Source organism: Kitasatospora sp. NPDC034533 (assembly GCF_055575155.1).
This window is the reverse complement of record NZ_JBVITE010000021.1, coordinates 1-54289: the sequence shown is the minus strand read 5'-3', so window position 1 is coordinate 54289 and position 54289 is coordinate 1. Positions and strand designations below refer to the sequence as shown.

At 73.4% G+C, this 54289-nt stretch carries 55 protein-coding genes and 1 pseudogene (1 of these 56 cut by a window edge); 22 read left to right on the top strand and 34 right to left on the bottom strand.

Annotation, left to right across the window (positions count from 1 at the left end):
* Positions 1-979, bottom strand: the 5' portion of a protein-coding gene (locus ACZ55U_RS17485) for a pyridoxal phosphate-dependent aminotransferase (protein WP_465527005.1). It extends 236 nt beyond the left edge of the window; 979 of the gene's 1215 nt are visible here — the first part of the coding sequence; the start codon lies at positions 977-979; its stop codon lies off the left edge, out of view.
* A 97-nt stretch (positions 980-1076) separates the two neighbouring features.
* Here ACZ55U_RS17485 and ACZ55U_RS17480 point away from each other — a divergent pair.
* Both ACZ55U_RS17480 and ACZ55U_RS17475 read left to right on the top strand, forming a co-directional pair.
* Positions 1077-1430: pseudogene (locus ACZ55U_RS17480) on the top strand (winged helix-turn-helix transcriptional regulator); the annotation flags it as partial.
* 299 nt (positions 1431-1729) lie between these two features.
* A complete protein-coding gene (locus ACZ55U_RS17475) occupies positions 1730-2509 on the top strand; it encodes an SGNH/GDSL hydrolase family protein (RefSeq protein ID WP_465527004.1) in 780 nt (259 codons plus the stop codon).
* On the opposite strand, the gene ACZ55U_RS17470 is transcribed toward ACZ55U_RS17475, so the two are convergent.
* On the bottom strand, positions 2506-3162 hold the full coding sequence (locus tag ACZ55U_RS17470) for a GNAT family N-acetyltransferase (protein ID WP_465527003.1): 657 nt from the start codon (positions 3160-3162) through the stop codon (positions 2506-2508). The two genes, ACZ55U_RS17475 and ACZ55U_RS17470, sit on opposite strands and share 4 nt — an antisense overlap.
* Before the next feature lie 129 nt (positions 3163-3291).
* Between ACZ55U_RS17470 and ACZ55U_RS17465 the strand changes: the two genes are divergently transcribed.
* Positions 3292-4224, top strand: coding sequence for a pentapeptide repeat-containing protein (locus ACZ55U_RS17465; protein WP_465527002.1), 933 nt, complete (start codon positions 3292-3294; stop codon positions 4222-4224).
* A 26-nt stretch (positions 4225-4250) separates the two neighbouring features.
* Here ACZ55U_RS17465 and ACZ55U_RS17460 read toward each other — a convergent pair whose 3' ends face one another.
* The 7 genes from ACZ55U_RS17460 to ACZ55U_RS17430 all read right to left on the bottom strand — a co-directional run bounded on the left by ACZ55U_RS17460 (position 4251) and on the right by ACZ55U_RS17430 (position 8561).
* Complete coding sequence (locus ACZ55U_RS17460) at positions 4251-4817, bottom strand: DinB family protein (protein WP_465527001.1); 567 nt, start codon at positions 4815-4817, stop codon at positions 4251-4253.
* A gap of 49 nt (positions 4818-4866) precedes the next feature.
* Positions 4867-5202, bottom strand: coding sequence for a hypothetical protein (locus ACZ55U_RS17455; protein WP_465527000.1), 336 nt, complete (start codon positions 5200-5202; stop codon positions 4867-4869).
* A complete protein-coding gene (locus ACZ55U_RS17450) occupies positions 5199-5537 on the bottom strand; it encodes a hypothetical protein (protein WP_465526999.1) in 339 nt (112 codons plus the stop codon). Before ACZ55U_RS17450 ends, ACZ55U_RS17455 begins: the two co-directional genes overlap by 4 nt.
* A 117-nt stretch (positions 5538-5654) precedes the next feature.
* Entirely contained in the window at positions 5655-6389 is a 735-nt protein-coding gene (locus ACZ55U_RS17445; protein WP_465526998.1) for a tyrosine-protein phosphatase, read from the bottom strand.
* Between the two features lie 10 nt (positions 6390-6399).
* A complete protein-coding gene (locus tag ACZ55U_RS17440; RefSeq protein WP_465526997.1) occupies positions 6400-7038 on the bottom strand; it encodes a TetR family transcriptional regulator in 639 nt (212 codons plus the stop codon).
* 64 nt (positions 7039-7102) lie between these two features.
* Positions 7103-8014 (bottom strand): aminoglycoside phosphotransferase family protein, encoded by a 912-nt coding sequence (locus ACZ55U_RS17435; protein WP_465526996.1) that lies wholly within the window; start codon positions 8012-8014, stop codon positions 7103-7105.
* Positions 8015-8168: 154 nt separating this feature from the next.
* Positions 8169-8561 (bottom strand): PPOX class F420-dependent oxidoreductase, encoded by a 393-nt coding sequence (locus tag ACZ55U_RS17430; protein WP_465526995.1) that lies wholly within the window; start codon positions 8559-8561, stop codon positions 8169-8171.
* A gap of 259 nt (positions 8562-8820) precedes the next feature.
* On the opposite strand from ACZ55U_RS17430, the gene ACZ55U_RS17425 reads away from it, so the two are divergent.
* A complete protein-coding gene (locus ACZ55U_RS17425) occupies positions 8821-11298 on the top strand; it encodes a Tex family protein (RefSeq protein WP_465526994.1) in 2478 nt (825 codons plus the stop codon).
* Between the two features lie 120 nt (positions 11299-11418).
* Here the strand turns inward: ACZ55U_RS17425 and ACZ55U_RS17420 are convergent, their stop codons facing one another.
* The 6 genes from ACZ55U_RS17420 to ACZ55U_RS17395 all read right to left on the bottom strand — a co-directional run bounded on the left by ACZ55U_RS17420 (position 11419) and on the right by ACZ55U_RS17395 (position 16815).
* Entirely contained in the window at positions 11419-11862 is a 444-nt protein-coding gene (locus ACZ55U_RS17420) for an SHOCT domain-containing protein (protein ID WP_465526993.1), read from the bottom strand.
* Between the two features lie 139 nt (positions 11863-12001).
* Entirely contained in the window at positions 12002-12586 is a 585-nt protein-coding gene (locus ACZ55U_RS17415; protein ID WP_465526992.1) for an NUDIX hydrolase, read from the bottom strand.
* Complete coding sequence (locus ACZ55U_RS17410) at positions 12583-13743, bottom strand: type III polyketide synthase (RefSeq protein WP_465526991.1); 1161 nt, start codon at positions 13741-13743, stop codon at positions 12583-12585. Before ACZ55U_RS17410 ends, ACZ55U_RS17415 begins: the two co-directional genes overlap by 4 nt.
* 75 nt (positions 13744-13818) lie before the next feature.
* Positions 13819-15024 (bottom strand): cytochrome P450, encoded by a 1206-nt coding sequence (locus tag ACZ55U_RS17405; RefSeq protein ID WP_465526990.1) that lies wholly within the window; start codon positions 15022-15024, stop codon positions 13819-13821.
* 190 nt (positions 15025-15214) lie between these two features.
* The gene (locus tag ACZ55U_RS17400) at positions 15215-15922 is read right to left on the bottom strand and encodes a response regulator (RefSeq protein ID WP_465526989.1); all 708 of its coding nucleotides are present in this window, start codon (positions 15920-15922) and stop codon (positions 15215-15217) included.
* The gene (locus ACZ55U_RS17395) at positions 15919-16815 is read right to left on the bottom strand and encodes a sensor histidine kinase (RefSeq protein ID WP_465526988.1); all 897 of its coding nucleotides are present in this window, start codon (positions 16813-16815) and stop codon (positions 15919-15921) included. Before ACZ55U_RS17395 ends, ACZ55U_RS17400 begins: the two co-directional genes overlap by 4 nt.
* Positions 16816-16954: 139 nt before the next feature.
* On the opposite strand from ACZ55U_RS17395, the gene ACZ55U_RS17390 reads away from it, so the two are divergent.
* The 4 genes from ACZ55U_RS17390 to ACZ55U_RS17375 all read left to right on the top strand — a co-directional run bounded on the left by ACZ55U_RS17390 (position 16955) and on the right by ACZ55U_RS17375 (position 21668).
* On the top strand, positions 16955-17680 hold the full coding sequence (locus ACZ55U_RS17390; protein ID WP_465526987.1) for an ABC transporter ATP-binding protein: 726 nt from the start codon (positions 16955-16957) through the stop codon (positions 17678-17680).
* Entirely contained in the window at positions 17677-19986 is a 2310-nt protein-coding gene (locus ACZ55U_RS17385) for an FtsX-like permease family protein (protein ID WP_465526986.1), read from the top strand. The genes ACZ55U_RS17390 and ACZ55U_RS17385 overlap by 4 nt, the downstream gene beginning before the upstream one ends.
* 78 nt (positions 19987-20064) lie before the next feature.
* Complete coding sequence (hemC, locus tag ACZ55U_RS17380) at positions 20065-21000, top strand: hydroxymethylbilane synthase (protein WP_465526985.1); 936 nt, start codon at positions 20065-20067, stop codon at positions 20998-21000.
* 140 nt (positions 21001-21140) lie between these two features.
* Positions 21141-21668: a hypothetical protein gene (locus ACZ55U_RS17375; protein ID WP_465526984.1), complete on the top strand. Its 528-nt coding sequence runs from the start codon at positions 21141-21143 to the stop codon at positions 21666-21668.
* Between the two features lie 39 nt (positions 21669-21707).
* On the opposite strand, the gene ACZ55U_RS17370 is transcribed toward ACZ55U_RS17375, so the two are convergent.
* Positions 21708-22226 carry a helix-turn-helix domain-containing protein gene (locus ACZ55U_RS17370; RefSeq protein ID WP_465526983.1) on the bottom strand — a complete coding sequence of 173 codons (519 nt, stop codon included), beginning with the start codon at positions 22224-22226 and terminating at the stop codon, positions 21708-21710.
* A 65-nt stretch (positions 22227-22291) separates the two neighbouring features.
* Here ACZ55U_RS17370 and def point away from each other — a divergent pair, with 65 nt between their 5' ends.
* Positions 22292-22876: a peptide deformylase gene (gene def, locus ACZ55U_RS17365; RefSeq protein ID WP_465526982.1), complete on the top strand. Its 585-nt coding sequence runs from the start codon at positions 22292-22294 to the stop codon at positions 22874-22876.
* Between the two features lie 10 nt (positions 22877-22886).
* On the opposite strand, the gene ACZ55U_RS17360 is transcribed toward def, so the two are convergent.
* The 3 genes from ACZ55U_RS17360 to ACZ55U_RS17350 form a co-directional block, all read right to left on the bottom strand.
* On the bottom strand, positions 22887-23072 hold the full coding sequence (locus ACZ55U_RS17360; protein WP_465526981.1) for a DUF397 domain-containing protein: 186 nt from the start codon (positions 23070-23072) through the stop codon (positions 22887-22889).
* A gap of 69 nt (positions 23073-23141) precedes the next feature.
* Complete coding sequence (locus ACZ55U_RS17355; protein WP_465526980.1) at positions 23142-23330, bottom strand: DUF397 domain-containing protein; 189 nt, start codon at positions 23328-23330, stop codon at positions 23142-23144.
* A complete protein-coding gene (locus ACZ55U_RS17350) occupies positions 23327-24211 on the bottom strand; it encodes a helix-turn-helix domain-containing protein (protein ID WP_465526979.1) in 885 nt (294 codons plus the stop codon). The genes ACZ55U_RS17355 and ACZ55U_RS17350 overlap by 4 nt, the downstream gene beginning before the upstream one ends.
* 115 nt (positions 24212-24326) lie before the next feature.
* Here ACZ55U_RS17350 and ACZ55U_RS17345 point away from each other — a divergent pair, with 115 nt between their 5' ends.
* The 3 genes from ACZ55U_RS17345 (at position 24327) to ACZ55U_RS17335 (ending at position 27033) form a co-directional block, all read left to right on the top strand.
* Positions 24327-24785 carry an ATP-binding protein gene (locus ACZ55U_RS17345; RefSeq protein WP_465526978.1) on the top strand — a complete coding sequence of 153 codons (459 nt, stop codon included), beginning with the start codon at positions 24327-24329 and terminating at the stop codon, positions 24783-24785.
* 296 nt (positions 24786-25081) lie between these two features.
* Positions 25082-25837, top strand: coding sequence for a dienelactone hydrolase family protein (locus ACZ55U_RS17340; protein ID WP_465526977.1), 756 nt, complete (start codon positions 25082-25084; stop codon positions 25835-25837).
* 182 nt (positions 25838-26019) lie between these two features.
* A complete protein-coding gene (locus ACZ55U_RS17335; RefSeq protein WP_465526976.1) occupies positions 26020-27033 on the top strand; it encodes a hypothetical protein in 1014 nt (337 codons plus the stop codon).
* Here the strand turns inward: ACZ55U_RS17335 and ACZ55U_RS17330 are convergent.
* Complete coding sequence (locus ACZ55U_RS17330) at positions 26957-28255, bottom strand: macrolide family glycosyltransferase (protein ID WP_465526975.1); 1299 nt, start codon at positions 28253-28255, stop codon at positions 26957-26959. The two genes, ACZ55U_RS17335 and ACZ55U_RS17330, sit on opposite strands and share 77 nt — an antisense overlap.
* A 239-nt stretch (positions 28256-28494) precedes the next feature.
* Between ACZ55U_RS17330 and ACZ55U_RS17325 the strand changes: the two genes are divergently transcribed.
* Entirely contained in the window at positions 28495-29103 is a 609-nt protein-coding gene (locus ACZ55U_RS17325) for a DJ-1/PfpI family protein (RefSeq protein ID WP_465526974.1), read from the top strand.
* 8 nt (positions 29104-29111) lie between these two features.
* On the opposite strand, the gene ACZ55U_RS17320 is transcribed toward ACZ55U_RS17325, so the two are convergent.
* Positions 29112-29825: a nucleotidyltransferase family protein gene (locus ACZ55U_RS17320; RefSeq protein WP_465526973.1), complete on the bottom strand. Its 714-nt coding sequence runs from the start codon at positions 29823-29825 to the stop codon at positions 29112-29114.
* A gap of 202 nt (positions 29826-30027) precedes the next feature.
* Here ACZ55U_RS17320 and ACZ55U_RS17315 point away from each other — a divergent pair, with 202 nt between their 5' ends.
* Together ACZ55U_RS17315 and ACZ55U_RS17310 are read left to right on the top strand one after the other, a co-directional pair.
* Positions 30028-31092, top strand: a complete 1065-nt coding sequence (locus tag ACZ55U_RS17315) for a uroporphyrinogen decarboxylase/cobalamine-independent methonine synthase family protein (RefSeq protein ID WP_465526972.1) — start codon at positions 30028-30030, stop codon at positions 31090-31092.
* Positions 31093-31270: 178 nt separating this feature from the next.
* On the top strand, positions 31271-32512 hold the full coding sequence (locus ACZ55U_RS17310) for a serine hydrolase domain-containing protein (protein ID WP_465526971.1): 1242 nt from the start codon (positions 31271-31273) through the stop codon (positions 32510-32512).
* A 753-nt stretch (positions 32513-33265) separates the two neighbouring features.
* Here ACZ55U_RS17310 and ACZ55U_RS17305 read toward each other — a convergent pair.
* On the bottom strand, positions 33266-34285 hold the full coding sequence (locus tag ACZ55U_RS17305; RefSeq protein WP_465526970.1) for a hypothetical protein: 1020 nt from the start codon (positions 34283-34285) through the stop codon (positions 33266-33268).
* A gap of 111 nt (positions 34286-34396) precedes the next feature.
* On the opposite strand from ACZ55U_RS17305, the gene ACZ55U_RS17300 reads away from it, so the two are divergent.
* Positions 34397-34987, top strand: coding sequence for a TetR/AcrR family transcriptional regulator (locus ACZ55U_RS17300; protein WP_465526969.1), 591 nt, complete (start codon positions 34397-34399; stop codon positions 34985-34987).
* A gap of 2 nt (positions 34988-34989) precedes the next feature.
* Here ACZ55U_RS17300 and ACZ55U_RS17295 read toward each other — a convergent pair whose 3' ends face one another.
* Positions 34990-35637 (bottom strand): TetR/AcrR family transcriptional regulator, encoded by a 648-nt coding sequence (locus ACZ55U_RS17295; protein ID WP_465526968.1) that lies wholly within the window; start codon positions 35635-35637, stop codon positions 34990-34992.
* A 101-nt stretch (positions 35638-35738) separates the two neighbouring features.
* Between ACZ55U_RS17295 and ACZ55U_RS17290 the strand changes: the two genes are divergently transcribed.
* The gene (locus ACZ55U_RS17290; protein ID WP_465526967.1) at positions 35739-36494 is read left to right on the top strand and encodes an SDR family oxidoreductase; all 756 of its coding nucleotides are present in this window, start codon (positions 35739-35741) and stop codon (positions 36492-36494) included.
* Positions 36495-36540: 46 nt separating this feature from the next.
* Complete coding sequence (locus ACZ55U_RS17285; RefSeq protein WP_465526966.1) at positions 36541-36960, top strand: hypothetical protein; 420 nt, start codon at positions 36541-36543, stop codon at positions 36958-36960.
* A 92-nt stretch (positions 36961-37052) separates the two neighbouring features.
* Here the strand turns inward: ACZ55U_RS17285 and ACZ55U_RS17280 are convergent, their stop codons facing one another.
* The gene (locus tag ACZ55U_RS17280) at positions 37053-38603 is read right to left on the bottom strand and encodes a carbohydrate binding domain-containing protein (protein WP_465526965.1); all 1551 of its coding nucleotides are present in this window, start codon (positions 38601-38603) and stop codon (positions 37053-37055) included.
* 383 nt (positions 38604-38986) lie between these two features.
* On the opposite strand from ACZ55U_RS17280, the gene ACZ55U_RS17275 reads away from it, so the two are divergent.
* Positions 38987-39940, top strand: a complete 954-nt coding sequence (locus tag ACZ55U_RS17275; RefSeq protein WP_465526964.1) for an aldo/keto reductase — start codon at positions 38987-38989, stop codon at positions 39938-39940.
* Between the two features lie 78 nt (positions 39941-40018).
* Here the strand turns inward: ACZ55U_RS17275 and ACZ55U_RS17270 are convergent, their stop codons facing one another.
* From ACZ55U_RS17270 to ACZ55U_RS17255, 4 genes are all read right to left on the bottom strand, one after another.
* Entirely contained in the window at positions 40019-40705 is a 687-nt protein-coding gene (locus ACZ55U_RS17270) for a GNAT family N-acetyltransferase (protein ID WP_465526963.1), read from the bottom strand.
* A gap of 160 nt (positions 40706-40865) precedes the next feature.
* Complete coding sequence (locus tag ACZ55U_RS17265; RefSeq protein WP_465526962.1) at positions 40866-41549, bottom strand: nitroreductase family protein; 684 nt, start codon at positions 41547-41549, stop codon at positions 40866-40868.
* A gap of 197 nt (positions 41550-41746) precedes the next feature.
* On the bottom strand, positions 41747-43384 hold the full coding sequence (locus ACZ55U_RS17260; protein ID WP_465526961.1) for an ABC-F family ATP-binding cassette domain-containing protein: 1638 nt from the start codon (positions 43382-43384) through the stop codon (positions 41747-41749).
* A gap of 197 nt (positions 43385-43581) precedes the next feature.
* Complete coding sequence (locus ACZ55U_RS17255) at positions 43582-44805, bottom strand: trypsin-like serine peptidase (protein ID WP_465526960.1); 1224 nt, start codon at positions 44803-44805, stop codon at positions 43582-43584.
* 635 nt (positions 44806-45440) lie between these two features.
* On the opposite strand from ACZ55U_RS17255, the gene ACZ55U_RS17250 reads away from it, so the two are divergent.
* A complete protein-coding gene (locus tag ACZ55U_RS17250; protein ID WP_465526959.1) occupies positions 45441-47054 on the top strand; it encodes an ABC-F family ATP-binding cassette domain-containing protein in 1614 nt (537 codons plus the stop codon).
* A 59-nt stretch (positions 47055-47113) separates the two neighbouring features.
* Here the strand turns inward: ACZ55U_RS17250 and ACZ55U_RS17245 are convergent, their stop codons facing one another.
* Entirely contained in the window at positions 47114-48616 is a 1503-nt protein-coding gene (locus tag ACZ55U_RS17245) for a S41 family peptidase (protein ID WP_465526958.1), read from the bottom strand.
* A 243-nt stretch (positions 48617-48859) separates the two neighbouring features.
* Between ACZ55U_RS17245 and ACZ55U_RS17240 the strand changes: the two genes are divergently transcribed.
* Together ACZ55U_RS17240 and ACZ55U_RS17235 are read left to right on the top strand one after the other, a co-directional pair.
* A complete protein-coding gene (locus ACZ55U_RS17240; protein ID WP_224280451.1) occupies positions 48860-49072 on the top strand; it encodes a hypothetical protein in 213 nt (70 codons plus the stop codon).
* Between the two features lie 43 nt (positions 49073-49115).
* Positions 49116-49505 (top strand): toxin Doc, encoded by a 390-nt coding sequence (locus ACZ55U_RS17235; RefSeq protein WP_465526957.1) that lies wholly within the window; start codon positions 49116-49118, stop codon positions 49503-49505.
* 109 nt (positions 49506-49614) lie between these two features.
* On the opposite strand, the gene ACZ55U_RS17230 is transcribed toward ACZ55U_RS17235, so the two are convergent.
* The 5 genes from ACZ55U_RS17230 to ACZ55U_RS17210 all read right to left on the bottom strand — a co-directional run bounded on the left by ACZ55U_RS17230 (position 49615) and on the right by ACZ55U_RS17210 (position 54114).
* Complete coding sequence (locus ACZ55U_RS17230; RefSeq protein WP_465526956.1) at positions 49615-50268, bottom strand: Pr6Pr family membrane protein; 654 nt, start codon at positions 50266-50268, stop codon at positions 49615-49617.
* Between the two features lie 146 nt (positions 50269-50414).
* Positions 50415-51077, bottom strand: a complete 663-nt coding sequence (locus ACZ55U_RS17225; RefSeq protein WP_465527048.1) for a response regulator — start codon at positions 51075-51077, stop codon at positions 50415-50417.
* Positions 51078-51196: 119 nt separating this feature from the next.
* Positions 51197-52468 (bottom strand): sensor histidine kinase, encoded by a 1272-nt coding sequence (locus ACZ55U_RS17220; protein WP_465526955.1) that lies wholly within the window; start codon positions 52466-52468, stop codon positions 51197-51199.
* Positions 52465-53442: a hypothetical protein gene (locus tag ACZ55U_RS17215; protein WP_465526954.1), complete on the bottom strand. Its 978-nt coding sequence runs from the start codon at positions 53440-53442 to the stop codon at positions 52465-52467. The genes ACZ55U_RS17220 and ACZ55U_RS17215 overlap by 4 nt, the downstream gene beginning before the upstream one ends.
* Positions 53443-53532: 90 nt before the next feature.
* Positions 53533-54114 carry a GNAT family N-acetyltransferase gene (locus tag ACZ55U_RS17210; protein WP_465526953.1) on the bottom strand — a complete coding sequence of 194 codons (582 nt, stop codon included), beginning with the start codon at positions 54112-54114 and terminating at the stop codon, positions 53533-53535.
* Positions 54115-54289: the final 175 nt, after the last annotated feature.

Sequence of the window (54289 nt, the reverse complement as noted above, 5' to 3'; positions counted from 1 at the left end):
GCTTGACGCAGCTGACGCCGGGGATCTCGTTGAGCGCCTTGATCGCGATGTCGCGCTGTTCGGTGAGCCGGCCGCCGGGCAGCACCAGGTCGTTGATGGACTGGTGGCCGCCGAGCGCCGCCTGCACGGCGAACTGGGCGGGGACGTTGGGGCACAGCCGCATGCCGGAGAGCATGGTCAGGCCCTCCAGGTAGTCGCTCGCGTGCTGCTTGGGGCCGGAGACGACCAGCCAGCCGCTGCGGAAGCCGGCCACCCGGTAGGCCTTGGAGAGGCCGTTGAAGGTGAGGGTCAGCACGTCGTCGGCCAGGGCGGCCAGGCAGTGGTGCTCGGTGCCGTCGTAGAGGATCTTGTCGTAGATCTCGTCGGCGAGCACCATCAGCTGGTGGCGGCGGGCCAGGTCGAGGATGCCCTCCAGCAGTTCCCTCGGGTAGACCGCGCCGGTGGGGTTGTTGGGGTTGATGACGACGATGGCCTTGGTCCGGGCGGTGATCTTGGCCGCGATGTCGTCCAGGTCCGGGTACCACTCGGCCTCTTCGTCGCACAGGTAGTGCACGGCCTTGCCGCCGGCCAGCCGGACCACGGCCGTCCAGAGCGGGTAGTCGGGCATCGGCACGAGCACCTCGTCGCCGTCGTCCACCAGCGCGGTGACGGCCATCTGGATCAGCTCGGAGACGCCGTTGCCGAGGTAGACGTCGTTGACGGTGACGCCCTGGACCCCGCGCTGCTGGTAGTACTGCACCACCGCGCGGCGGGCCGGCAGGATGCCGCGCGAGTCGCTGTAGCCGTGGGCGGAGGGCAGGTTGCGGATGATGTCCTGGAGGATCTCCTCCGGCGCCTCGAAGCCGAACGGCGCCGGGTTGCCGGTGTTCAGCCGCAGCACGCTGTGCCCGGCCTCCTCCAGGGCGTTGGCCTGGTCGACCACCGGCCCGCGGATCTCGTAGCACACGTCATTCAGCTTGCTGGACTGGCGAAACTCCATCTGCGGCCTCCCGACCGTCACCACCGCTCCGTTGCTTCAGCTTTGTTCTACCAAGTGTGTACTTGGAAAGTCCAACCTCTTGGCTATGCTGATCCGCATGTCACGCCGAAGCTACGACCAGTACTGCGCCGTCGCCCGCGCCCTGGACGCGGTGGGGGAGCGCTGGAGCCTCCTGATCGTCCGTGAGCTCCTCGGCGGCCCGCGCCGCTACACCGACCTGCACGCCGACCTGCCCGGCGTCTCCACCGACATCCTGGCCACCCGGCTCAAGCAACTGGAGGGCGACGGACTGGTCGCCCGCCGCCGGCTGGAACGGCCGGCCAACGCGACGGTCTACGAACTGACCGCGCGCGGTCGCGAACTGCGGCCGGTCATCGAGGCGTTGGGGGAGTGGGGCCTGCCCGCGCTCGGCGAGCAGCGGCCCACGGACGCGGTGCGCGAGCACTGGTTCATTCCCCGGAAGGCGGGTGAGGAGGCGCCGGCGGCCCTCGGCTGACGGCGCGCCGGGGCGTGCGCGCCCGGCTCGGGGGCCGGGGGCGGCGGACGGGGTGAGTCGCGGCGAGGCGCGGCGAGGCGGGGCGGCGGCAAGGCCCCCGTCGCCGACCGCCGCCCCGCGCACCCAGGATGGCGCGGGCCGATAAACGATCGGTGGACGCCGGATCAGCGGCCGGGCCCCGGGGCTCCGGCCCGGCCGGCGCACACGTACGATCGTCGGATTCCGGAGCCAACTCAGCAGAACGGAGGCCGCCCGTGCCCACCACCGAGCGCGGCTACGCCAGCTACGTCGCCGTCGGGGACTCCTTCACCGAGGGCATGTGCGACGACCTGCTCCCCGACGGCCACTACCGGGGCTGGGCCGACCGGGTCGCCGCCACCCTGGCCGGGGAGTCCGACGGCTTCCGGTACGCCAACCTCGCCGTCCGCGGCAAGCTCATCGGCCAGATCCACGACGAGCAGCTCGCCACCGCCACCGCGATGGGCGCCGAGCTGGTCACCCTGGCCGGCGGCCTCAACGACGTGCTGCGCCCCGGCTGCGACGTCGACCGGGTCGAGCGCCTGCTCGGCCGCTGCGCCACCGCCCTGCGCGACACCGGCGCCACCGTCGTGCTGTTCACCAGCACCGACCCCACCCGCAGGATGGCGGGCAGCGCCCGGCTGCTGCCCGCCATCCTGCGGCTGAAGGCCTTCGTCCAGGAGCTGGGCCGGCAGGACGGCTTCGCGGTGGTCGACCTGTTCTCCGCCCCCTGCTTCGACGACCGTCGGCTCTGGGCCGAAGACCGCCTGCACCTCTCGCCCGAGGGCCACCGCCGGGTCGCCGAGGGCGTGCTGGAGGCGCTCGGCCGCCCCGCCGCCTTCGACTGGCGCGCCCCGCTGCCCGCCGCCGCCCCCGCCGGCCGCGCCGAGAAGCTGCGCGACGACGCCCGCTGGCTGCGCACCCACGTCGGCCCCTGGATCGGCCGCCGCCTCACCGGCCGCTCCTCCGGCGACGGCCGCCCGGCGAAGCGGCCGGAGCTGCTGCCGTACGTCTAGGCCTCCGACTTCGCCGGCTCCAGGACCGCGCTCGCCATCGGGGCGTGGGTGGTCCAGCCGAGCGCCGTGTAGAGCGCCTGTCCCTCCGGGGTGCCGACCAGCACGCCGGTGCGTGCGCCCCGCTCGTGCGCGGCGGACTGGAGCGTGCGCATCACCAGGGCGCCCAGGCCCCGGCGGCGGTGCTCCGGTGCGGTGGTGATCTGGTCCGGGACGGCCGTCGGGCCCGCCAGGCCCGCCTGGCCCCGGGCGGCGAGGTGGCCGGCCTCGGTGCGCACCAGCACCCGCAGGACCCCGCCCCGTTCCCAGGTGGTCAGGGTGTAGCCGGCCGGGACCTCGGGCCGCTCGGGGGCGAGCGGGACGGTCATCAGGAATCCCGGCGCGTCCAGGCGCCACCGCTCGCCCAGCCACGGGCGCACGGTCGCGTCCTCGGCGAACAGCTTCAGCCAGGTGGTCGGTGCCGTGGTGGTCTCGACGAGCTTGCGGACCTCGGCCTCGGTCGGTTCCGGCAGCACGTGCCGGCCCACCTCGCCGACCGGCGCGCCGACGTCGATGCTCCAGCCCCAGGGCCGGTCCACCGGCTCGGCGGAGCCCCGTGAGACGGCCCAGCCCGAGATCCACGTCCGGACCAGGGCTCTGATGTCCGGGTCCCGCATGCCGCCCACCTCTATCTGTAAGGGTCTCTATTGCCTCGCATACCTTACCGGCGTCGAAGGCTATCCGCCCAGTAGGATTTCCGGGTTCACGGCGCCGCCCGGCGCCCGCCTGCTGGAAGGACCCCGGACGTGCGTGAGACCGAGTCGCCGCAGGACCCCACGGCGGCCGCGCCGACCCCGCTCAGGTCCGACTGCGCCAGCTGCTTCGGGCTCTGCTGCGTCGCCCTGCCCTTCGCCGCCGGCACCGACTTCGCCGAGGACAAGCGGGCCGGCAGCCCCTGCCACAACCTCCGGACCGACTTCGGCTGCGGCATCCACGCGCAGCTGCGCGAGCGGGGCTTCCGGGGCTGCACCGTCTACGACTGCTTCGGCGCCGGGCAGCGGGTCTCCCAGGTGACCTTCGGCGGCCGCAGCTGGCGCGAGGAGCCGGACAGCGCCCGGGCGATGTTCGACGTCTTCCCGGTGGTGCGGCAGCTGCACGAACTGCTCAGCTACCTCACCGAGGCGCTCACCTTCACCGCCGCCGGGCCCCTCCACGACGAGCTGCGGCAGGCGCTGGCGGAGACCGACCGGCTGGCCGGCGGCACCCCCGAGGAGGTTCTCGCCGTCGACGTCCCGGCCCACCGCGGCCGGGTCAGCGACCTGCTGCTGCGCGCCGGCGAGCTGGTCCGCGCGGGCGTCCCGCGCCGCCGCGAGCACCGGGGCGCCGACCTCTTCGGCGCCCGGCTGCGCGGCGCCGACCTGCGCGGGGCCAACCTGCGCGGCGCCCTGCTCGTCGCGGCCGACCTCTCCGGCGCGGACCTGCGCCTCGCCGACCTGGTCGGCGCCGACCTGCGGGACGCCCAGGTGGCCGGCGCGGACCTCGGTACGGCGCTCTTCCTCACCCAGGCCCAGCTGGACGCGGCCCGCGGCGACGCCACCACCCGCATCCCGGCCGGCCTGACCCGCCCCGCCCACTGGCCCGAGGCCGCCCCGGCTCAGGCCACCGGCCCCGGGCCGCGCCAGGGCTCCCGCGCCGGCGCCCGGCCCCGCACGGGTAAGGGCGCGGGCCGCCGCCGTTAGACCTGGTGGGGGTGCGCGGGCCGCCGCTACTGGCCCACCCGGCCGTCGACGCACTCGCGCAGCAGGTCGGCGTGGCCGCAGTGGCGGGCGTACTCCTCGATCCGGTGCACCTGGAGCTCCCGGATCGACACCGCGTTCCTCCCGACCCGCTCGCCCAGGTCCTGGTACCCGGCCAACTCGGCGTCCAGCGCGGCCTGTTCGCGCTCAAGGTCGCGGAACGCGGCGTCCACCACGGCCGGTTCGCCGACGGCCTCGTCGAAGTCCGCGTCCCGCCGGCCGTAGATCTTGGGCAGCGGCTCGCCGTCGGTGATCCAGTTCCGCCAGTCCCGCTCCACCTCGGCCAGGTGCCGCACCAGCCCGAGCAGGGACATCGTCGACGGCGGCACCGAGCGGCGGGCCAGCTGCTCCGCGTCCAGGCCTTCGCACTTCATCCGCAGGGTCAGCCGGTAGTTCGTCAGGAAGTCCTGAAGGGTGGCGAGTTCACCGTCCGGTCCGGGGCCCTCGTTGTTGCGCGGATCGTCGGCCGGATCGGCCCACATGTCGGGGTAGACGGTCGCCTGGGTCCAACGTTCGGGTTCGGTCATGCCGGGCATGATCGCCGGTAACCGCCCGGCCCGCCACCGGATTGTCCGATCGGCGGGGCTACTGGGCGCTGTTGAGCGGGTCTTCGGGGACGACCGCGGCGATCCGCACGGTCGGCGGCCACGGCGGCGCGGGGGCGAAGGCGTGTACGACGGTGACGGCCGGGCGGCCGGTCGTCGCGTCGCCCTCTATCCGGGTGGAGTAGAGCTCGACCTGCTGCGCGCCCTCGGTGACGGTGCGGATGTGGCGTCCGAGCCGCGGCTGGTGTTCGAGCTCGGCGCGCAGCGCCTCCAGGGCCTCGGTGACGCCGAGTTCCTTGGCCCGCTGGGCGGATCGGTCGGTGATGGCCGCGACCGCGGGGTCTCCCGGATCGCCGTGGTCGTGCGGGTCGTTCACTCGGTTCCCTGCCGGGTCAGCAGATCGTTGACGGCCTCGTCCACGGCATCGGCCGCCTCGCGGTCGGCCGCCAGCAGAACCCGCCCCCGGTAGGCGGCGACGATCTCGGCGACCGCGACCAGGTCGACGACCGTGCCGACCTCCCCGACTTGGTCGAGGCGGTCGACCGGCACCCTGCGCAGCAGCTGCTCGGCGAGTTCGGCGTCGAGGCGCTCCGCGTCGCCGGGGAAGCCGTGGCCGGCCCGCAGCGCGGCGCGGAGTTCCTGAACCGTGTCCATCGGCGGCAGGCCCAAGCGGCCCCCGCCGTGGCCGTGCTCGGAGGGCTGGGCACTCATCTCCCACCAGCTCCTTCTTCGTCGGCTCACCCGGCGCCGGGCCGGGCCTTGTGCTCCCAACGGTAGCCGCCTCGCACCGGCCCGTGGGTCCCGTGCCCGGTAACCCGCCACACGTGGTCAGAACGTGAGCAGCCTTGACCGCAGCGCTTCGATCCGGTCGCGGTCGATGCCGAGGGCGCCGGTGAGGTAGGCCTCGACCGAGCCGTGCCGGGTGGCGAGGTCGGCGAGGGCGAGCCGGATGACGGTCTCCGGGGCGCGGCCGTAGCCCGGCCAGCGCAGTTCGCGGCCGGGGTGGGCGGCGTGCCAGTCGGCGACGAGGTGCGGGGTGGCGAGTTCGGTGAGGGCGAAGTCGGCGGCGATGTCGTCCTCCCCGACGCCGAGCAGGGTGAGCAGCAGGGCGGCGATCAGGCCGGTGCGGTCCTTGCCGGAGGCGCAGTGGAAGACCACCGGGGCGTCGGCGACGGCGATCACGTCCAGGGTCCGGCGGATCTCCTTCACCCCGTCCTCGGCGACCTCGGCGAAGCGGTCGGCGAGGTAGCGCCAGGGGTCGAGCCCCGGGTCGATCTCGGCCTGGTCGTACGGGCGGTGCTCGATCGAGAGGTTGTGGTACTCCAGGCCCTCGAAGTCGGGCACCCGGCCCATGGCGGCGATCTCCCAGTCGTAGCGCAGGTCGATCACGGTCCGCACGCCGAGCGACCGCAGCCTGTCCAGGTCGCCGGGGGAGGAGAGCTTGCCGAGTGAGTCGGAGCGGTAGAGCAGGCCCCACCGGACGCTCCGTCCGTCGCGGGCCCGACAGCCGCCCAGGTCGCGGAAGTTGTGCAGGGCCTCGAACTCGATCCGGCGCGTCGTCATGCGCGGAACTCTAACCGTCGGCGCCGGCGTACCCGCGGGCGAGCAGGTCGAAGGCGCGTTCGGCGTCGGCGGCGGCCTCGGGGTGGAGGTCGTCGGCGGTGCGGCCGCCCTCGCCGATGCGGCGCCAGTTGTGCAGGGCCAGGACCCGCTGGGTGGCGGTGACCTGGGCGGCGAGCAGGGCGGCGGTGAGCTCCCGGGGCCCGGGCAGGTCGGGGGCCTCGCGCAGCGCCTCGGCGAGGGACTGCTCGGCGCGGGCGACGTAGGCGCCGACCCGGGCGGCCAGGCTGGGGGTGCCGTGGACCAGGGCGGTGAAGGCCAGCACCTGGGGGTGGTCGTTGAGGCCGGTGACCGGGTCGCGCCGGGCGAGGCCGTCCAGGAAGTCCCGGCGCAGGGCGTCGAGCACCGACTCCTCGGGGCCCCGGCCCCGGACCACGTCCGCCGACTGCTCCTGGTGGTCGGCGAAGCGGTGGACGACCAGGTCCTCCTTGCTGGGGAAGTAGGAGAACAGCGTCGGCTTGGAGACCTCGGCCGCCGCCGCGACGTCCGCCACGGACACCCGGTCGAAGCCGTGTTCCAGGAACAGGGTGATGGCCGCCTCGGAGATGGCCCGCCGGGTCCGCTCCTTCTTGCGCTCCCGCAGTCCGCTCATGCGGGTCAGGCTAACAGCCGGATTGACCGGGGAAGATTGCTGAACCGGTATGACGATCCCGGAGTCACCGGGCGGCCGGCACGCCTCGGTCGGCGAGCACCTCGCGGACCACGCGGCGGGCGTTGGCCGTCCGCGCCTGGTCGGTGTGACGGTAGTACGGGATCGACACCAGGGCGATGGAGAACGCCCAGGCGCGGCCACGGGCCCACGTCGCCCCGTCCGCGCCCAGGGCCGCGCGGAAGGCCGGACGGGCGGCGGCGGGCAGCAGGTTCCAGGCGGGGATCAGGTCGGCGGTCGGGTCGCCGACGCCCATCTGGGCGAAGCCGAGGACGGCGGCCAGCCGGCCGGTACGGGAGAGCAGCAGGTTGCCGGGGGTCAGGTCACCGTGCAGCCAGACCGGCGGACCGTCGTACTCGGGCAGTCGCAGTGCCCGCTCCCACAGGGCGGTCGCGGCCGCCGCGTCGAGGGAGCCGGAGAGCTGGGCGATGGCCGTGCGGGTGGCGCCGTCCCGGGCGGCCAGCGGGACACTGCGCTGGGCGGCTGGGGCGCCGGCCGGATCGGCGGCGCGCAGCGCGTTGAGGAAGCCGGCCAGGTCCCGGGCCAGTGCCTCGGGTGCGGCCGGCGAGCCGGCCACCGGATTGGCGCCGTCCAGCCAGCGCAGCACCGACCACTCCCACGGGTAGCCGCCGGCGGGCCGGCCGACCGCCAGCGGCGCCGGAACGGGCAGCGGCAGCCGCGGCGCCAGCCGGGGCAGCCACTGCTGCTCCCTCCGCAGGCCCGCCGCCGCCCACTCCACCCGGGGCAGCCGGACGGCGAGTTCGGTTCCGAGGCGGAACATCGCGTTGTCCGCCCCGGGGGTGGACACCGGGGTGACCGGGAGGCGCTCCCACTGCGGGAACTGGGCGGAGATCAGCCGCCGCACCAGGGCCGCGTCGACCACCGGTCCGTCGGGGAGCGTCCGGGTGGCAGCGCACATGCCCGGCAGCGTACTCCGCCGCTCGTCCCGGTTCTTCCGGATTCCCGAACTTCGCACGCTCCGAAGGCCGTTCGCGGCCACTCGAAGAACGTCCGGGGCCGTCCGCAGCCGTCCGGAGCCGTCCGCAGCCGTCCGGGGCTCTCGGCGCCGGAGGTCAGCCGAAGCTGACCCGCACCCCGATGGTGCCGCCCTTGCCGAAGCGCAGCACGTTGGCGGTCAGCGCCACCGCGCACAGCAGCCCGTACTTGCGCCGCAGCAGCTTCCGGTAGCCGGGCGCCCGGACCGGGTCCAGCACGGCGGTGGCCGCCACCTGGGCGCCGAGCGGGTTGCCGCGGATGTCGCTCGGCCCGACCAGCACGTCCGAACGGTTGCGCAGGCGCTTGACCTTGCCCGTCTTCGTGACGGTGGTGAAGACCAGCGCGTCCCCGTCGCGCGCGACCCACACCGGGGTGGCGACCGGATCGCCGTTCCTCCGGTACGTGGTGAACAGCAGGTACTTGGCGGCAGCGAGCCGCTCCAACTCGGCGGCGGCATCCAGGGTGTCCATGCCCGCCAGCCTAGGAAGCCCCGGCTGCGCCCCGCTCAAGCCTCGATGGGGTGCCGTCCGGACTCCGTCCCGGTCGTGCGGAACGCCGCTCGCAACACCGCCGGAACGCCGTCCGAATCGCCGCCGGAACGCCGCTCGGAACACCGCCGGATCGCCGCGCCACGCCCGGCCGATCCGGGTGCGGCCGGGCGCCACCGTCGGCACCTGCCAGAATGCAGGGCGTACGGCGAAAGCACTGAAGGAGAAGGTGACCGGCTTCGTGACCACGCCAGTCGAACAGGTGGCCCGGCAGGCCCAGCAGGCGATCGAGCGCAAGATCGCCGAGGAACTGGGCGTCCGCGAGGGGCAGGTGAAGGCGGCCGTCGACCTGCTCGACGGCGGCGCGACCGTCCCCTTCGTGGCCCGCTACCGCAAGGAGGTCACCGGCTCCCTCGACGACGCCCAGTTGCGCGCCCTGGAGGAGCGGCTGCGCTACCTGCGCGAGCTGGAGGACCGCCGGGCGGCCGTCCTGGAGTCGATCGAGGCCCAGGGCAAGCTGGACGACGCGCTGCGCGCCCGGGTGCTCGCCGCCGACTCCAAGGCCCGCCTGGAGGACATCTACCTGCCGTTCAAGCCGAAGCGGCGCACCAAGGCCCAGATCGCCCGCGAGGCCGGGCTGGAGCCGCTGGCCGACACCCTGCTCGCCGACCCCACCCAGGACCCGGCCGCGCTCGCCGCCCAGTACCTGAACGAGTCGGTGGCCGACCGGAACGCCGCCCTGGAGGGCGCCCGGGCGATCCTGGTCGAGCGCTTCGGCGAGGACGCCGACCTGGTCGGCTCGCTGCGCGAGCGGATGTGGACCCGCGGCCGGCTGGTCGCCACCGTCCGCGACGGCAAGGAGGGCGACGGCGCCAAGTTCGCCGACTACTTCGACTTCGCCGAGCCGTTCACCAAGCTCCCCTCGCACCGCATCCTGGCGATGCTGCGCGGCGAGAAGGAGGAGGTGCTGGACCTCGAACTCTCCCCGTACGACGGCGAGTCCGAGGGCGACCTGCCCGGGGAGAACGACTACGAGCAGCGGATCGCCACGCGCTTCGGCATCGCCGACCGCGGCCGCCCGGCCGACAAGTGGCTCGGCGACACCGTCCGTTGGGCCTGGCGCACCCGCATCCTGGTGCGGCTCGGCATCGACCTGCGGGCCCGGCTGCGCGCCGAGGCCGAGGAGGAGGCGGTGCGCGTCTTCGCCGCCAACCTGCGCGACCTGCTGCTCGCCGCCCCGGCCGGCACCCGCGCCACCATGGGCCTGGACCCGGGCTTCCGCACCGGGGTGAAGGTCGCCGTGGTGGACGCCACCGGCAAGGTCGTCGCGCACGAGACGATCTACCCGCACCAGCCCGCCAACAAGTGGGACGCCTCGATCGACACCCTGGCCGTGCTGGCCAGGAAGCACGACGTCGACCTGATCGCGATCGGCAACGGCACCGCCTCCCGGGAGACCGACAAGCTCGCCGAGGACCTGATCAGGCGCCACCCCGAGCTGAAGCTCACCAAGGCGATGGTCAGCGAGGCCGGTGCCTCGGTCTACTCGGCCTCCGCGTTCGCCTCCCAGGAGCTGCCCGACCTGGACGTGTCGATCCGCGGCGCGGTCTCGATCGCCCGCCGGCTCCAGGACCCGCTGGCCGAACTGGTCAAGATCGACCCCAAGTCGATCGGCGTCGGCCAGTACCAGCACGACCTCAGCGAGGTGAAGCTCTCCCGCTCGCTGGACGCCGTGGTCGAGGACTGCGTCAACGCCGTCGGCGTGGACGTCAACACGGCCTCGGCGCCGCTGCTCACCAGGGTCTCCGGCATCACCGGCACGCTGGCCGACAACATCGTGGCCCACCGCGACGCCAACGGCCCGTTCCGCACCCGCAAGCAGCTCAAGGACGTCGCCCGGCTCGGCCCCAAGGCCTTCGAGCAGTGCGCCGGCTTCCTGCGCATCCCGGGCGGTGAGGACCCGCTGGACGCCTCCAGCGTGCACCCCGAGGCCTACCCGGTGGTGCGCCGCATCCTGGCCGCGACCGGCGGGGAGCTGCGCGAGCTGATCGGCAACGGCGAGCGGCTGCGCGCGCTGCGCCCGGCGGACTTCGCCGACGACAAGTTCGGCGTCCCGACCGTCACCGACATCCTCGGCGAGCTGGACAAGCCCGGCCGCGACCCGCGCCCGGCCTTCCGGACGGCGACCTTCAAGGAGGGCGTCGACAAGATCGGCGACCTGGAGGTCGGCATGGTGCTGGAGGGCGTGGTCACCAACGTCGCCGCCTTCGGCGCCTTCGTGGACGTGGGCGTCCACCAGGACGGGCTGGTGCACGTCTCGGCGCTGTCGCGGAACTTCGTCAAGGACCCGCGCGAGGTGGTCAAGCCCGGCGACATCGTCAAGGTCCGGGTGCTCACGGTGGACGTGCCGCGCAAGCGCATCGGGCTGACCCTGCGGCTGGACGACGAGGTCGGGCGCGAGCGCGGCGGCGACCGGGGCGACCGCGGCGGTCAGGGCGGTGACCGGCAGGCCCGCCCGCCGCGCCAGGAGCGACGCGGCAGCAGCGGCGGCGGCGGTCAGGGCGGACGCGGCGGCCAGGACCGGCGCGGTGGCGGTGACCGGGGCGGCTTCGGCGGCGGCGCGCCGGTCAACAGCGCCATGGCGGACGCCCTGCGCCGCGCGGGCCTGGCCGGTGGCGGCGCAGGCGGCTCGGGCGACCGTCGCTCCGGGCGGCGCTGAGCCACCGGACCACGGGGGCCGCTGGGCCACGGGGGCCGGTGGGCCACGGCGGCCCGGTGGACGACGACGGCGGTGGGCGCGCTCGGAGCGCCCACCGGCCGTCGGCCCTCGGCCGGATGCCTAGAGCAGGAGCTTGTCCTTGGCCTTCTGGTACTCCTCCTCGGAGATGGCGCCCTTCTCCTTCAGGTCCGCCAGTCTCGCCAGGTCGTCGACGTGGCTGCGCCCGGTGGCGCCGACCGCGGTGGAGCCGCCGGCCGGCCCCGTCCCGGCCGCGTCCCGGATGTAGGCCTTGAACGCGGCCTCGGACCGTTGTGCCTGTTCGACGTCCCGTTTGCTCATCGACGTCCCGCGGACGATCAGATAGGCGAGGACGCCGATCAGCGGCAGGACGATCACCAGGACCAGCCAGCCGGCCTTGCCCCAGCCGCTGAGGTCGTGGCTGCGGAAGATGTCCGTGATGATCTTGAACAGCAGGAAGAACCAGAGGATCCAGAGGAACAGCTCCAGCAGCGTCCAGAAGATGTGGAGCGCGGGGTAGTCCACGGCCAGCAGTTTGGTGTCCATGGCCGAGTCATATCACCGCAAAACGGACATGGCTTCCTGATGTTCGGCCGTTCCAGTGGTCTTCCCGCCCGACGGGAATAGTCACGCCGGTCAGCGCCGGTCAGCGCCGGACAGCGGCGATCGGCGCCGGGAGCAGGCCTCAGCCCAGCCCCGCCCGCCGCCGCAGCTCCACCGCCAGCTCGACCAGCTCGCCCCACCAGGCGTCGTGCCCGGCCAGCAGCAGCCGCCGCGCCTCCGCCGGCGGCACCGCGCGGACCTCGACCACCTGCTCGCCGTCCGCCGGATTGGTCGGCGCGGAGTCCAGCGCGACCTCGCCCCAGCCCCACAGCCAGGCCTTCTCCGGGTGCGGCTGCCACGGCCGGTACGGCGTCGGGTCCTCGGTGCGGCAGCGGTGCGCGCCCAGCCACCCGGGCTCGCCGAGCAGTCGGGCGCCCGCCTCCTCGCTCAGCTCGCGGACCAGGCAGGCGGCGATGCTCTCGCCCTTCTCGCGGGTGCCGCCGGGCAGGAACCAGTGGTCCCGGTCGTCGCGGCAGAGCACCACCTGACCGTCCGCGAAGCCGACCAGGTGGATGTTGGTGACCAGTGCGTCCGGCGGCAGCTCGGTGGAGAACTGCGCGTCGAACCGCCCCCAGCTCCAGTACTGCGGCGCGTGCAACGCCGGGAACAGTGCGGCGAGTTCGGCGGATCTGGCGTCGGTGTCGGTGCGGTCCGTGGTATCGGTCATTCCGAGATCGTAGTGCCGGCCGGGAAACGGCGGGGGACGGTCGGATGGACGAGGGTGATGTCGGACGTGGAGATGGCGCGCGGGCGGCGCGGGCGCGCCCCCTCGGCCGGGGCGCCGACCCAACTGCCCAGGGAGATCTCGGCGGTGATGCCCGGTCCGAACCCGGCGATCAGCCCGGTGGTGCCCTCCGGCACGCCGCCGTCGGCGAACAGCCGGGCCAGCGCGTCGAAGACCACGGCGCTGGCGATGTTGCCGCGCTCGGTGAGCGTCGCCCGGCTGTAGCGGAAGGTGGCCGGCTCCAGGGCGAGGAAGCGGCACAGGTCGTCCAGGATGCGCGGCCCGCCCGCGTGCACGACGTAGAAGCCGAGCCCGGAGACGTCCCAGCCGTGCTCCCCGGCGAGGCCGCGCAGCGCGGGCGCGAGCAGTTCCATCGTGCCGGGCACCCGCTTGTCCAGCTGGAAGTGGAAGCCGGTGTCCTTCACCCCGTAGGAGATCCAGTCCTCGGTGTGCGGGACGAGGTGCGAGCCGTTGCGCTCGACCTGCACGCCGTGCCCGCCCTGCCCGCGCATCACCGCGGCGGCGACGGCGTCCCCGAACAGGCCGTTGGAGAGCAGCGAGCCGACGTCGAGGTCGGTCGGCTGGTAGCACAACGAGCAGAACTCGCAGGCGACGATCAGCACGTTGGCGCCCGGGTAGGCACGGCAGAAGTCGTGGGCGCGGTTGACGGCCGCGCCACCGGCCGCGCAGCCGAGTTGGGCGATCGGCACCTGGCGGGTGTCCGAGCGGAAGCCCATGGTGTTGATCAGCCAGGCGGTCAGCGAGGGCATCATGAAGCCGGTGCAGGACACGTAGACGATCAGGTCGATGTCCCGGGCGGTCAACTCGCCGTAATCCAGGGCCTGTTCGACCACCTCGGGGACGCGGCGCTTGGCCTCCCGCCGGTACACCTCGTTGCGGACGGTGAACCCCGGGTGGGTGAGGGTCCGCTCGATCGGCTGGACCAGGTGCCGGGTGCGCACCCCGGTGTTCTCGATCAGCCGCAGTACCAGGCCGAGTTGGGGGTGGTCGGCGTGCAGGGTGCGGGCCAGGGCGAGGGTCTGGTCGAGGGTGATGACGTGCTCGGGCACGGCGATCGCCGGGCGGCACAGTGTGGCCATGGGCGGGTCTTCCCTGGGGGCCTGCTGGCAGGCCGGTGGACGCGTGGAAGAGGTCGGGGCTGGCGGGGCGGGCGGTTACCAGGCCACCGGCAGGGTGCGCGGGAAGCGCCAGATCGAGCCGGAGTTCCAGTCGAGTTCGGCGGGCTCGACGGCCAGCCGCAGCCCGGGGAAGCGGCGCAGCAGGGTGCCGATGGCGACCTGGAGCTCCATCCGGGCCAGGTGCGATCCGAGGCAGTGGTGCTGGCCGTAGCCGAAGGCCATGTGGGTGGGCGCGCCGCGGTCGAGGTCCAGTTCGTCGGGGCGCTCGTAGAAGGCCGGGTCCCGGTTGGCGGTCAGGTAGGAGACGTGCACGGCCTCGCCGGCCCGGATCAGCACCCCGCCCAGCTCGACGTCCTCGGTGGCGACCCGGGCGATGCCGACGCCCTGGCGGAACGGGACGAAGCGCAGCAGCTCCTCCAGGGCCCGGGGCAGCGTCTCGGGCCGGGCGCGCAGCTTGGCGAGCTGCTCGGGGTGGGTGAGCAGGGTGTAGGCGAGGTTGCCGAGCTGGTAGGTGCTGGTGTCGTGGCCGGTGACCAGCAGGACCATCGCCATCACGGTCAGCTCGTCCGGGCCGAGCAGTTCGTCGCCGTCGCGGGCGGTGGCGAGGGCGCTGATCAGGTCCTCGCCGGGGTGGGCCCGGCGGGCGGCGGTGAGCTCGGTGAAGTACGCGCGCAGCGCGGTCTTGGCGGCCTCCTGGCCGTCCTTGCTGCCGGGGCCCATCCGCATCATCGCGACCGCGTGGCCGCGCAGTTCGTCGCGGTCGGCGGCGGGGATGTCCAGTAGTTCGCAGATGGTGGTGAGGGGGAGGCGGGCGGCCAGGAAGTGCATCAGGTCGGCGGGGGCGCCGTGTTCGGTCATCTCGTCGAAGTAGCCGTCGACCGTCCGCTGGGTGGTCGGGCGCAGCCGTTCGACCCGGCGGTTGGTGAAGCCCTGGGCGACGAGCCGGCGCAGCCGGTTGTGGGCGGGCGGGTCCATCAGGTTGATCGCCTCGGCCTGGGCGATCGGGGCGGGCGTCATCCGGGGCAGGTCGCGGCCGATTCCGGCGGCGCGGCTGAACCGGCGGTCGGTGGTGACCAGCTTGACGTCCTCGTAGCGGGTGGCCAGCCAGGCCTCGCCCTCGCCGTGCGGCAGCCGGATCCTGGCGACCGGGGCCTCGGTGAGCAGCCGCTTCAGGAGGGGGTCGAACTCCAGGCCTTCGGTGTGCTGGAAGGGGCAGTCCCACACGGGGGTGCTGGTGGTCACGGGCCGGTCCAATTGTCATCGTCATGCCGGGTGGTGGCGCCCGAGGGGGTGTCGGTCTCGTTCGGGCGTGGACATGCAGATGGTGCCCCATGACATGGCAAAAAGGGGAATTTGGCTGGAAGTTAGCTCTAAAGAGTGAGATTCGGATGATAGTAACGCGAACACTGCGGGGTGGACGGTGAGTTGACGGTCAGCCGCCCGGCGCGACCAGCCCGGTCTCGTACGCCAGCACCACCGCCTGCGCCCGGTCGCGCAGGTTGAGCTTGGCGAAGATCCGGGCCACGTGGGTCTTCACCGTCGACTCGCTGAGCGTCAGTCGGCGCGCCAGCTCGGTGTTGGACAGCCCGCGGCCGAGCAGCGCGAGCACCTCCGCCTCGCGCGGGGTGAGCGGCGCGAGGTCGCGGTGCAGCGGCGGGGCGTCACCGCCGGGCGCCGGGCGCGGGGCGCCGGCCGCGAAGCGCTCCACCAGGCGCCGGGTGATCGAGGGGGCGAGCAGCGCGTCCCCGGTGTCGACCAGCCGGACGGCGGCGGCGAGGTGGGCCGAGGTGACGTCCTTCAGCAGGAAGCCGCTGGCCCCGGCGGACAGCGCGGCGTAGACGTAGTGGTCCAGGTCGAACGTGGTCAGCATGACCACCCGGCAGCCGGGCACCTGGGCCAGGATGCGCCGGGCGGCCTCCAGGCCGTCCATGACGGGCATCCGGATGTCCAGCAGGGCGACGTCCGGGCGGTGCAGCACGGCGGCGGCCACCGCCTCGGCGCCGTCGGCGGCCTCGGCGACCACGTCGATGCCGCGCGCGGTGAGGATCATCCGGAAGCCGGTGCGCACCAGCTCCTGGTCGTCGGCGATCACCACCCGGGGGCGGCGCTCCCGGGCCTCGGTCAGCTCGTCCTCCGTCACGGCCGGTCCAGCGGGATGCGGGCGCGGACCCGGAAGCCGCCGCCGAGCCGGCGCCGGGCGTCCAGGTCCCCGCCGTACACCGCGACCCGCTCGCGCAGGCCGACCAGCCCGCGCCCGGCGCCGTCCGGTGGGGCCCCGGCCGGTCGCGGTGCCGCCGGGCCGGACACCGGGCCCGGTGCCGGGCCGGCTGAGGGGCCCGGTGCCGGACCGGGCTCCCCGGAGAGCACGCTCGGGCCGCTGTTGAGCACCTCCACCCGCAGGTAGTGGTCCGCGTAGCGCACCGTCACCTCCGCCGTCACCCCGTCCCCGTGCTTGAGCGCGTTCGTCAGCGCCTCCTGGACGATCCGGTACGCCGTCACGTCGATGCCGCCCGGCAGCGGCCGCGGCTCCCCGGAGATCCGCACCTCGACCGGCAGCCCGGCGAAGGCGAACCGGTCGATCAGCGGGCTCAGCCGGCTCAGGCTGGGCTGCGGCGCGAAGCCGTCCCCCGCCGCCTCCTCCTCGCCGCCGTCCGCCGCCGGGGCGAGCAGCCCCAGCAGGTGCCGCAGCTCCGTCATGGTGTCCCGCCCGGCCGCCTCGACCGCGGCCATCGCCGCCGCCGCCTCCTGCGGCATGGTCGCCAGCACCTCGCGCGCCGCCCCGGCCTGCACCACCATCAGGCTCACGTTGTGGCTCACGATGTCGTGCAACTCGGCCGCGATCCGGGCCCGTTCGGCGTCCACGGCCGTCCGGGCGGCGCTCTCCCGCTCCCGCTCCAGCAGCCAGCCGCGCTCGCCGATGGCCGCCCGGTGCAGCCGGCGCGCCCGGACCAGCGCGACCGCCAGCCAGCCGGCCCCCGCACTCGCCGCACCGGCCACCGCGACGGCCGTCCAGTCCCACCACGTTCCCCACACGACGCCAGCTTCCCAGGCCAGGGCATGATCCACATCATCCGGGGGTGCCGTCCGAGTACATCCCCGGTACTACGGCCGCCCGCGGTTACACCCCGGGTCGGACGTTCCGGCCGGGGCCCCGCGCCTACCGTCGTCCACCATGAGCAATGATCACGACGGGACCTCCCGGCCGGACGACGCCCCGGCCGTCGTCGAGCTGACCGCGGTCCACAAGGAGTTCGGCGACGCCAAGGCGCTCGACGGCGTCGACCTGCGGATCCGCGCGGGCGAGGCGGTCGCCGTGATGGGCCCCTCGGGGTGCGGCAAGTCCACCCTGCTGAACATGGTGGCCGGGCTGGACCGGCCCTCCGGCGGCACCGTCCGCGTCCAGGGCCAGGACCTCGGGCAGCTGAACGAGACCGGCCTGGCCCTGTTCCGCCGCCGCCACGTCGGCATGGTCTTCCAGTTCTTCAACCTGATCGACGACCTCCCCGCCCTCGACAACGTCGCCCTGGCCGCCCAGCTGACCGGCACCAGCGCCCGCCAGGCCCGCCGCCGGGCACTGGAACTGCTGGACGAACTCGGCGTCGCCCACCGCAAGGACGTCTACCCGGCCACGCTCAGCGGCGGCGAGCGCCAGCGGGTCGCGGTGGCCCGCGCCCTGATGAACCGCCCGGCCCTGCTGCTCGCCGACGAGCCCACCGGCGCCCTGGACAGCCGCTCCGGCGAGCAGGTGATGGACCTCCTGATCGACCTCAACCAGATCGGCCAGACCCTGCTGATCGTCACCCACGACCCCGCCCTGGCCACCCGGTGCGCCAGCCGGCTGGTCGAGTTCGCGGACGGCCGGGTGGCCGGCGACCGGACGCTGGAGCCGCGGTCATGACCGGAGCCGTCTGGCGCGCCTCCCGGGCGGCCGTGAAGCGCCGCCGGGTGCAGACCCTCGTGATCGGCCTGGTCGTCTTCTGCTCCACCACGACCGTGCTGCTCGCCCTCGCGGTGATCAGCGCCGCCCGGGCCCCCTTCGACGACGCGTTCTCCCGGCAGCGCGGCGCCCACGTCGTCGCGACCTTCGACCCGGCCGGGGCCACGGCGGAACAACTGGCCGCCACCGCGCACCGCCCGGGCGTCGAGGCCGCCGCCGGGCCGTTCGACCAGGCCGTGGTGGAGATCCCCACCGACTGGATCGGCAGCCCGCCCGGCGCGCTCACCCTCGTCGGCCGCTCCGACCCGGCCGGCCCGGTGGACCGGGTGCAACTGCTGGGCGGCCGCTGGGCGAGCAAACCCGGCGAGGTCGTCGTCAACGAGCCGTTCGGCGGCTTCCCGGACGAGTACCTGGACTACCCGCTGCCCCTCAGCGGCGGCCAGACGCTCACCATCGTCGGCTACGCCACCAGCATGAGCCAGAGCGCGGGCGGCTGGGTCACCCCCGAACAGGCGGCGGCCCTGCACCCCACCGCCCGGCAGATGCTCTACCGGTTCTCCGACGCCTCCGACGAGCGGCGGCTCACCTCCGCCCTGGCCGGCGCCACCGAGGGCCTGCCGAAGGGCGCGCTCACCAACGTCCAGTCCTACCTGGTGCTCAAGGACGCCTTCTCCGCGGGCGCCGACGCCTACCTGCCGCTGATGACGGTCTTCGGCGTGCTCGGCCTGGTCGTCGCCGCGCTGATCGTCGGCAACGTGGTGAGCGGCGCGGTGGTCTCCGGCTACCGGCACATCGGCGTGCTCAAGGCGATCGGCTTCACCCCGCGCCAGGTGGTCACCGTCTACCTGACCATGGTCTCGGTGCCCGCCGTCGCCGGCACCGTCCTCGGCACCGCGACCGGCTGGGTGGCGGCCCACCCGATCCTCCGGTCGGCCTTCTCCGGGATCACCACCGGCACCGCCGTGATCGAACCGGCCGGCTGGCTGCCCGTCGCCACCCTGGTCAGCGTCCCGCTGCTGGTCCTCCTCGCCGCCCTCCTCCCGGCCTCCCGCGCCCACCGGCTCTCCGCCGCCCAGGCCATCTCGGCCGGCAGCGCGCCGCGCACCGGGCGCGGGCTGACGATCCAGCGCCGGCTGAGCGGCACCCGCCTGCCGCGCGCCGTCAGCCTCGGCCTCGGCCAGCCCTTCGCCCGCCCCGGCCGCACCGCGCTCACCATGTCGGCGATCGTGCTCGGCGTGCTCACCGTGACCGTGACGTCGGGACTGGCCACCACCCTGACCAGGCTGGCCGGCCACGACGACGGCCACACCCACGTGCGGGTGCAGACCGCCCACTTCTCGGGCAACAGGACCGAGCCCCGGCTCACCCCCGCCCAGACCGAGACGATGCTGCGGACCACCCCCGGCGCCGACCGGTTCCATGTCCGCGGCCTGGTCAAGGTCGGTCTGGTCGGCTACACCCAGCCCGCCTTCGCCGACTTCTACGGCGGCGACGACCTCGCCGAGGAGATGCGCCGCGAGGTGGCCAGGGGCCGCGCGGCGACCGGGCCGAACGAGATCGAGGCCGGGCCCTCCTTCCTCCGGGAGCACGGACTCAAGCTCGGCGACAAGCTCACCCTGGACCTCGACGGCCGACGGCTGACCGTCACCCTGGTCGGCGAGGTGGTCCAGGGCAACGCCCGGGCCTTCACCTCCAACGACCTCACCCGGGCCGCGCTCACCGACGACCCGCACGCGGTCGAGTACGACATCAGGCTCGCCGAGGGCGCCGACGCCGAGGCCTACCAGCGGGCCGTGACGGCCGCCGACCCCAGCCTCTCCGCCCAGGTGTTCGCCCCCGACCCGGCCGGCCCGGTCGTCGCGGTCATCAGCTTCGCCACGATCTTCACCGTCCTGCTGTCGGTGGTCGCCGCGCTGGGCGTCTTCAACACCCTGCTGCTCACCATCCGCGAGCGCCGCCGGGACCTCGGCATGCTCAAGTCGATCGGCATGACACCCCGCCAGGTGGTGGCGATGACGGTCACCTCGGTGGCCTGGCAGGGCGCGGTCAGCGCGCTCATCGGCGTCCCGGCCGGGATCCTGGCGCACCGGCTGCTCATCGAGAACGTCGGGAACATCCTCTTCCCGGAGTGGACGATGGACGTCTGGAGCGCCCCGCTGCTCACCGGCGTCGGCGTCGCCGGGGTCGCGATCGCCGTCCTCGGCGCGCTCCTCCCGGCCCGCTCGGCGGCCCGGCTGCCGATCGCCGAGGTGCTGCACAACGAGTGACCCGGGCGCGGTGGCGCCACGTCCCGGTCGAACTGACGTGGCGTCACCACCTCCTGTTCGAGGCCCTATCATCGCGCCATGGCCACCGCTGAGCTGATCCGCATCGTCTCCCGCTCCTCGCCCATGGCGCTCGCCCAGGTCGAACGGGTCCGCGCCGAACTCGCCGCCCTGCACCCGGGGCTGCGCACCGAGGTCGTCCCCGTCACCACCTCGGGCGACCGCTGGACGGGTGATCTCGCCGCGCTCGGCGGCAAGGGCGCCTTCACCAAGGAGGTCGACGCCGCGCTCCTCGCCGGGGAGGCCGACGTCGCCGTCCACTGCCTCAAGGACGTCCCCGCCGACCGCCCGCTCCCGGCGGGGACGGTGTTCGCCGCCTACCTGCGCCGCGACGACATCCGCGATGCCCTCGTCCACCCCGGTGGCCTGCCGCTGGCCGACCTCCCCGCCGGCACCCGGATCGGCACCTCCTCCGTCCGCCGGGTCGCCCAACTCGCCGCCGCCCACCCGCACCTGGAGTGCGTGCCGATCCGCGGCAACGCCAACAGCCGGCTCGCCAAGCTGGCCGCCGGGGAAGCGGACGCGCTGCTGCTCGCCGTCTCCGGCCTGGAGCGGATCGGCGAACGGGCGCGGGTCACCGAGGTGCTCGGCGTCGAGGCGATGTGCCCGCCGATCGGTGCCGGCATCCTCGTCCTCCAGTGCCGCGAGGGCGACACCGCGACCATCGAGGCGGTCACCGGCCTCGGCCACCACGACACCTGGCGCGAGGCCGCGGCCGAGCGGATGTTCCTGCACGCCCTCCAGGGCCACTGCAACAGCCCGATCGCCGGCTACGCCCGGGCCGAGCGGGACGGCCGCCTCTCGCTGCGCGGCCGGGTCTTCAGCCCGGACGGCAAGCGGGTGCTGGACGCCCACGAGTGGGCCGGCGCTCTCTCCCCGGAGGACCTCGGGACCTCGGTGGCCCTGGCGCTCAAGCGGCAGGGGGCCCAGGAGCTGATCTCCTCGATCCCGCACTGAGTTCCGGTCCTCCTCGGCCCGGTTCCTCCGCCCCTCCGGTTTGCCTGACGGGTACATGCGGTAACCGGGCGGTGACCCTGCGGTCGCGTTTCCCGTCCGGAGCGAGAACCGGGCGGGCGTCCCGGGCGTCCGTTTGGGGCGTGATCAGTTCGGTGCTCGGCGGAATGCCGATGTTCTGGCCCGGGCTGCTGCTCTCGCTGGTGCCCGCGGCTCTGCTGAACCGGCCGGTGGGGCGGCTGCTGCGGGCCCACTGGGTGGTGGGCTTCCTGCTGCTGCTCGGGCTCGGCGGCGTGGTCGTCTCGACGCTGCTGCCCCAGGCCTTCGAACTCGCCGAGGGCGGCGTCCGGCACTGCACCGTGCTGGGCGGCCGGTGGCGCTCGCCGGACGAGCTGCTGCACGTCCGGGACATCGGACTCAAGCTGGCGACCTACGCCCCGGTCGGCTTCGCGGCGGCGCTGGCGGGTACCCGGCGGCGGGTGGCGGCGGCCCTGCTGGGCGCGGCGGCGCTGCCGTTCGCGGTGTCGGCGGTGCAGTACGCGGTGCCCGCGATCGGCCGGGCCTGCGACGTGCAGGACGTGTGGGACGGTGTGCAGGGGGTCGTCCTGGGAGCGGCGCTCGGCTTGGTGGCGGGGCCGCTGGCGCGGGCGGTACGGGCGCGGGCGTCGTGACCTACCGCTCAAGGAGCGGGAGCAGCCGGGCGTCGTGACCTACCGCTCAAGGAGCGGGAACAGCCGGGCGACGGCGGCGACCGGGCGGGCTCCGGCGGGCCGGGCGGCCGGGTCGCTCTCGCGGTCCCGGTAGCGGGCCAGGAGCCGGCGGACCTCGCCGCCGACGGCGGCCAGCTCGGCGGGGGTCAGGTAGACGACGGTGCTGAAGGCCTCGTCCTGCTGCCACTCGGCCGGGGCCTCGGCGCGCCGGGCGAGCCAGCGCTGGTGGCTCTCGTCCTCCAGCCCGCGCGCCAGCTCGTCGAACTCGCCACCGGTGGCAGGGCGTTGGGGTGCCGGCAGCCGCCACGGCCGGGCCCGTCCGTCGGTGGCCGGGGCCTCCTCGATCAGCCCGTAGCGGGCCAGCTGTCGCAGGTGGAACGAGCAGAGGCCGGAGCTGAGGCCGAGCCGGGCGGCGGCCTCGGTGGAGGTGACGGTGCCGTGCTCGGCCAGCAGCTCCAGCAGCGCGGTGCGGACGGTGTGCTCGGGGAGCGGGCCGGTTCTGACGAGGTCTTCGGTCACTTTGCAAAGTCTGCTACTTTGCAAAGTCCGATCGCAAGTACCGTCTCTCGAAGGAGCGCCCTCCCGTGTCCGAGCTGCGCGAACGGCCGACCGTCCTGCGGATCACCGAGGTGGGGGAGGAGATCCTGCACCGCCCCTGCCGCACGGCCACCGAGGAGGACTTCGGCAGCGAGCGCCTGGAGCGGCTCATCGAGGACATGTTCGTCACCATGGAGGTGGCCGAGGGCTGCGGCCTGGCGGCGAACCAGGTGGACGTGGACCTGCGGCTGTTCGTCTACGACTGCGTCGACGACGAGGGCGTCCGGCACACCGGCCACGTGCTCAACCCGGTGGTCGACGAGCAGCCGCCCGGCCGCGCGCTGATCGAGGAGACGGAGGGCTGCCTCTCCGTCCCCGGCGCCAACACCCGGCTCGCCCGCCCGGCCCACGCCGTGGTGCGCGGCGTCGACCGGCACGGCGAGCCGGTGGTCATCGAGGGCACCGGCTACTTCGCCCGCTGCCTCCAGCACGAGACGGATCACTTGAACGGGGGGCTCTACATCGACCGCCTCTCCGCCCGCGACCGCAAGCGAATGATGAAGCAGACGGCCGACCGGCGGGAGAAGGTCCTCGCCGAGCGCGAGGCCCGGGCCGCGGCCCGTACAGAGTGAATCTGTCGGGTCAGACGGCCTGAGTGGCGGTCGTGAAGTCGATGAACGCCCGCCAGGCGGCGGGGGAGAAGGCGAGCTGGGGGCCGGACTTGTCCTTGGAGTCGCGGACGTGGACGGCGGTGGGGGTGTCGGCGACCTCGACGCAGGCGCCGCCTTCGTTGCCGCTGTAGCTGCTCTTGCGCCAGGTGAGTTCCATGCCGTCCGACGGTACGCCAACGGCCCTCCGCCGGAAAGGCGGTGGGCCGTTGAGGGGAGGGTTTTCGGATCAGACCTCGGCGGTGGCGGCGAACTTCACGAACGCGTCCCACGCGGCCGGCTCGAAGGCCAGCTGGGGGCCGGACTTGTCCTTGGAGTCACGGACGTGGACGGTGCCGGGGGTCTCGGCAACCTCGACGCACGCGCCGCCCTCGTTGCTGCTGTAGCTGCTCTTGTGCCAGGTCAGCTCGGTGGTCATAGTTCTCCCAGCCTCTTTCCGATCAGGGCCAATGAATCCTGAGGACTGTAGGCCTGCGCCCTGAGGGTGTTGTAACGCGTGTTCATGATCCGGACCTCGTCTGGATCGGTGATCAGCCTACTGCTCGTCTGAGCTTCGATGTAGCCGTGCTGGGCTTGCCCCTTGGGCGTGATCAGAATGAAAGAACCGCCCAGTCCTGCATGCTCAGTTCGATCCATCGGCATGATCTGAATCGCCATGCCTCGCATCCCCCCGACTTCCAGCAGCCTTTGAAGCTGCCCCTTGAACACGTCCGGACCGCCCAGAGGCCGCATCAGCACGCTCTCGTCAATCACCCAGCTGAAGATCGCTCTTGGCCAGCGCGTCAAGATCTCCTGTCGTGCGATTCGAGCGATTACGCGCATGCTGATCACTTCCTCTGAGAGTGCGGGCTGCCGCATCTCATAGATCGCTCGCGCATAGCCCTCTGTCTGTAGAAGCCCTGGAATCAGGAGAGTTGTGTAGTCGTGGTGCTCAATGGCGATGTCCTCCAGGCTCACGTAACCCCGGAACCAGGCCGGGTGCCGCAGTCTGGCCTTGTTCCGCGCCTTGATCACGTCGTCCGCCGCGATGGCCAGCAGGCCACCCGCGTTGAGTGCCTTGTCCAGCGCGATCAGCAACTCCGGCTGCGGAGTGCGGACTCCGCGCTCCACCGCACTGATCATCTGCTCCGTGTAGCCGACGCGCTCGCCGAGTTGCTTCTGTGTCAGTCCGGCCTGTTCCCGTAGGAGCTTGATCTGTTTGCCGAGCGCGCGAAAGAAGTCCGAGACCTCCGTCAGATCCTCCGGCAACTCCGTCCGTACGTCGTCGTTTCCGGATCCTTTGCCACTCGCCACGCCCATCGTGGTCGCCCTTCTGCGATTGAGCCACACGAAAGCTGTCCGCACCCGTACAGGTACCCTCCGTGCTTGCCGGATGCCTGGTCAGCGTACTTCCAGCCCGCCACGCTTTTCTCCCATGGCAACCGAAATCCCCCCTCACACCCCCCGCTCCCACACCATCACCCTCACCGCCTCCCCCAAGGGCGCAGCCATCTGCCGACGCCTGGCGAGGCGTCAACTCACCGCCTGGAAACTGCACTCCACCCACACCGAGCGCTTCCACGGCGCGCTCCTGATCGTCGCGGAGCTGGCCGCGAACGCGATCACGCACGGACGCGTTCCGGGGCGCGGGTTCGAGTTTCACCTCTCGCTCACCACCGCCGCGCGCCGGGGCACCACCCTCCGCATCGAGGTCAGCGACCCCCGGGGCGACAGGCTCCCGACCCTCCCCACCGTGCTCCGCCCCAACTCCCAGTCCGGGCGCGGCCTCACCCTCATCGACGCCCTCTCCGACCGCTGGGGCACCATCCCCCGCCACCCCAACTCCAAGACGGTCTGGTCCGAACTGGACCTCGCCGCCCCCGACGCCCCCTGACTCCCGTGACACCGGAGGGCATACGCCCTCACCACCAACCCCCGACCCCTGAACCAGAGGGAGTGGGAAGTCGGCCCCCGGACTTCCCGCTCCCTCGCCGCGTCCGTCCGCGAAAAAGGGATTGAGGGCTGATCAACCGGCTGGTAGCTTCCAGTCGACCGTGATGCCGCCCGAGGAGGTGAGACCCGTGAACGCTGTATCGACGTGGGTGCTCCCCCTTCCCGTCACGGCCGGCGATTGACGTAGGTGTCGCCGGGAGCGCCTCGACCACAAGGCACTTCCGAAAGGCCACACCTGTGCACTCCCTTCAGTTCACCGCCGAATCGTCGACGAACGGCATGCTCGAACGCGACTTCACCCTGGGCGGCGTCCCCGGCGTCCCCGGCGTCCTCTGGTCGCCGGCCTCCGGCGCGGCCGATCGCGCGCCCCTGGTCCTGATGGCCCACGGCGGCGGCAACCACAAGAAGCACCCGGCGATGTCCGGCCGCGCCCAGCGCCTGGTGGCCGGCTGCGGCTTCCACGTCGCCGTCATCGACGCGCCGGGCCACGGCGACCGGCCGCGCACGGCGCACGACGAGGCGGAGATCGCCGAGTTGTTCCGGGCGAGGGCGGCGGGCGAGCCCGAAGGCCCGATCGTCGTGCGCTACAACGACCACCTGGCGAGGCTCGCCGTGCCCGAGTACCGGGCGACGCTGGACGCTCTCCAGCGCCTCCCGGAGATCGGCACCGACGGCCCGGTCGGCTTCTGGGGCCTCAACATGGGCACCGCGATCGGCGTGCCGTTCGTGGCGGCCGAACCCAGGATCACCGCCGCCGTCTTCGGCCAGCACTGGCCCGACGCCCTGGCCGAGAAGGCCAGGCGGATCACCGTCCCGATCGAGTTCGACCTGCAGTGGGACGACGAGCACATCTCGCGCGAGGACGGTCTGGCGCTGTTCGACGCCTTCGCCTCGAAGGAGAAGTCGTTGCACGTGAACTCGGGCGGGCACAAGGAGCTGCCCCGGTTCGAGGCCGACAGCGCGGTCCGGTTCCTCGCCCGGCACCTGAGCTGAGGAACCCGTACGGCGCGGGCACCGCGTGGACCACTCCACCGGTGCCCGCGCAGGCCCGCCGGAACCTCCGCCGCTTGGGCCGCCCCTGCCCGTGGACGGTGCCCGGACGGGCCGACGATGATGGCACTCGTTCGAGGCGGCCCCGCCTGCCACGACCTACTCCACCGAGAGGGGATGCGCCCGTGCCACCAGTGCTTCCGGTCGGACACCCGGCCCGCCCGGCCGCGGCCCGAGCCTTGGGACTGGCCGCGGTGAACGCCGCCGCCTTCACCGTCTTCGCGGCCCTGACCACACTCCACGCCGTGCGTGCGGGCAGCCCCTGGCAGGACGATCCGTACGACGCCGTGGTGTCGTTCACCAAGTTCTTCGTCCCGCTGCTGGCCGGGATCGCCGCACTACGCGTACCGCTGTGCCGGGCGGCCGAGCCGCTGCCCTCCGATCGCGTCGAGCAGTTGCTGCGCGCCGGGCTGGCCGTCACGCTGCTCATCGCCCTGACGATCGGCGCCGACTGGCTGGCGCTGGCCCTCCGCGCCGACCACCGGCTGTGGAACTCGACCACGCCGTGGCTGGCGGCCTCCCTGGTGCCGCTGACCGGCGCGGTGTGCGCGGGCCTGGTGACGCACCGCCGCGTTGCCCGCCTGCTACCGCCCCGCGACCGCAGCCGACCGGGGGCCGACTGGCTCGGTGACCTCCCCCTGCTCGTGGAGACCCTCGCCTCCCGGGTGCCGGACACCGTGGGCCGGCGCGTGTCCGCGATGCTCGACGCGGGCGTGCTGGGCTTCGTACGACGGCACTTCACCGGTCTCGCGGCGGCGGCCAGTGCGGCGGGAGCGGGGGTGGTCATCACGGGATTCGCGGTGAGCGAGGGGGGATTCCCCGCCACGGTCTTCCTGCTGTACTGGGGGATCTTCCTGAGCGGCACCTTCGGTTTCGTGATGGCTGCCAACGCCGTGCTGCGCCTGGTGTCCGTGCCGCCCGTCGGCCGCCTGCGCCACGCCGCTCGCACCGCCGTCACCACCGGCGCGCTCACCGTCCCCGTGGCGCTCGGGCTGCGTGACGCCATCTGGTCGGCGTGCGGGCTCGGGGGTCAGGTCACGACTCCCGGCCAACTGGCCCTGGTCACCCTCGCCGGCGGGCTCCTGGCGGGGAGCGTCGGATTCGGCATCGCGCTCGGCCACCGGCCGGGTCCGCGCTAGCGGCTGGGTCGCCCGCCGTCGGCCCAGCCGCCCCCTCGCAGCGGGGGCGCTCACCGAGGTACCGCTCGATCAGGTCGGCGCCGCGGCTGGCTCCGCCGCTTCGCCGGACGGCCTGGCGCATTTGCGCGAGGTTGGCCCGCACCACCGGATCCGAGGCGACCCGGTCGATCGCCGCCCGCAGTGCTTCGGCGCTCACCGCGTCGGCGTCCAGGTGTTCGCCGAGCCCCAGCTCCTCCAGACGCGCGGCGTTGGCGGCCTGTTCGGGTGTCCGTGGGACGGCGACGATGCCGACGCCGTGGTGCAGCGCCTCCATGACGGAGTTCATCCCGGCGTGCGACACGAAGGCGGTGGCGTGGCGCAGCACCGCGAGCTGCGGGAACCGGGAGCGGACGTCCACCCGGTCCGGGACGGTGCCCAGGGCGGCGGGGTCCGTGTCGCCCACGGTCATCGCCACCTGCCACGGTCCGTCGGCGACGGCGGTCAGGCAGGCGCGGTAGAACTCCGGGCTCCCGCTGAAGACGCTGCCCAGGGAGACGTACAGCAGCGGCGAGCCGGGGTCGGGCGGTGACCACTGCTCGGTGTGCTCGCGGCCGCCCAGCGTGGGGCCGATGAAGTGGAAGCGCTCGTCGAAGCTGTCGGCGGCCGGCTGGAACTCCCTCGGGACGAACACCAGGTTGAGCCCGTCGGCCGTCGTCATGGTGTCGGCGACGCCGAGCGGGACGCCGTGCTCGGCCGAGAAGGCCGCGCAGTCGGCGGCGAGCGGGGCCATCGCCGGACCGTCGGCGTCGAGGCCCGCGGTCAACCGCCGGTCCAGTGAGTACTCCTCGTTCGAGGCGAGGTGGGGGAAGCACTGGACGGCGGGGATGCCCAGGCTCCTGGCGACGACCCGGGCGGGCCAGTTCGTCGTGTCGTAACAGACGGCGTCCACCGGCTCCGAGGCGCAGTGGCTCCGCAGCACCGGGTACGTCGCGCTCATGGCCGCGAAGTAGTGGCGCAGCCAGCCGGCCACGGCCTGCGGGCCGATGGCCGGCGGTGGCGTGAACGGCGGCAGCGGCGGGAGTTCCAGCCAGCGGGCCCCGGCGCCGGTGACGGCGGCGGCGTGCGCCGCTCCGGTGGCGTAGTCCACCCGGTGCCCGCGCCGGACGAGTTCCTCGACCAGCGGCAGCGTCGGGTTGACGTGCCCGTCCCCGGCCAGGGTCACGAAGAGCAGCTTCTTCACCATGGCGGCCACCCTGGCAGCACCGGCGCTGTGGCGCCATCGGGATTTCGCGGGTTTCGCCGTGGCTGCCGCTCGGCGGGTTCGAGGGAGTGGGAAGTCGGCCGGTCCGACTTCCCACTCCGGTGCCCCGCCCCCTCGGCAGGCGATCACGGGCCGGGGACCGGTGGGTGCCGGGCCCGGGCGCTGGCCTCGGCCCGTGAGGTCGGGGAGACTGGGCGTTCCGTCCGGATGAAGGAGTTGCGATGCAGGTGGCCGTGGTGACGTTCGACGGGTTCAACGAGCTGGACAGCTTCATCGCGTCCGCGCTGATCAACCGCTGCCGCCCGGACGGCCTGGAGGCCTTCATCACGACGCCGGCGCCGGTGGTCACCTCGATGAACGGGGTCGAGGTGACCGGGCAGCGCCCGATGGAGTTCGTCACCGAGGCCGACGTGGTGCTGATCGGCAGCGGGGTGAAGACCCGCGACGTGGTGGCCGACAGCCGGTTGCTCTCCGCGCTGCCGCTGGACCCGGCGCGGCAGCTGATCGGCTCCCAGTGCTCCGGCGCCCTCGTGCTGGCGCACCTCGGGCTGCTGGAGGGCAGGCCGGCCTGCACGGACCGGACGAGCCGGCCCTTCGTCGAGGCCCGTGGTGTCACCGTGCTGGACGCCCCGTTCCACGCGGAGGGGAACATCGCCACGGCGGGCGGTTGCCTGGCCTCGCAGTACCTCGCGACCTGGGTGATCACCCGCACGCTCGGGGAGGAGGCGGCGCGTGGCGTGCTGGACTACGTGGCGCCGGTGGGGGAGAACCCGGAGACCGTCGAGCGGGGGCTGCGGGCCGTCCGGGCGGGCGAGCCGGTCCGGTCCTGACGGCCCCTTCAAAGGGCCGGTGCCGCCAGGCCCGCCCGTAACTCCCTTAGATCCGAAGGCGTGTTGACGGCGTGCCAGAAGCCTTCGGCGCGGTAGCCCGCCAGCTGCCGCAGCCGCACCAGGTGCGGCAGGGTCGTGTGCGCGTGGTCCCCCTCGTCCGGCAGCAGCGGGACGACGCCGGGCGCGAAGGCGTACACGCCGCCGTTGACCACGCAGGTGGGCGGTGCGGCGAGTTCGGCGACCCTCCCGAGGGCGTCGCAGCGGACCGTGCCCCGGGGCAGCCGGGGCGGGACCAGGGCGACCGTGGCCAGCGTCCCGCAGCGCAGGTGGTGGGCGCCGAGCGCGGTGAGCGGCAGGTCGGTCCAGATGTCGCCGTAGACGGCGAACCACGGTTCCCGCGGCTCCGGAAGGGCGCGGGCGGCGAGCTTCAGTCCGCCGCCCCGGCCCAGCGGGCGGTCCTCCACGACCACGGTGGTGCGGACCGGCAGGGACGCGCCGCGCAGGTAGTCGGTGATCAGCTGCGAGCGGTAGCCCGCCGAGACGACCACCGTCTCCACGCCGGCGTCGGCGAACCGGTCGAGCTGGTGGCGCAGCAGCGGTGTGCCGTTCACCTCGACCATCGCCTTGGGGCGCCGGTCCGTGTACGGGGCGAGCCGCCTGCCGCGTCCGCCGGCGAGGATCACGGCCTGGCGGATCGGGGGCGGGGCCTCCGGTGAGCGCATCTCCCGACCTCCCGGCGTGAGGGCACGGCGTCGGGACAGTGTCCAGGGCTCGGTGGGCCCCGCTCAACGGAGTGATCACTCCGGCCCGAACCTGTTCGGGTGGCGTCGGGTTCGGGTTCACGTAATGCCCTGGTGGGGTGCGATCGTTGGCAATTGCGATCACCTCCTCCGCCCGGCTCGCCGCGTTCCTAGGCTGCCGCCCATGAGCATCCCCTCCGAACTCATCGGCAGCGTTCCCCGCTCCCCGGAACTCCTCGCCGCCGTCGCCGAGCACGCCGCCGGCCGCCTCGACGACGCCGCCTTCGCCGAGGTCCGCCAGCAAGCCGTCCGGGACACCGTCGCGCGGCTGGAGGCCCTCGGCTCGAAGGTCGTCACCGACGGCGACCAGGCCAAGCCCAGCGCCTACACCTATCCGGTCGCCGGGGCCGACAACGTCACCCCCGACGGCGTCGTCCTGCCCTTCGCGGACGGGCACCAGCGGCAGCTGCCCGTCCTGGCCTCCGGCCCCTTCCGCTACCGGATGCACGCCGAGCAGTACCTGCGGGCGGCGCAGAAGGTCGCGACCGTCCCCGTGAAGCAGTCGGTCGTCTCGCCCTCCCTGCTCAGCCTGCTGTACCCGCCGGCCGGCGTTCCCGGGTACTCGCACACGCAGTACATGGAGGACCTGGTGGCGGGCGCCGAGGCGGACATCCGGGGTTGCCTCGACGCGGGCGCGCACGTCGTGCAGCTGGAACTCACCGAGGCGCGGCTGGCGTTGAAGCTCGACCCGAGCGGCGGTGTGCTGCGCGAGTTCGTCGAACTCGACAACATGGTGCTGAGCCGGTTCAGCGCGGCCGAGCGCGCCCGGATCGGCGTCCACACCGACCCGGGCGCCGACCAGGGCTCCACCCACAGCCTCGACATCGACTACGCGGAGCTGCTGCCCGAGCTGTTCAGGCTCACCGTGGGCAACTTCTATCTCTCCCTGGCGAGCGAGCCCGACCCGGAGCGGGTCCTTCGTGTCGTCGCCGAACAACTCCCGCCCGAGGTACGGGTGTTCGTCGGCGTCACCGATCCGCTCGACCCCCGGGTCGAGACCCCGGAAGAGGTACGTGACCGGGTGCTGGCCGCCGCCCGCCACCTCCCGGTGGAGCGGCTGGGCACCTGTGACGACAGCGGCTTCGCCTCCTTCGCGGACGACCAGTCCGTCTCCCGGGAGACCGCCTTCGCCAAGATCAAGGCGCGGCTGGAGGGTACGGCGCTGGCGGCCCGGGCGCTGGGCGTCTGACTCGGGGAGGCCCTGCGCCTCGGTCTTTCCTATCGGTCTTCCCTAGGGGCCGACCCTGACGCGAATTCGGGGAGCGGCGGTGCCCTGCCCCTGATGTCCGGAGCGGACGCGGCCGGAAGACTCGTCGCCGGGCCGGGAACCACCGGCCCGGCGACGATCAGCCTGGGGGCCACCGCACATGAACGCGAACGTGCACGACAACCGCACCCGTTGGGCCGCTGTGGCCGCCGCCGCGGCCCTGGCGGTCGCGCTGACGGTCGGGGCGGGCGCGCCCGCGCTCGCCGCCGCGCCCGCTGCGGGGGTGTCATCGGCCGGGGTGTCATCGAGTGCGGCTGATGTGTCGCCTCTGGACAGGGCGGCGGTCCGGGCCGCGCTCGACCGGCGGCCGGCCGCCGACGTCTCCGCCGGGTTCGTGCGGATCACCGGCTCCACGGGGAGGTTCGAGGGCGTCTCGGCGGAGCCCGGGATGGCCGTGGACCCGCAGGGCCGGTTCCGGATCGGCTCGATCTCGAAGATCTTCACCACCACCGTCGTCCTCCAGCTCGCCGCCGAGGGGCGGGTCGACCTGGACGCCGACGTCCGGCAGTACCTCGCGGACTTCCCGTACGAGGGGGTCAAGGTCGGGCAGCTGCTCAACCACACCAGCGGACTGCCGGGCGGCTCCAACGTGCCGTGGGGGGACGGCACCACCGAGTGGTTCGCCCAGCACAAGTTCGACTCGTTCACCCCGGAGGAGGTCATCGCCACGATGAAGGGCCAGAAGCTCGGCTTCGACCCGGGGAGCGCCCAGCAGTACAACGGCATGAACACCTTCGTCGCCGGGCTGATCGTCGAGGAGGTCACCGGCCACCGCTACGCCGACGAGCTGCGGGATCGTGTCCTCCGCCCGCTCGGCCTGCACGACACCTCCCTCCCGGACGGCGACGACCCGCGGCTGCGACGCCCCGCGACCCACCCGTACCTGACCGTCCCTGAGGCCGGCGGCGGCTCGCACCGGGCGGACGTGACCGAGCAGAGCCCGTGGCCCTGGGCCGAGGGCGGCATGATCTCCAGCGCCCCGGACCTCGACCGCTTCATGACCGCCCTCTTCCGGGGTCGCCTCCTCCCGCCGGCCCAGCAGGAGCTGCTGTTCACCGTCCCGGACGTGCCGGTCGCCCCGCACAGCGGGCACTGCCCGGACGGCAAGGCCTGCATGAGCATGGGCCTTGAGAAGCTTGAGTCGGACGGTGTGGTGGCCTGGGGCAAGACCGGCTCCCGACCCGGCTCCACCAGCGGCGTCTTCGCCACCCGCGACCTCTCCCGGTCGGTCGTGTACTCGGTCGACCCGACCGCCTTGAACGGCGCCGAGATGCCGTACGTCCTCAGCCTGGTGACCTCCGCCTTCGGCGTGAACTCGTCGGCTGATGGACGGCCCGAGTAGCAGGAAGTCGGCCGCTCCGACTTCCTGTGCGGGCCGCCTCTCTGGGGCGTTCGGTGTTGCGTTGGCCGCGTGAGAAGTCGGCCTGGCCGACTTCCTGTGTGCCTTGGGGAGTTGAAGAAAGCTTTCTTCGCCCTTCGGGGAAGGTTCGGCACCGGGCGGGCAGACCCTCACCTGCGTAGGAAGTCGGTGGGTCCGACTTCCTACTCCTGCGGTTCGGTGAGCCCCCCATCCTGCTCGCCACCACCCTCCCTCTCCAGGGCCCTGCACGAGAAGTCGGCCCGGCCGACTTCCTGTGCAAGGTCGTCTCTCCGGGGGCGTTCGGCGCTTCGCTGCCCGCGCGAGAAGTCGGGTCGGCCGACGTTGTGTGCGGGCTGCCTCTCTGGGGCGTTCGGTGTTGCGTTGGCCGTGTGAGAAGTCGGCCTGGCCGACTTCCTGTGTGTCCGGGTGGGGCTGAAGAAAGCTTTCTTCGCCCCTCGGGGAAGGCCCGGTGCCGGGTGGGCGGGCCCTCACCTGCACGAGAAGTCGGCGGGCCCGACTTCCTGTGCGCGGCTTGGTGAGGCCACCCGTCCCGGTTGCCATCCGCTCCTTGCTGCGCGAGAAGTCGGCTGGGCCGACTTTCTGTGCGTGGGCTGGTGGGTGTTGTGGTCCTCGGTTCTCTTTGGCTCCCGGGTGGGTTGGCTTGCTTGCGCCGCGTGAGAAGTCGGCCAGGTCGACTTCCTGCGCAGACGACAGGCCGGTCAGTGGGCGCCGTACTCAGTGGGTGCCGTAGTAGGCGGCGAGGGTGGAGAAGGCTTCCTTCGGGTCCCAGGGGACGCCCGCGTAGGTACGTCCCGTACGGTCCTCGTAGGTCTTGACGATGCCGTAGCTGGCCAGGTCGAGGTCGTCGCGGGGGTCGCCGTCCGGGCGGTGGACGTGGTCGTAGAGGGCGAACGTGAAGACAAAGGTGGCGTCGATGCCGCCCGCGTCGAAGGCTTCCAGCAGTTCGCGCACGTAGGCGGCCTGCCCGGCCTCGTCGCGCTGGTAGGGGCCGTCGAGGCGGACCGGGCCGTGGTCGTCGTACTCGACCGCGTCCAACCCGAGCGCGCCCCGGTCGCCGGCGCCCCGGTAGGTGGCGGCGCCGAACTCGGTGATGGCGACCGGCTTCCCCTGGTCCGTCAGGGCGCGGACCCCGTCGGCGAAGCGGTCGGCGGTCTCCGCGGAGCGGTAGAGGTCCAGTGAGACCAGGTCGAAGGGCTCCCAGTCGACGCGTTCCAGCGGCACCGCGGCGTACGTGACGCGCCCGCCGAACCGCTCCCGGACGGCGGCCACCGCCTCGCGGAGGAACGCGTTGACCCGGTCGCCGACCGCCCCGAGGTGCTCGCGCACCTCCTCGGGCCGGGCGAGCAGCGCGACCCGGTCCGCCGTGCTGGCGCCGGGCAGGAAGCCCGGGTTCATCAGGCTGAGTTCGGCGCCGGTCACGAACACCACCTCGGCCCCGCGCCGCCGCAACCGTTCCGCGCGCTCGGCGCAGTCGGCGAAGAGCTTCAGCATCGCGTCGGTGGTCAGCTCCAGTGGGTAGGGCGAGAACCAGACTTCGAGCCCGAGGCCGGCGGCGTACCCGGCGGCGAGTTCGATCCGCTCCGGGTCGCCGCCCATGATGCGGACGGCGGTGCAGTGCAGTTCGTCCCGGATGATCCGCAGCTCGCGTTCGACCACCTCCGGTTCGAACCGGGCTCGGGAGTACGTCCCGTTCCTGATGAAGCCGGTGTCGTAGCTGATTCCCTTGGCGCGCACGTTCTTCTGCCTTTCCGGTGAGAGGGAAACTTACGGTACGGCGAGTACCTTAGTTGCCGACGCCTCGGTGCGGCAAGAAGGATGGGGTCGGTCTACGGAGAGGGCGGCGGCATGGCCGGGCAGACGCGGCGGCGCGGGGCGGCGCTGGAGGAGGCGATCCTGCGGGCGGCGGTCGAGGAGCTGACCGAGGCCGGGTACGCCGGGCTGACCATGGACAAGGTGGCCGCCCGCGCCGGTACCAACAAGAACGCCATCTACCGCCGCTGGCCCAACCGGCTGGCCCTCGGCATCGCCGCCTACAAGCAGCTGGCGAAGACGGCCCCGCTCCCCGACACCGGTGAACTGCGCGGTGACGCGCTGGAGTTGCTGCGTCAGGCGAACCGCCACTGGAGTTCCCCGCTGGGCGCCGTACTGCGCGAACTGCTGGCGGCGGCCGGCGGCGCGACGGAGTTCCTGGCGCAGTTGCAGGACCAGTCCGGCGACGCGGCGGCGGCGCCCTGGCTCACCGTCCTCGGGCGCGCGGTCGCCCGGGGCGAGCTGGCCCCCGAGGTGCTGCGCCCCCGGGTGGCGACGGTGGCGGTGGTGCTGCTGCGCAACGAGTTCGTGGTGCGCGGGGTGCCGACGGCGCCGGACGACGTCCTGGTGGAGATCGTGGACGAGGTGTACCTGCCGCTGCTGCGCGGGCGGCACCCGCGGCGCTAGCGCTACCCTGCGGCGTTCCCCCTGGTCAGCGACTCGGCGAGCCGTTCCGCGGTGTCCGCGTCCAGGGCGCCGTGCCCGAGCAGGAAGCGGTACCAGAACACGCCGTAGACCTGGTCGGCGATGAGGTCCAGGTCGGCGTCCCCGGCGAGTTCGCCGCGCTCGCGCCCCTTGGCGAGCAGCTCGCGCAGCGCGGTGCGGCGGGCGGCGGTGAAGCTCCGCATGAGGTCGGCGAGGTGTGGATCGCGGGCGGCCTCCCGGGCGACGGCGCGCAGCGCTGAGGCGGTGGTGTCGCGCTGGGCGGCGTCGAAGGTGGTGGCGATGAAGGCGCGCAGGTCGCTGCGCAGGTCGCCGGTGTCGGGGCCGTGGACGTCCTGGTCGGCGCGGTCGGTGAGGGCGTCGAGCAGCACGGCGCCCTTGGAGGGCCACCACCGGTAGACGGTCTGCTTGCCGACGCCGGCCGTACGGGCGATGGCGTCGACGGTGACGGGCGTGCCGTCGGACTCGGCGAGCAGGCGGAGCGCGGCGTCGAGGATCGCCCGGTGGGCGGCCTCGTTGCGGCGGCGCCCGGTGTGCGGACGCGCGGTCGGGGCTCCGGCGGTGTCAGCGGCCCCGGCGGATTCGCCGGTCTCGGTGTTCTTGATCTCGCTCATCGTGTTCCCTCGTCTCCGGCCCCCGCTTGACAAGACTATCAGTCTCGACAATCATCATTGCCGGAACCAGCGGTCTCGACAAGTCGAAAGGCCCCACCACCATGAGCACTGCGTCAAACCTCTTCGCCGGACAGCGCGTCGTCGTGATGGGCGGCAGCTCGGGCATCGGCGAGGCGGCGGCCACCGCCTTCGCCACGGACGGCGCCGAGGTCGTGGTCACCGGCCGGGATCGTGACCGGCTGGACGCCGCCGTGGCCCGGATCGACGGCAGGATCGACGGCAAGACCACCGGCCGGCAGCTGGACGCGGCCGACCCGGCCGCCCTCGCCGCCTTCTTCGCCGAGACCGGCACCGTCGACCACCTGGTCGTCGCGGTCAGCGGCGCGGCCGGCGGCGGCCCGTTCGCCGGGCTCGACCTGGCCGAACTCGCGGCCGGCTTCGACGCCAAGTTCTGGCCGCAGGTGCGCGTCCTCCAGGCGGCGCTGCCGCACCTGCGCCAGGACGGCTCGGTCACCCTGATCACCGCCGCCTCGGCCCGGGCCGCGTTCCCCGGCACCGCCGGACTGGCCGCCATCAACGGCGCGTTGGAGGCGATGGTCCCGCCGCTGGCCGTCGAACTCGCCCCGCTGCGGATCAACGCCGTCTCGCCCGGCGTGATCGACACCCCGTGGTGGGACCGCGTCCCGGCCGAGCAGCGGGCCGAGCTGTTCGAGGGCCTCGCCGCCACCACCCCGGTCGGCCGGGTCGGCCGCGCCGAGGATGTCGCCCGGGCGATCCACCTGATGGCCGCGAACGGCTTCGTCACCGGCGTGGTGCTCGACTGCACCGGCGGCGCCAACCTGTCCACCGGGCGCTGACCCGGCCGAAGGGGCCGTCGTCACTGGTCACGCCTAGGCTTCGGCCGTGAACGTTCCCGATGTCATCCCGATCAGCCACCGACCCGGCTACCGCACCGACACCATCGGCCGTTGGCGGGGCGGCCAGTTCTTCGCCTCGGCCCTCTGCCTCGGCGCCCGGTCCTACGCCGTCCTCCACCACTTCGACGCCGCCGGCCGCCACCTCGACTCGCGGATACGCGCCGCCGTCGGGGCGGCGGAGGCCAGGCGGCTGCTGGGGGAGTGGCTCGACGCCCTGCCCGGCCGGGAGTACGGGGACATCGCGATCGCCCCGTTCGCCGTGCGTGTCGACGGAGAGCTGTTCGGCCTGGTCCGCGAGGACTACGAGGACGACGAGGTGGGGGAGGAGGACGAACGGGTCCACTTCGAGCTGTACCCGGACGGCCTCGGCTTCGACGCGCCGTGGTGCGGCTGCTATGACACCTGAGCAGCCGCACCGTACGCCCCCTCCCGGCGGCGGGAGCGCTCGACCCCGTGCCGGTTGCCGCCCGCGTGCCGGATTCGATCCGTGTGCCGGTGTCAGCCCGTGTACTGGTTGAGGATCTTCGCGAACTCGTACGGCTGCTGCGGGATGTTGGTGCACTTGGACAGTGACCCGCCGGTGCAGGCGTTGGCGTCCCGGGTGGCGTCCCAGAAGGCGAGCATCCCGAGGTGGTTCTGCTTGGCGAAGGTCACCAACTGCCGGGCGGCGGCCTGGTTGTAGATCTGGTGGTCGTCGTTCTCGCCGATCATCGGGGTGACGCCGACCATGGCCCACAGCTGGGCGTCGCTCTTCGCCGGGTGGAGCGCCTTGAGCTGACCGAACAGCGACTGCGCGGCCTGGACGGCGGCGTTCCCGTAGTCGGTCCCGGCGCGGTAGTAGTCCATCGCCATGACGTTGACCACGTCGAAGGCCACCCCGGCGTCCCGGGCGGACTTGACGACGGCGACGCCCTCGGCGGTCAGGCCCTCGGGCAGCACGGGCAGGGTGAAGGAGACCTTCAGCCCCGGGTGAGCCTGCTGGAGCTTGGCGAGCGCGGCGGAGCGGCGGTCGTTGGAGACGGTGTCGGCGATGGCCGCGCCCTCGATGTCGAAGTCGACGTAGCGCAGGTCGTAGGCGCTCACCACGGCGTCGTACTCGGCGACCAGCGAGTCCACCGTGGTGCAGGCGGCGGCGAGTTCGGTGCCGGCGGCGCCGCCGAAGGAGACCTTGACGTCGCCGCCGGCCGCGCGCAGCGCGTCCACCTGGTCCTTGGCCCAGCCGGTGCGCGGGTCGTAGGCGTTGAACCAACTGGCTTTGCAGCCGACGCCGGTGACGAAGCCCATGGTGTAGCCCTTGAGGCCGCCGGCCTTGGCCATGTCGGGCATCGACGGGGTGGGCCAGGCGCCCATGTCGATGTACGGGGCGACCGGGAGCGCGACGTTCGGCGGCGGGGTGGTCGGGCCGCCGGTGGGCGTGCCGGTCGGGTTCGACGGGGCCGGGCTCGACGGGGTCGAACTCGGCGGCGGGGTCGACGGGTTGCCGCCGCCGGGGCCGGTCAGCGCGATGTCGTCGGCGAGGTAGCCGCCCTGCCCGTACCAGCCATGCAGGTAGACGGTGACGCTGGTGGTGGCCGGTCCGGTGGTGAAACTGGCGGACAGCTGCTGCCAGTTGGGGCCGCCGGCGGTCCAGACGGCCGGGTCGGTGACGCCGCTGCCGGTGGCGCCGAGGTAGACGTACTGGCCCTGCACCCAGGCGCTGAGCTTGTAGGTGGTGTTGGGCTGGACGCTGACGGTCTGGCCGCACTGGGCGGTGTCGCTCGCGCTCACCGCGCCCTTGAGTGCGTAAGTGCCGTTGTGGACACCGGAGTTGACCACGCTCCCGGTGCCGGCGGAACAGCTCCAGGGGCTCAGTACGCCGCTCTCCAGGCCGCCGTTGACGAGCAGGTCGCCGTCGGCGGCGCCGGCGTTCCCGGCGAGGACGGTCAGGCCGCCGGCGGCGAGCGCGGCGGACGCGGCCAGGCTCAGCAGGGTGGTGCGGCGGGCGGGGCGGCCGTGCGTGCGGGCAGGTGTGCCGGCATGCGTACGGGCACGCGGAATCGCGCTGGGCATGTGGGGTGCCTCTCGGGACGAGGTGGCCGCCCACGCCGCGAGGGGGGAGCGCGGGGCGGGCGGCGGGCCTGGGGAGTGGTCCGGTGCGGGGGAGAGCGCGGTGCTGAGCATCAAACTGGACTAGACCAGCTGGGCGCGTCAAGCACTCCCGGGGCCCGGGCACGTCACCGGGAGCAGGTTTGGGAGATCGTTGGGACGCGAGTGGGGCGGCCTTGGGGTGAGGGGTGAAGGGCATGAGGGGCGTGGGGCGAGGGCGCGGGGCGCGGGGGCTGACGGATGGGAGACGGGGGACTTGACCTTGAGCGCACTCCAAGGTGAAAGCTGGACGCGTTGATCACACACCGCCGCGGGAGACCGCGGTCCCCCACGATGGGAGCACCGTCATGCGCAACGCCTCGTTCGGCACCAGCGGGCCCGAGATCGGCGTCATCGGCCTCGGCTGCATGGGGATGACCTGGGCCTACGACGTCCGCAACCGGGACGACGAGAACTCCGTCCGGGTGATCCGGCAGGCGCTGGACCTCGGCGTCAGCCTGATCGACACGGCCGACATGTATGGCCCGTACACCAACGAGGAGGTGGTCGGCGCCGCGCTGGCCGGCCCGTACCGGGAGCGCGCCTTCCTGGCCACCAAGGTGGGCATCGTGCCGGGCGGCGCCGGCCAGCAGGAGCGCAACGGGCGGCCCGAGCACGTGCGCCGCTCGATCGACGAGAGCCTGCGCCGGCTGGGCACCGACCACGTCGACCTCTACCAGCTCCACCGGGTCGACCCGGAGGTCCCGATCGAGGAGACCTGGGGCGCGTTCGCCGAGGTCGTCGCGGCGGGCAAGGCGCGCAGCATCGGCCTCTCCGAGGTGACGGTCGAGGAGATCAAGCGGGCGCAGAGCGTGCACCCGGTGGCCTCGGTGCAGTCCGAACTGTCGCTGTGGACCCGGGACGTGCTGGCCGAGGTGCTGCCGTACACCGAGTCGCAGGGCATCGCCTTCCTGCCGTTCTCGCCGCTCGGCCGGGGCTTCCTCACCGGTGGCATCACCTCCGTGGAGGAGCTGCCCGCCGATGACTTCCGGCGCCGGCTGCCGCGCTTCCAGCAGGACGCGTTGAACGCCAACCTGGCGCTGGTCGGGAAGGTCCGGGCGGTCGCCGAGCGGATCGGCGCCAGCCCCGCGCAGGTCGCGCTGGCCTGGGTGCTGGCGCAGGGCCGGTACGTCTTCCCGATCCCGGGCACCAAGACGCCGCGCTACCTGGTGGACAACGTGGGCGCGGCCGGGGTCGAGCTCTCGGCGGCGGACCTGGCCGAGCTGGACGCGCTGCCGGCCGCGACCGGCGGGCGCTACTGAGGGCCGGTCGGAGGCCTCGTCAGGGGCCTGTCCGGAGCTCGTTCGAAGGCGCGGTCGGAGGCCTGATCGGGGGGCTGGTCAGGGGTTCGTTCGAAGCCCGGCCGGAGGCCCGGCCGGAGGTCGCCTGAGCGGAGGCCCGTCCGGGAGCGGGCGTTCCTTGACCCACACCAGCTGCCGTCCGGTCTCGGCCGGAGCCCGGACGGCGGCCCGGGTGATCCGGTCCAGCCGGTAGCCGAGCTTGCGCGGGACGGCCGCGCTGGCGGCGTTCGCCCGGTCGCAGCGGATCTCCACCCGGGTGATCCCGGGCAGCGCCAGCGCGGCCTCGGTCAGCGCGCCGGCCGCGGCGGTGGCGATGCCCCGGCCGACGTGCCCGGCGGCGACCCAGTAGCCGATCTCCAGCGCGCCCGGGCCGATCCGCCCGTGCAGGCCGAACGCGCCGATCACGCCGCCGGGTTCGGCGTCCAGTCCGGCCAGGTACATGAAGTCGGTGCCGGCCTCCCAGGCGGCGGCGCCGGCCCTGGTCAGCTCGGCGGTCTGCGCCCGGGAGGGGGCCTCGGCCGCCCACTCCATCCAGGGCCGCAGGTGGTCCAGATTGGCGCGGACGGCCTGGTTGAGCGCCGCCGCGTGGGTGCTGTGGCGGCGGCGCAGCCAGAGGCCGCCGGGCAGCCGCAGCCGTTCCGGCGGCCGTCCGGTGGTCACCTGCGCCGCCGCCTCCGCGAGCGGTGGCGGCGGGGGGCCGCAGGACCGCGGTCGTGCCTGGCTCATGACGGCGATTATGTCCTTGGCCGGAACCTGTCACCATCCGCCGTCCCTCCGATGGCGGGCGTGCGCGGCCCCCCGCGCGACCCGGCACACGGCGCCCCAACCACGGCCCTGTTCACCGGGCCCTGTTCACCGGGCCCCGCGCATCCGGTGCCCCGGCGCGTCAGAGCCGGACCATCACCTCGTCCAGCTCCTTGCGCCGCAGGTCCGGCACGCGCGCCCCCTCGGCCGGGTAGCCGACCGGGATCACGTACGCCGCGCGCTCCTCCGCCGGGCGGTCGCACACCTCGTTGAGGAACCTCATCGGGCTCGGCGTGTGGGTCAGCGTCGCCAGCCCGGCCTGGTGCAGCGAGGCCAGCAGCAGCCCGACCGCGATCCCCACCGACTCCTTGGTGTAGTAGGGGCGCGGCGAGTTGGGGCCCTTGTGCACCTCGAACACCACGATCACGGCCGGCGCGTCCTCCAGGAACGGCTTGTGCCAGTCGGTGCCGATCGGGGCGAGCGCGGCCAGCCACTCCTCCGAGGCCCGGTGGCCGTAGAACTCGCGCTCCTCGGCCTCGGCCGCCTCGCGCAGCAGCCGCTTGCGCTCCGGATCGGTGATCACCACGAACCGCCAGGGCTGCACGTGCGCGCCGCTGGGCGCGGTGCTCGCGGTCCGGACCGCCCACTCGATCACCCCGTCCGGGATCGGGCGGGTGGAGTAGTCGCGGACGGTCCGGCGCTGGGCCATCACGTCGTGGAAGGACTTGCTGCGGGCCTCGGCCTCGTGGGCGGGCACCGTCATGGGGGTGAGCGGGACGGTCGGGTGGGACATCCCCGCCACGGCGATGTCTGTGCTGTCAACCATGGCCGACAGCACAGCATATGACGGCCCCTCCGGGAAGAGGTCCAGACCGGGAGGTCCAGACCAGGGGGTCCAGGGCAGGGGGTTCAGGGCAGGGGGTTCAGGGCAGGGGGTTCAGGGCAGGGGGTTCGGGTCAAGGGTTCAGGCCATGAGGCGGGAAGACCCGGGAGGTGGAGACCGGTCGGCGAACCGGTCGTGGCCTACAGCTCGTGCACCCGTCCGTCCCGGACCTCGATCCGCCGGTTCACCGTCACCGCGTCCAGCATCCGCCGGTCGTGGGTGACCAGCAGCAGCGTGCCGGTGTACGAGCCGAGCGCGGACTCCAACTGCTCGATCGCGGGCAGGTCCAGGTGGTTGGTGGGCTCGTCCAGCACCAGCAGGTTGACCCCGCGGGCCTGGAGCAGCGCCAGCGCGGCCCGGGTGCGCTCACCGGGGGAGAGGGTGCCGGCCGGGCGCAGCACGTGCGCCGCCTTGAGGCCGAACTTGGCCAGCAGGGTGCGCACCTCCTCCGGCGAGAGCTCCGGCACGGCGGCGGCGAAGGCCTCCGCCAGCGGCTCCCCGCCGAGGAACAGGCCGCGCGCCTGGTCCACCTCGCCGACCACCACGCCGGAGCCCAACGAGGCGCTGCCGCCGTCGAGTTCGAGGCGTCCGAGCAGTGCGGCCAGCAGGGTGGACTTGCCCGCGCCGTTGGCACCGGTGATGGCGACCCGGTCGGCCCAGTCGATCTGGAGGTCCACCGGGCCGAAGGCGAAGTCGCCGCGCCGCACGCTCGCCCCGCGCAGGGTGGCGACCACCGAGCCGGAGCGCGGCGCGGTGGCGATCTCCATCCGCAGCTCCCACTCCTTGCGGGGCTCCTCGACCACCTCCAGCCGCTCGATCATCCGCTGGGTCTGCCGGGCCTTGGCCGCCTGCTTCTCGGTGGACTCGGTGCGCATCGCGCGCCCGATCTTGTCGTTGTCGGAGGACTTGCGGCGGGCGTTGCGCACACCGTTCTCCATCCAGCCGCGCTGCATCCGGGCGCGGGCCTCCAGCCCGGCCTTGGTGTCGGCGTACTCCTCGTACTCCTCGCGGGCGTGCCGGCGGGCCACCGCCCGCTCCTCCAGGTACGCCTCGTAGCCGCCGCCGTACAGGTTGACCTGCTGCTGGTGCAGGTCGAGCTCCAGCACCTTGGTGACGGTGCGGGCCAGGAACTCCCGGTCGTGGCTGATCAGCACGGTGCCCGCGCGCAGGCCCTTGACGAAGGACTCCAGCCGCTCCAGGCCGTCCAGGTCGAGGTCGTTGGTGGGCTCGTCGAGCAGGAAGACGTCGTAGCGGGAGAGCAGCAGCGAGGCGAGGCCGGCCCGGGCGGCCTGGCCGCCGGACAGGGCGGTCATCGGCAGGTCCAGCGAGACCTTCAGCCCGAGCGAGTCGGCGACCTCCTCGGCGCGCTCGTCCAGGTCGGCGCCGCCCAGGTCCAGCCAGCGCTCCAGGCCGACGGCGTACGCGTCGTCGGCGCCCGCCCGGCCCTCGACCAGGCCCTCGGTGGCCTCGTCCAGCGCGGTCTGCGCGGCGGCCACGCCGGTGCGGCGGGCCAGGAACTCGCGCACCGACTCGCCCTCGCGCCGCTCCGGCTCCTGCGGCAGGTGGCCGACGTTGGCAGTCGCCGGGCTCAGCCGCAGCGAGCCGCCCTCGGGGGTGTCCAGGCCGGCCAGCAGCCGCAACAGGGTCGACTTGCCGGCGCCGTTCACGCCGACCAGGCCGATCACGTCGCCGGGGGCGACCACCAGGTCCAGGCCGGAGAAGAGGGTGCGTTCGCCGTGGCCGGCGCTGAGGTCCTTGACTACGAGTGTCGCGCTCATGATGGGGCCGATTGTAGGAGGAGCGGGCCCGACGGCGGAAAAGCGCGGGGGAGAGGCGCTGCGGAGTGGCGCCTGCGGAAAGGCGCGGTGGGCAGGCGCGGTGGGCAGGTTGTGCGGAGAGGCGCCGCGGAAAGCGCGGTGGGACGGCCGGGGGCCGCGGCCGTGGCAGCCGCGGCCCCGGATCACCGCTCAGCGGATCACTTGGCCTTCTTGGAGAAGTACTCGAACATGTGCTGGGCCACGTCCTCCAGATACGGACCGGCCTCGTAGGTGTTCGCCGCGTTGCCGACGGAGGTGTCGCTGACCAGGGCCGGCTTGCCGTCCTTGGTGGCGTACCAGCCGCCGCCACTGCTGCCGCCGGTCATGTTGCAGCCGATCAGCAGCATCGCCGGGCGGCTCGGGTCGCCGGTCTTCTTGGCCGGCTTGCCGCCGTCACAGTGCTCCAGCTCGACGCCGTCGAAGGGCTTGCCCTCGGGGAAGCCGTAGTTGCTGACGGCGCCGACCTGGTCGCGCGGGGCGTTGAACCAGAGCGGGACGGAGCCGCCGACGGTCTCCTCCAGGGACTTGCCGCCCGGGTTGGGGTTGGCGACCTTGATGATGCCGAAGTCGTACTGGCTCCACGGGCCGCCCTTCTCCGGGTCGGCCTCGGCGGTCCACTGCGGCGAGACCATGCCCGAGGTGGCGGGCCACTCGCCGTACGGCTCGGCGTCCTCCAGCTTGGCCTGCCGGTTGCCGTTGCTCAGCACGCCGTTGCTGTTGAAGGCCGGGGCGAAGGTGATGTCGGTGTAGTACTTGTTGCCCTTGCCTCCGTGCAGGCAGTGGCTGGCCGTCCACACCAGGTTGCTCTTGCCCGGGTTGGCCGGGTCGGAGACGACGGTGCCGGAGCACACGTAGTCCTCGCCGCCGTCCTTGAAGAAGATCTTGCCGTTGACGTGCATGTTCTTCGGGAACGGGTGCGCCACGGGCTTGGCCGGGACCACGGCGGGCAGCTGGTCCGGACCGCCCGGCTGGGCGGCGGTGGGCTGGGTGGTGGCGGGCGCACCGGTGGCCGGCGCGGCGCCGGTGGGCTGCGCGGGCGGCTGGGTCGCGTCCGGCGAGGGCTGCGGGAGCGGCTTCGGCTTGGCCTCCAGCAGCTTCTGGAGCGTCCAGTAGCCCTTGACGGCCGGGGTGATCACGTTGGCCTGGGCCCACTTGTCCCAGTCCTCCAGCTTCCAGGTCTTGAGCTCTTCGAGCGTCGGAAGCTTGATGGGTGCCGCGCCCGGCTTGCCGGAGGCGCTGGCGCCGGCGGTGGCGCCGACGGTGGGCGCCGCGGTCGCGGGCGGGTCGACGTTGTCCGGGCCGCAGCCGGTGGCGACCATCATGGTCAGCGCGGCGACGGAAGCGCCCAGGACGGCACGGCTCGGCCGGGATATCGGTGACATGCGTTCAAATCCCCCAGTTGACTACCGCCATGCGGCCCGGTCTCCGGGTGCGGCCCCACTCGGCCGCAGGCATGGCAGGTGAGGAGTCTGCCATGCGGCGGGGACGCTCCCGCCATCCGGTCCCGACTGGGACGGGGCTGTCACCGGATCGGCACCGGATCGGCACCGGGCCCGCGCTGCTGCTTGCGGGCCCGCCCCTCGGCTGCGGCCCACGTCGCGCTCGCGAGCCCGTGCCGCCGGGTGTCTCCCGCCGCCGGGCGTCTCCCGCTGCCGGGTGTCTCCCGCCGCCGGGGTCTCCCGTCGGCGGGTCTTCCGCAGCTGGGGTCTCCCGCCGCGCCGGGAGCGGGTCGGCCGTTAATTCGGTTGCGGGCCTCGCGCCGGGTGCCTAGCGTGGTCCGGGTCATCAGCCAGACAAGGAGAAGGCCGTTGCTCTACTGAGGTCCCGGGACACCGCCCCCGCCGCGCAGGCCCTGCTGCCGCCGCGCGGTGTGCGAGTGTGCGACCTCAGTCACGGCCCGTGGCGCTCCTCTGCGTGACGCCACTTCCTCGTCTCCTCCGGCCGTCCCCGGTTCCGCACCCGCGGTGTCTCCCCGTGTTGCTCACCACCCCTTCGGCAACCATCCCGGGAGGCCTGTATGGCACACCAACCCACCACCACCGCCGTCCTCTGCTCCGAGCTCTCGTTCGAGTGGCCCGACGGCAAACCCGTCCTGGACGGCTTCCACCTCGCCGTCGGCCCCGGCCGCACCGGCCTGATCGGGCTCAACGGCGCGGGCAAGTCCACCCTGATGCGGCTGATCGCCGGGGAACTCACCCCCACCGGCGGCACCGTCCGGGTCGCGGGCGAACTCGGCTACCTGCCACAGGGGCTGACCCTCGACACCACCCTCAGGGTGGACGAGGCGCTCGGCATCCGCGCCGCCCGCGAGGCCCTGCACGCCATCGAGTCCGGCGACACCCGCCAGCACCACTTCGACGCGATCGGCGACGACTGGGACGTCGAGGAGCGCGCCCGCGCCACCCTCGACCGGCTCGGCCTGCACCGCCTCGGCCTGGACCGCACGACCGGCGAACTCTCCGGGGGTGAGGCGGTGTTGCTGCGGCTGGCCGCACTGCTGATGGCCCGCCCGGACGTCCTGCTGCTCGACGAGCCCACCAACAACCTCGACCGGGCCGCCCGCGAGCGGCTCTACGAGACGGTGGCGGGCTGGAGCGGCGTGCTGGTGATCGTCAGCCACGACCGCGAGCTGCTCCGGTACGTCGACCAGATCGCCGACCTGAGGGACGGCGAAGTCACCTGGTACGGCGGCAACTTCGACGACTACGAACGCACCCTCGCGGCCCAGCAGGAGACGGCCGAACGGCTGCTGCGCAACGCCGAGGCCGATGTCCAGCGCCAGAAGCGGGACTTGGTCGAGGCCCGCAGCCGGCTGGAGCGCAGCGCCGCGTACGGCAAGAAGCGCTCGGTCACCCGCAACGACCCGCACATCATCGCCGGCATGCTCAAGCGCAAGGGCCAGGAGACGGCCGGCCGGATCCAGGGCATGCACACCGAGCGGCTGGAGGAGGCCAAGGCGCGGCTCACGGCGGCCGAGGAGGCGGTCCGGGACGACGCCGAGATCCGGATCGACCTGCCGCGCACCGCCGTCCCGGCCGGCCGGACCGTGCTCACCCTGGACAAGGTGCGGCTGCCGCACGGCACCACCGCCGACCTCGACCTGCGCGGGCCCGAGCGGATCGCCCTGGTCGGCCGCAACGGCGCCGGCAAGACCACCCTGCTGCGCACCATCGCGGGCGAACTCGTCCCACTGGAAGGAGAGGTCATCACCCCGGTGCCGCTGCGCCACCTCCCGCAGCGGCTCGACCTGCTGGACGACGAGCGCTCGGTGGCGGAGAACGTCAAACTGTTCGCCCCCGCCGCCGGGGACAACGCGGTCCGGGCGCGGCTCGCCCGCTTCCTGTTCCGCGGTGCCCGGGCCGACCAGCCCGCCGCGACCCTCTCCGGCGGCGAGCGGTTCCGCGCCACGCTGGCGGCCCTGCTGCTGGCCGACCCGCCGCCGCAGCTGCTGCTGCTCGACGAGCCGACCAACAACCTGGACCTCGCCAGCGTCCGCCAGCTCACCCAGGCGCTGGCCGCCTACCAGGGCGCGCTCATCGTGGCCAGCCACGACGTGCCGTTCCTGCGCGGACTGGGCCTCACCCGGTGGCTGGAGCTGGACGGCGAACTGCGGGCGGTGGAGCCGATGTAGCGGTAACGGCATCCGCATCCGCACCCGCGCATCGGCTGCGGCTGCTGCTGCGACGTCGGCTACGGCCGCCGGTCTTGCTCGCCCTGGGTCGCCTGCGCGTCCTCGGCGAGCATCCGGCGGGCCGTGCTCAGGGCCGAGTCCTTGAGCCCGGCCAGCTCGTCGGGGGTGAACACCGGGGTGCGGACGTCCGGCGGGATGCCCGGCCCGTCGAAGGTGCTGCCGTCCCTGGTGAGGTACTTCTCGTTCGGCAGGACGACCAGGAAGTCCGGCGAGAGCGGCTTGATCATGATGTCGGAGAAGACGCCCTGGGTGTTCTCGCCGATCCGGAGCACGTGCGGGGAGCGGCCCATCATGGCCTGGGTGAAGGTCTCCGCCGCGCTGGTCGAGATCGAGGAGGTGAGCAGCGCCACCGGCCCGGTGAAGTGCCGTCCGGCCGAGGGCTGGACGGTGATCGGCTGGGGCCGGGTGAACTTCGTCGGGTCGGCCGGGTCGTTGCGGGCCACCTTCCGGTAGGCGACGTACGGGCGGTCGGTGAGCCGGGCGGCGAGGTGCAGCGCGAGCACGTCCGAACCGCCGCCGTTCAGCCGCACGTCGAGGACCAGGCCGGTGAGCCGGCGCGGGTCGGTGGGCAGCGCGTCCAACGCCCGGTCCAGCTCGTCGATCTGGCTCCGGAAGTCGCCGTCGGTGTAGTCGGTGAAGCTGCTCACCCGGAGGTAGCCGATGCCGCCGGGGAGCCGGCCCACACCGATCCGGCCGCCGGCGAAGAGCTGCTCAGGGCCGGTGAGCTGGGCGGCCGAGGCCTGCCGGGCCCGCGCGGTCAGCTCCTCGGTCTGCACCGTCGAGTCGGGCCGCTGCCCGTCGAAGACGGCCTTGGGCTGCCCGTCGACGATCCGGGCCAGTCCGGTGTGGGCGTCGCCGAGCGGGCGGAGCAGGTCCGTGAAGAGGGCCTGGAGCTGCTCCACCGTCGTGTCCGGGGTGATCGTGGGCCGCTTCTCGTCGCGCACGGCGTGCCAGTCGATGCCCTTGGCGGCGAAGAAGGGGTAGTTCTCCTCGAAGTTCTCCCAGAACCGGTCGAAGACCGCGAGCGGATCGTTCGGCGCCGGCTTGGCACACGCTGGTGGCAGGGCGTCCAGACGGTCGAGCGCCTTGGTGCCGACCCCGCTCTCCTCGCGTTCGACGGCCCGGTTGCGGCCCTTGGGGGTGAGCGTCACGGAGACGTTGCCCACGGCGTAGCGGGTGGTGCCGTCCGGGCCCGGCGGGCCGGACCGGGTCCCGGTGATCCACCCGGGCACGCAGCTGTGTGCGGTCACGTCGTAGGTGAGGAGCCGGTCCCCGGTGACCGCCAGCACCAGGCCGTAGCCCTCCGTCCGCCAGACCCCCTCCAGCGGGTTCGCCCGTCCCCCTCGGGCCGTGTCCTGGGCCGCCTCCTGTGCCGAGCCCTGGGCTGTGTCCTGTGTCGTGCCCCGGGCCGAGGCCGCCATCGCCCCCGGCGCCGCCAGCCCCGCCGCCGTCGCGAGTGCCACCACCGTGGCCGCCGCCCTGCCCATGTTCCTGCGTGTCATCTCCGGCCTCCGCCGAAACCCCGGTCTCCCCCGCGGAACCCCTCCGCCACCGCTCCCCTCCGACGTTAGGGCCGGCCACGCGGCCCGGGCGTCATCCGCCGTGCCACATCCGCTTCCTCCTCCGGGCCCATGCGGAGCCGGACGGAACCACCCTTGGGTGTATCGACAGCGAACCGTTTCGATGCGGGTGGAAATCCACCGGGCGCGTCCCCAACTCCCGTTCGCTCCAGTACCATCGGCGCTATGCCTGCGCTCAACATCGAGTACACCGAGCACGAGCTCGCCGCGATCCGCGAGGCCGCCGCCGCAGACGGCAAGACCGTGAAGGCGTACGTCCACGACCTCAGCGTGCGGGAACAGCAGCGGCGGGTCTTCGTGGACCACGCGGTGGCGTTCTGGAAGGCGCACCGGGCCGAGTTCGACGCCGCGTTCCCCGAGGACGCACCCGCCGCGTGAGCGGCGCGGGCGCGGTGCGGTGAAGGACGGGGGGAGCGGCGCGGTGCCGGACGGGGGAGCGGTGCTGCTCCACGTCGACCTGCGCTGGCTGCTCGACGTCCAGGAACTGGCCTCCCCGGAGGACCTCAGCGTGCGGGACTACTCGGCGCTGCAGGCCGCCGTCGCCCGGCACCGGGTGAACACCGCCCAGCTCGGCCACGACGCGGACCCGTCCTGGTGCGCGGCCACCCTGATGCACACCATCGTGCTGCTGCGCCCGCTGCCGGTGCGCAACAACCTGTACGCCTGCATGACGACGGCCGCGTACATGCACGCGGCCGGTGAGGGGATCGACCCGCCGTACGGGGCGCTGGTCGAACTGGCCCGGGACGTAGCCGAGGGCCGGGCGGACGTGTACGCGGCGGCCGACCGGATCCGCGCCTGGCGGATCTGAGGCCGATCGGCCGCGTGCACCGCCGCCGCTGCGCCTGCCGCGTACACCGCCGCCGCTGCGCCTGCCGCGTACACCGCCGCCGCTGCGCCTGCCGCGTACACCGCCGCCGCTACGCCTGCCGCGGTGCCGGCCGCAGCGCGCCGGCGATCCGCGTCCCGAGCCGGTCCAGCCCGACGACGAGGGCGGCGAGCACGACGAACTCGACGGTCAGCAGGGCGATCTGGCCCCAGACGTAGCCGTAGCCCTTGGTGGTCGGGTCGAAGAAGAAGTAGGGGTAGGGCATCGGGTAGTCGTCGAACAGCGCGTTGCGGGTGAGCACGATCGCCGCGTAGCCGAGCGGGAAGGCCAGCCAGAGCGGTATGTCCTTCCAGGTCGAGGCGTTGCGCGGCTTGAACACCAGCCAGTCGACGACCACCATCACCGGCGTCACGTAGTGCAGGAAGAACGACGACCAGTGCGCCAGCTTGTCCGGCCCGCTGACCAGCCCGGGCAGCGGGTTGGCGCCGTGTTCGAGCAGGATGTGCGAGACCAGCCCGGTGATCAGGATGTACAGCGTGGCCGCGCCGCGCAGCCGGGGTGCGGGCGCGTCCACGGTGGCGCGCTTGGTCATCCAGTAGACGGCGCCGACGAAGTAGCCGAACACGATCACGTTGCTCTGCACGGTGAAGTACACCAGCGGCGCGGTTCCGAGGCTCAGGCCGAGGCCTGCCGAGAGCACGATGCCCATGCGCCACCACAGCGCGGGCCGGGTCCGGACTGTCATGCGGCCACCAGTTCTTTTCAGGCGATACGGGAGGTATCGGGCGTTCGGGGGGAAGGCTGCACTCTACTCGCCGGCGCCGATCGGATGGAATCCGCGTTCGACGGTCGTGGCCCCGGCGCGGCTGAGGCCGCTGCCCTCAGCGGGTGTCAGCCCGGCAGCACGAAGCCCGACTCGTACGCGGCGATGACCGCCTGGGTCCGGTCCCGCGCGCCCAACTTGGCCAGGACGCTGCCGACATGGGTCTTCACCGTCTCCTGGCTCACCACCAGCTGTCGCGCGATCTCGCCGTTGTTGAGCCCGGTCGCCATCAACCGCAGCACCTGCCCCTCCCGCTCGGTCAGCCGCCCGATCGGCCCCCGGTCCGGCGCACCGGCCTGGTCCCGGCGCCGGTCCGCGCCGTGGCGCAGCGCGAGCTCCCGGACGGCCGCCGGGAAGAGCAGCGAGTCCCCGCGCGCGACCAGCCGTACCGCCTGGAGCATCTCCTCCGCCCGGGCCCGCTTCAGCAGGAACCCGGTGGCGCCGGCGCGCAGCGCGTCGTACACGTGGTCGTCGTGCTCGAAGGTGGTGACCACCAGGATGCGCGGTGGCGGGGTCGTCCCGTTGACCAGGGTCTCGGTGGCCCGGATGCCGTCGATGCCGGGCATCCGGACGTCCATCAGCACCACGTCCGGGCGCAGTTCGCGCACCAACGGGACGACCTCGGCGCCGTCACCGGCCTCGCCGACCACGGTGAGGTCCGGTTCGCTGTCGATCACCACCCGCAGGCCGAGGCGGACCAGCCGCTCGTCGTCCGCGATCACCACCCGGATGCGGTCGGTGCCTTCTCGGTTCCCGGCCGCTTGATTTCCGGCCGCTTGGTTCACGACCGTTTGGTTCCCGGCCGCTTGATCCGCGCCTTCTCGGTTCGCGTCCTCGTGGTTCACGTCGTTCACGTCGTCCCTCCCGCCGGCAGCCAGACGGCCAGCCGCCACGTCGTTCCGTCCTCGCTCGGCCCCGCCGCGCTGCCGCCGCGCAGGGCCGCCGCCCGCTCCCCGATGCCGCGCAGCCCGCGCCCGCCGCCGGGGCGGCTCGGACGGGCGGTGCCCAGCGGGTTGGTCAGTTCGATCTCGATCCGGCCGCCGGCCAGCGCGACCCGCAGCCCGGCGCGGGCCGGCCCGGCGTGGCGCAGCACGTTGGTCAGGCCCTCCTGCACGATCCGGTACGCCTCCCGGGAGACCGCGGCGGGCAGTGCGGCCAGCCCGGGGGCCAGCTCGGCGTCCACCGCCACCCCGGCGCGGCCGAGCTGGCGCAGCAGGTCGTCCAGCCCGGCGAGGGTGGGCCCGGCGGGCGCGTCGGCCTCCGGGTCCTCCTCGCGCAACAGCCCCAGTACGGTGTCCAGTTCGGCGACGGCGGCCCGAGCGGTCTCCTCGATCGCCGCGAGCGCCTCGGCGGCGAAGTCGGGGTTGCCGCGCAGCACCCGGGAGGCGGCGGCGGCCTGGATGCCGACCGCGCTGAGCGCGTGCCCGACGGAGTCGTGCAGCTCGCGGGCCAGCCGGTTGCGCTGGGCGAGCACGGTGGCCCGGCGCTCGGCGGCGGCCACCCGCTCCTCCGGGGTCGGGCCGAGGAGGGCGGGCGCCCAGTGGGCGAGCAGCGCGCCGCAGACGGCGTTGGTGCCGACGATCAGCAGCAGGACGCCGAGGCCGAGGACGGGGCCGTTGGCCAGCCAGCCGGCGACGTGCCGCTCCCACATCCCGACGAACTCGTCGGATCCCTCGTATCCGCAGATCAGCACCACTCCGAAGGGCGTCCCGGCGAGCGTCATCCCGGCGACCACCGCGCCGAACAGCACGTGCAGCACGTACCAGACGGCGGTGCGCCACCGGGCCGCCCAGGAACGGGCCGCTCCGGCGGCCAGGTCCTCCGGCCGGTCCGCCCCGCACAGCGCCCGCGCCGCCGCGCCCTCCAGCGCCCGCACCGTCGGCACCAGCGCGGTGACGGCGGCCATCGGCAGCGAGGTGAACAACGACAGGACGAACAGCAGCAGTTGGCGGCCCGGCGGCTGGTTCGGAACGAGTGCCGAGAGCAGTACCACGGACAGCAGCCAGTACGGCATCAGCAGCGCGCCGCCCAGCACCAGGTGCACCCAGCGCAGCCGGGCCCGCCGCCCGACCACCGCCCCCGCCGTACGCCGCAACCGGGCGGCCAGCCCCCTGACGATCACCCGTTCGACTCTACGGCAGCGGTGCGCCGACGGGCGCCCCATTCGGTCAACGCCACCGCCCCGACCGCCAGGACCAGCACCGCGGCCACCAGCTGCGCGGTCTCGACCAGTGGCATCAGCCCAGGCACGGCCTCCCGCAGCTCGGTCACCCGGGTCGTCGTCGCCCCGAAGGCCACCAACTGCCAGCCGCCCCAGCCGAACAGCGAGCCCGCCGCCGTCCAGGCCACCAGCAGCGGCCCGAGCACCCGCCGCCGCGGCCGGATCCGGAAGACGATGGCCAGCAGCGCCGCCGCCGCGGCCACCGCCATCACCGCGGCCGCCCCGTTCATCACCGCCACGCCCCGGCCGCTCTCCTCCGCCATGGCGACCGGCAGCCCGGCGGTGCCACCGAGCGCCCAGTAGGCCCGGCCCCCCGCGACGCCCGCGGCGAGCAGTGCGGCGACGCAGGCGAGGACGCGCTGCACGGTCAGCGTGGGGGAGTCGGGGAGGTCGCCGATCCGCTCCCTCAGCAGCCCGGCCCAGCGCCGGCGGGCGTAGAGCGCGAAGGCGGTGATCAGCGCGAGGCCCTGGACGGCGAAGCCGCCGTACACGACGAGGAAGACCCAGTCGCCGAGCCCCTTGTCGTCCGGGCCGTGGTGCTCGGGCCCGAGCAGCAGGAAGCTCAGCAGGTACAGCGGCAGTACGGCCAGGATCGTGCCGAGCAGCCCGGTCGCCACCCACATCGGGAACGCCACCAGCCCGGCCGGTGCCCGTCGCCCCCACGGCCGGACGAACGCCAGCGCCAGCACCACGGCGATCGCGTCCATGCCGACGGTCAGCAGGTTCACCAGCCACAGCCGGTCCATCGCGGCGGGGTCGTCCGTCCCCACCGGGTGCCCGGTCAACCACAGCAGCTTCAGCGTCAGGTACGGTGCGGTCGCCGCCACCGCCGTCCATGCCGCCCCGGCCCGTACCGCGTGCTCGTCGATCCTCATGCCGCCACCATCCCGCCGGGCCCCGCTCCGGGTCCTCCGCCCGGGGCGCGATCCCCCTCCCCCCGCCGGGGGATCCCGGGCCCCTCCCGGTCAGCCCACCCGGTGGATCAGCCGGTCCTCCTCGTCGGTCCGGCCGTCCGGGGCGGCGGCCAGCCCGAGCCGCTCGGCGAGCCGCCGCGAGGGCAGGTTGCCGGCGTGGATCAGGGCGACCACGGGGATGCCGGGGAAGCGCGGCAGCGCCTCGGCCATCGCCGCCCGGGCCGCCTCCGCCGCGTACCCCAGGCCCCAGGCGGACGGCTGGAACCGGTAGTAGAGGTTGAACACCCGCTCCCCGTCCAGGGTGTGCAGGTACAGCCCGGCGAACCCGATGATCGCCCCCGGCTCCTCCCGCGTGGCGACGGCGCAGTATCCGACGTCGTCCCGCATCCAGTCGGCGACGAACCCGTCCAGCATCTCCCGCGCCTGGGCGATCTCCCGCTGCGGCCCGTGCGGGTTGAACCGGTTGGTCTCCGGATCGCCGTGGATCGCGAACACGGCCTCCAGATCGCTGTCCTGGGGCCGCGTCAGCACCAGCCGCTCGGAGACGGCGACGGTAGTGCGGGCGTCGGCGCGCTGGGCGGTGGCGCGCTGGGTGGCGGAGTACTGGGCGGTGGCGTGCTGGGCGGCGGTCATGGCGGGTCCCCGTGTCTCGCGTCATAGGTCAGCCGACGATAGGGCATTGCCTTGACACCCGCCCGCGCATTTTCCGCCCGCTAGTGTCCTGCGCCAGGAATTCGTTCAAGATATGAGGCGAGTCGTTCGAGGATCTCGTCGGCGGTCTTGGTCCAGGTGAACGGGCGGGGGTTCT

Bases quoted from the DNA above. Each gene is read 5' to 3' on its own strand.
- ACZ55U_RS17470 (WP_465527003.1), bottom strand. From the start codon at position 3,162: ATGCGGGACCCGGACATCAGAGCCCTGGTCCGGACGTGGATCTCGGGC.
- ACZ55U_RS17460 (WP_465527001.1), bottom strand. From the start codon at position 4,817: ATGCCCGGCATGACCGAACCCGAACGTTGGACCCAGGCGACCGTCTAC.
- ACZ55U_RS17450 (WP_465526999.1), bottom strand. From the start codon at position 5,537: ATGAGTGCCCAGCCCTCCGAGCACGGCCACGGCGGGGGCCGCTTGGGC.
- ACZ55U_RS17445 (WP_465526998.1), bottom strand. From the start codon at position 6,389: ATGACGACGCGCCGGATCGAGTTCGAGGCCCTGCACAACTTCCGCGAC.
- ACZ55U_RS17440 (WP_465526997.1), bottom strand. From the start codon at position 7,038: ATGAGCGGACTGCGGGAGCGCAAGAAGGAGCGGACCCGGCGGGCCATC.
- ACZ55U_RS17435 (WP_465526996.1), bottom strand. From the start codon at position 8,014: ATGTGCGCTGCCACCCGGACGCTCCCCGACGGACCGGTGGTCGACGCG.
- ACZ55U_RS17430 (WP_465526995.1), bottom strand. From the start codon at position 8,561: ATGGACACCCTGGATGCCGCCGCCGAGTTGGAGCGGCTCGCTGCCGCC.
- ACZ55U_RS17420 (WP_465526993.1), bottom strand. From the start codon at position 11,862: ATGGACACCAAACTGCTGGCCGTGGACTACCCCGCGCTCCACATCTTC.
- ACZ55U_RS17415 (WP_465526992.1), bottom strand. From the start codon at position 12,586: ATGACCGATACCACGGACCGCACCGACACCGACGCCAGATCCGCCGAA.
- ACZ55U_RS17410 (WP_465526991.1), bottom strand. From the start codon at position 13,743: ATGGCCACACTGTGCCGCCCGGCGATCGCCGTGCCCGAGCACGTCATC.
- ACZ55U_RS17390 (WP_465526987.1), top strand. From the start codon at position 16,955: ATGAGCAATGATCACGACGGGACCTCCCGGCCGGACGACGCCCCGGCC.
- ACZ55U_RS17385 (WP_465526986.1), top strand. From the start codon at position 17,677: ATGACCGGAGCCGTCTGGCGCGCCTCCCGGGCGGCCGTGAAGCGCCGC.
- hemC (WP_465526985.1), top strand. From the start codon at position 20,065: ATGGCCACCGCTGAGCTGATCCGCATCGTCTCCCGCTCCTCGCCCATG.
- ACZ55U_RS17360 (WP_465526981.1), bottom strand. From the start codon at position 23,072: ATGGAACTCACCTGGCGCAAGAGCAGCTACAGCGGCAACGAAGGCGGC.
- ACZ55U_RS17355 (WP_465526980.1), bottom strand. From the start codon at position 23,330: ATGACCACCGAGCTGACCTGGCACAAGAGCAGCTACAGCAGCAACGAG.
- ACZ55U_RS17350 (WP_465526979.1), bottom strand. From the start codon at position 24,211: ATGGGCGTGGCGAGTGGCAAAGGATCCGGAAACGACGACGTACGGACG.
- ACZ55U_RS17345 (WP_465526978.1), top strand. From the start codon at position 24,327: ATGGCAACCGAAATCCCCCCTCACACCCCCCGCTCCCACACCATCACC.
- ACZ55U_RS17330 (WP_465526975.1), bottom strand. From the start codon at position 28,255: ATGGTGAAGAAGCTGCTCTTCGTGACCCTGGCCGGGGACGGGCACGTC.
- ACZ55U_RS17325 (WP_465526974.1), top strand. From the start codon at position 28,495: ATGCAGGTGGCCGTGGTGACGTTCGACGGGTTCAACGAGCTGGACAGC.
- ACZ55U_RS17320 (WP_465526973.1), bottom strand. From the start codon at position 29,825: ATGCGCTCACCGGAGGCCCCGCCCCCGATCCGCCAGGCCGTGATCCTC.
- ACZ55U_RS17315 (WP_465526972.1), top strand. From the start codon at position 30,028: ATGAGCATCCCCTCCGAACTCATCGGCAGCGTTCCCCGCTCCCCGGAA.
- ACZ55U_RS17310 (WP_465526971.1), top strand. From the start codon at position 31,271: ATGAACGCGAACGTGCACGACAACCGCACCCGTTGGGCCGCTGTGGCC.
- ACZ55U_RS17300 (WP_465526969.1), top strand. From the start codon at position 34,397: ATGGCCGGGCAGACGCGGCGGCGCGGGGCGGCGCTGGAGGAGGCGATC.
- ACZ55U_RS17295 (WP_465526968.1), bottom strand. From the start codon at position 35,637: ATGAGCGAGATCAAGAACACCGAGACCGGCGAATCCGCCGGGGCCGCT.
- ACZ55U_RS17290 (WP_465526967.1), top strand. From the start codon at position 35,739: ATGAGCACTGCGTCAAACCTCTTCGCCGGACAGCGCGTCGTCGTGATG.
- ACZ55U_RS17280 (WP_465526965.1), bottom strand. From the start codon at position 38,603: ATGCCCAGCGCGATTCCGCGTGCCCGTACGCATGCCGGCACACCTGCC.
- ACZ55U_RS17275 (WP_465526964.1), top strand. From the start codon at position 38,987: ATGCGCAACGCCTCGTTCGGCACCAGCGGGCCCGAGATCGGCGTCATC.
- ACZ55U_RS17270 (WP_465526963.1), bottom strand. From the start codon at position 40,705: ATGAGCCAGGCACGACCGCGGTCCTGCGGCCCCCCGCCGCCACCGCTC.
- ACZ55U_RS17265 (WP_465526962.1), bottom strand. From the start codon at position 41,549: ATGGTTGACAGCACAGACATCGCCGTGGCGGGGATGTCCCACCCGACC.
- ACZ55U_RS17260 (WP_465526961.1), bottom strand. From the start codon at position 43,384: ATGAGCGCGACACTCGTAGTCAAGGACCTCAGCGCCGGCCACGGCGAA.
- ACZ55U_RS17255 (WP_465526960.1), bottom strand. From the start codon at position 44,805: ATGTCACCGATATCCCGGCCGAGCCGTGCCGTCCTGGGCGCTTCCGTC.
- ACZ55U_RS17250 (WP_465526959.1), top strand. From the start codon at position 45,441: ATGGCACACCAACCCACCACCACCGCCGTCCTCTGCTCCGAGCTCTCG.
- ACZ55U_RS17245 (WP_465526958.1), bottom strand. From the start codon at position 48,616: ATGACACGCAGGAACATGGGCAGGGCGGCGGCCACGGTGGTGGCACTC.
- ACZ55U_RS17240 (WP_224280451.1), top strand. From the start codon at position 48,860: ATGCCTGCGCTCAACATCGAGTACACCGAGCACGAGCTCGCCGCGATC.
- ACZ55U_RS17230 (WP_465526956.1), bottom strand. From the start codon at position 50,268: ATGACAGTCCGGACCCGGCCCGCGCTGTGGTGGCGCATGGGCATCGTG.
- ACZ55U_RS17215 (WP_465526954.1), bottom strand. From the start codon at position 53,442: ATGAGGATCGACGAGCACGCGGTACGGGCCGGGGCGGCATGGACGGCG.
- ACZ55U_RS17210 (WP_465526953.1), bottom strand. From the start codon at position 54,114: ATGACCGCCGCCCAGCACGCCACCGCCCAGTACTCCGCCACCCAGCGC.